Below are 57671 nucleotides of genomic sequence, written 5' to 3' on the forward strand. Positions count from 1 at the left end.
AAAAGCCAATCCCTTGACCAAACCCTGATCAGAAAACCATACTTAGAGGTGGCTCACTTCTCGGTGGAAAAACCGGCTCAGTTCCGCGTGGAAACCAACAAATCACCCAATCGAGGTCACCGACCCCTCTATCCCGCAGAGGGGTCGGTATCCCCGGGAGGATCCGCGTCGGGCGGACATTCGCGTATTGATCAAAGCCTTGGCAAATCGGTAGCCGCAGGCCCCACAGGGTGATGTGGTCGGCAATGTCTGGCGCGCCGACCGCGCCGAAATAGATCGCATCGTGCAATCGCAACTGCGCCAGGCCGTCGTCTGGCATCATCTTCCCGTGCTTGCGGTAGTAGTCAGATCCCCAGCCGAATTGCGTTATTTCGAACCGTAGTCCGTCAGAGCGCCGTTGAAGCGCCTCCAATACCTCAAGGCCTGCACCGATCACTTCCGGACCGATACCATCGGCCGGTATAGCGGCAATTTTGTGGGTGCGCTGGCCGACTGGTGCGGTCATGCGAATTCCGGCAACACGGTTGCCTCCTCGTCAAACCCATAGACCGATTTGATCTCAAGGTATTCCTCGAGGCCGACGCTTCCCATCGACCTGCCGATACCCGACTGCTTGTAGCCGCCCATGGGCGTAACCGAATTGGTGGCCGCTCCATTGAAACAGATGCGTCCTGCACGAAGACCGGCAGAGAATTCGTACCCCTTTTTTCTGTCGCCAGCGAACACGTAGCCACCCAAGCCGTAGGGGCTGTCGTTCGCGATCTCCAAGGCCTGTTCCTCGGAGGAGTAGGGGATTACAGCGAGCACCGGACCGAAGATTTCTTCCTTGGCGATCGTCATCTCGGCTGTGACGTGGGTAAAGACGGTCGGCTTGACGAAGTAGCCCTGGTTCCGGCCCTCGGGCTTGCCAGTGCCGCCGCAGGCAAGACGAGCACCTTCGTCGATGCCGATCTGAATATAGCGTTGGATGCTGTCGTACTGGGACTGGTTGACGACGGGACCCATCGTGGTGGCCGGATCGCGCGGATCGCCAAGCTTGTACTTCGAGACCTCGTCGACCAGGTAACCGGAGACTTCGTCGATCTGGCTTTCGTGAACGAGCATCCGGCTGGGAGCATGGCACGATTGGCCGGCGTTGAAGAAGCAGCGCTGGATATTCCACCGAGCCGCCTCCTCGAGATCGGCGTCCTTGAGCACGATGTTCGCCGACTTGCCGCCAAGCTCCAGCGAAACACGCTTGATTGTCTGCGCGGCGGCTTCGCCAACCCGGGCACCAGCGGATGTCGATCCCGTGAACGAGATCATATCGACTTCGGGATGGGTCGACATGGCCGCGCCAACTTCGCTGCCCCGGCCAATGATGAGGTTGAATACACCAGCGGGAACGCCCGCCTTTTCGAAGACCTCCGCGAGAATGATCGAGCTGATCGGCGATGCGTCTGAGGGCTTTGAAAGCACGGTGCATCCCGCTGCGATCGCGTAAATCGCTTTGATGACCGGCGTTTGGACGGGCCAGTTCCAAGGTGAGATCAGCGCGCAAACGCCGATCGGCTCGCGGCGGATGATAGTGCCGCCGAGGCGGCTCTCGAAATGGTATGTCCGCAAAAGGTCGCGGGCCACCTTCATATGGCCGATGGGGCCGGTTGCCTGCGCTCGTGCACTGACAGGAATGCCCACTTCTTGCGCCATGACGTCGGCGAACTCGTCGACGCGTTCCTCGTAGGCGGCGATGATGCGGTCGATGAGTTCGGCGCGCTCTTCGAGTGACGTTTTGGAAAAGGTCTCAAAGGCGCGGCGAGCTGCCAAGGCTGCCTTGTCCACATCGGAAGCCATGCCACCTGTGGCGACGGACGCGAACGGCGTTTCCGTGTATGGGTCCGTCAACAGCTTCTGGCCTGCCTTGGCAGGCTCCTGCCAGCGGCCATCGATGTAGAGATTTCCGTAGTGTTTCATCAACTTACTCCGCTTGATCGATCGATCAGAAGCTGTGTGTGTAACCGCCGTCGCAAGCGATCGTCTGCCCGGTGATGAAGGAGGCGGCAGGCGACGAGAGGAACATCGTGATGCCAACCAAGTCCGATGGGACGATCGTGCGCGGTATGCACTGGAGATCGATGTTCCGCTGAAGGATTTCCTGGGTCAGGCTGGCTTTGCGCTCGGCGACCTCGGTCGCGACGGTGCCGGGACGAATGCAGTTCGCTGTGACACCAAACGGCCCAAGTTCGCGGGCGAGAGAGTTTGTCATCCCGATCAGCGCCGATTTCGAGGTCACGTAATGGAGGTAGTTCTTTGTTCCACGGTGGACGGAGGCAGACGAGATATTAATGATGCGACCAAATCCACGATCCCGCATCCCGGAGGCTGCGGCAGCGGCACAGAAGAACACGCCGTTCACGTTGACGTCCATCACCTTCTGCCATTCCGACTCCGGTATCTCGTCAAACGGCCGTTTGACGAGTGCGGAGAACAGGGATGCGTTGTTGACCAGAACATCGATGCGACCGAATTCCTTTTGAACCGCAGCGACCATTGCATCGACTGAATCCTTCTTGGAGACATCGACCGACAACCCCAAGGACTTGCCACCCGCTTCCGAAATCTCTTTCGCAACGCTTTCGGAGTTGGCAAGGCTAAGGTCGGCAACTACGGCAATCGCTCCGGCTGCTGCGAACTGGCGGGCGAGTTCGCGGCCGATGCCTTGTCCTGACCCCGTCACGAGGACGACCCGGTCTTTAACACTGAAGTCACGAGCTTCCGCTAGGAGAGGCGAAGCTAAGTTGTTCGAGGCGGTTCCAATGTTCACGATAGTCCTCCGATAGACTTTCCAACTGGACTATCGCTTTGCGGTCCAGTGGATCGATGTGATTCCTCAGGCCGCCAAGTCGGCGGCTATGTTCTTTTTGGGCTCAGCGAAACGAGGCGGCTGTCGCGATCGCCGTGTTCGTCAGGAAGCCGGTGTCACTGCCAGTCGAGACGTAGCGCGCGCCCATGCGAAGTATTTCCTTCGCGATCTCGGGACGCGTGTTGAGGCCGCCCACGCCCAGGTGCTTGCCTTTCGCATTGCAGACTTCGAGGACGTGCTTGTACGCCTCCATCACCTTGGGGCTGTCTAGCTGGCCGGGAATTCCTAGTGAATTGCAGAGATCGTTGCTTCCCACTAGCAGCATGTCCATGCCATCGACCGACGCGATGTCGGCGGCGTTTGCGACAGCGTTTACAGACTCGATCATGCCAACGACCAAGGTCGCCTCGTTCATCTTCGCCATTGTCTCGGCAGCTGGACCGCCACGGAAGAGCGTGTGGGCGTTCGTTGCGAGAAGGGAGCGATCGCCTTTGGGGGCGAACAATGCTGCCTCAACGATGTCTTCCGCCTGGGCCTTGGTCTCAACGTGAGGAACGATCACGCCTTGCGCGCCCGTTTCGAGCGTGCGGCTGATGTCCGCCTTGTTGTGCCCCGCCACTCGGACGAGCGGCGTCACACCCAGTGCTGCCGCCGTGATGCTTATTTGGCTGACAGTCTCGAGCGAGAAGCTGTTGTGCTCCAGATCTATATAGAGGCAGTCGAAGCCCGCGCTTCGGGCGATCGCTGCGATCTCGACACCGCGGACGATGCGCACAATCATGCCAACAGCGACTTCGCCGGCGTTCATACGCGTCTTCATCTGGTTTCTGATAGGCGTTTCGATCGGATGCATATGGAATTCCAAACTCGCGGGACGCCCGCGTTCTGACTTCATCATTCGTGCCATCTGGCTGTGCTAAGGTTGTGAAGGCAACGATGATCGCGATCAAGAGCGCCGGAGGGTCGAGGGCCAGCAGCAATAACAGGATGTTATAGCTCAATTTTGGGGAGGATTACGGAGCGACCCACTTTTCGATTATCTGAAGGCAACCGGAAGGTTTTCACCGAAGACAAGAGAGGAGTGAAAGATGCGTATTTCAGATGTAGCTAGTGCAGAGGGCGGCGCAGTCGGATCGATGCGTGTAGGGAAGCTCGATCAGAAGTTCCTGCTGCAGGGAGAGGATGGCTCTCCGAACAACTACCTGCTCAACGTAGGTCTCACGGGCTCCGGCGGTTGGGGCACTCCGCGCCACCGCCACAACTTCGATCAGATCCGCTACGTCCTCAAGGGCAAATACCCGGCCTCTCCGCACAAGATCATGGGCGAGGGCTCCGTGGCCTACTTCCCGGAAAGCGTCCATTACGGGCCGCAGGATCGGCCGGAGGGCCTCGAAATGATGGTTATCCAGTTCGGTGGCGCGAGCGGAGAAGGCTTCCTCAGCACACCACTTCGTGAAGCTGCGAACGAGGCTCTCAAGGCCAAGGGCGAGTTCAAGGACGGCATTTTCACGTGGTTTGACGACAAGGGTCAGAAGCACAACGTGGATGGCGCGACGGCTTGCTACGAAGAAGCGATGGGCAAGAAAATGGTGCTCGCCAAGCCTCGCTACGACGACGTCGTCATGATGGACCCGGAATCCTACGATTGGATCGCTACGGGTAAGCCGGGTGTCTCGACGAAGCTTCTTGGTATCTTCACCGAGCGCAACACCAAGATTGGCTTTATCAAGGTGGATGCCGGCGCGACGTTCAACACTGGCTCGCGTGACCAGATCGATGTGCTCTTCATGAGCAAGGGGAACATCACGGTTGATGGCAAAACCTACGGAGACAAGACGGCGATCGAGCTTCTGCCGTCCGACGCTCCGGTGGACATCAGGGCCAACGAAGAGTCGCTGTTCTTCACGGTCACGCTGCCGAAATTCTGATAACTCCAAATGCCGGCGTGACCCGTCACGCCGGCATTATTGTACCTCCAGCATTCGCTCCTGTCTGATCTTGCCGCGAAGAGCATCCGCTGCCAGCGAGCGCAAAACTATTCTATCTCCGACTGAGATCGCAGGGATCGCATCCTCGGCAACACGCTCGATGACCAGCGAACTAAACTCTCTGGTAGGTAAACAAGCCCATATCCCGGCTGCGGGGCGGGCCTGTGAAAGGTTCAAGCGGCGACAATGTCCATTGAGACTGTCGGGTCGTGTTCCCGCTACCCGCTCCAAGCTGCCGCCGCCCAACCCAAGGCCGAAGCGTTGAAAAATCGGAAAAATCCGGGCCGGGCATTTCGTTCGCGATTTCAAACGGTTTTGTCGCTGTTCAACTGAAATCGAAGCGAAGACCGACGGCGCTCGCGGTGGGACGTAAGCGGTGTTTTCGCACATTGACCAAGCGCGAAAGGCCGTTCCGAAAACTACCGCTGTTGATGGCAAGAGCGCCCGAACCGGACGTATATAAAAATCCGATGGCAATAGGAACTAAGCGATCTATGTTGGGCTAAGACTGCCAATACCAGGCCCTTACTTGAGGAAAGCAAATGTCGCTTCAAACGCGCCGTGACTTGCCGCCGTTCATCCGGGACGAGAACGGCCACCTACCAATGAGCGACAAGACGGAGAATTGGCTGGTAATCGTGACGCGCGAGGCGCTCGAGGGCATCGCTTCGCCCCCCGATGCCTCCGAAGCGCGGCTACTCGAGTACGCCGACATCTTCGGCCAAGTCGCGACCTATAAGCTGGAGCATGGCCGCGCGGGGGCGGAGGAAACAATCTGGGTGCAGATGGAGGATGTCGCGGAATGGAGAAGCACGCAATCGCCTACTTGAACCTTGGCCCTAGTCGTAGATCGACCGGATGAATTCGCCCGTCAGGCAACTCCGAACGCGGCGAGTGCCTGAATGGAACGCTGCGAATCACCAGAGACCGTCCGCTCCGGCCATATCCACCTGAATGATCAATCGTCATCGAACGCCTTGCCATATGCCCGGCCTTTGATCGGTAGAAGTGCGATTTAAGCGGCATTATGGAGCAAATGCCACAAGATCGGCCCAGGCATCCTGTAGAGCCAAATGCGCACGCGGCCGATGACGGAGCCCAACCCTTTCACTACCAACAGAATTGCGATTAGCCTCGGTCGCTTGGCCAACCGCCGGATATCGCGGCGCGGGTGTCTATCAACGAGATGACCTGCTACCGGCAATTTACCTCAAGCACGCGACCGCTCGCACATCGGTTTTCCGGACCAGAAGGAAAAGTCCTTCCCTGCCGTTGACCAGGACGGCTTGATTTTCGATGGGAAGCTTGAAGAGGTAGATGACATTCCCGGCAATCTCGCGGCTCTGGTCAACGAAATCCCATCTGTTTTCGGCGTTCAACGTGTAAAGCCCGTCGTTACCCGCGTTAGCCACCATAACGCCACCCGGAAACTCCGTCGGCATTGACGGTACCAAACCGATAGTGAGATTGCTTGCGGCGTTTGTTGCCACCATGGAACACTGATCGCAATCTCGCGGACGGAGTTCCAGACGCTCCCGGTGCGATCTTCGGCTATTCGCCTTGCATCAACCATACGCAAATTATCCCCATGGCGTGTGATGCGGTAGAGATTACACATGCGGCAGTCATCTCCCTGACGCCTGCCGTTGCGTAATGCGACATCAGTCTATCGCTCGCAGCCGTTTCTCCTCCCATTGATGGTATTGTTCTGCGATCATTTTTCGACGTTCTTCTTTCTGGCGTTCGGCCTCTTTGCGACGAGTTTCCTCCCGTCTAGCTTTTCTTGCCGCAGCAGCCTTTTTGGCCCTTGTTGTTGTCTTCGTTTTTTCCACGGCATTGAGCTTAGCCGGTGCATAGCCAGGTGACCTGCGAAAATGCCATTCGACGTTGCCCGGATCGAAACCGATATCGGGGTCCCTGTACATAAGAAAGCGTCGGGACGGGTAGGTCGGAGTGGCGTCAACCAAGTCGACATAGAAGTTTTCGAACGCGGCCTGCCACCTCTGGCAGACGTGAGCGCCCGACGCCAACACATCGAGATACTGTTGCTGGAGGAATTGTTGTTTGTCCATGAGATCAAAAATACCGCTTATCTGGAACGGATCAAGAACAAAGTTAACAGTTGAAGCCCACGATCAAGTTCTCGGTCATTGCGAGGCCCTCGGAAATGTTGGCCGAAGAGGTAAACTCTCGACGTATCGCCAAAACTTAATCTTGTTGATGAGCGGTCATCTTATTGCCGAAGTGTAAGCGAAAAGTTCGTTGTGGAGGTAGTCATGCAGCATCGCTCTGAAGATCGCTATATCGAACTTACAACCCGACTTCGGTCGGTTGAGGCATTCTGCCAGTTCCTTTCCGAAGGCGGAACCGTTCGGATCGCCGAGAACGACGGTGCAGCGTTTGAGGATGTTACGAGGGTGATTCTCTCAAGGCAAAAACGGGAGGCCGAGGGCCTCCGTAAGATGAGGCGGAATCTGTTCCCCGAAAGTCCGGATGACGATTTTCCGCCCAGTCACTAGGGCATTTGTCGTTCAAGGAGCCTAGCTACTCGGCGGCCTGTTGCATCGGATACCCCTCGAATGGCTCAACAAGCGCGATCAGCTCCAACTCATTGATCATCTGGTGCTGGTCGGAGCCAGGCACGGCCAAAGTCCGAAAGTCTCGCTCCTCGCCAAAGATTGTGGAGACTTGGACAATTGTTATCCGCCCAAACTCGACGGCCTCCACTTCGGCAACGACCGCGCTGAGCTGTGCACCTTCGTCTGTCGTGTCTTCTATTTTGTCACCTCATCGCATTGCCCAGCGCCAGAGCAGGCTCAAGGTCCTTCAGTCCGCTTCAGCTGCTGGCGGACTGGCTTCTTGCCAGTTGTTATCTCGACTTCTGGCACCGGTTCCGTCGATGGTTGGTCAGTCGTCTGATCAACATGGTCCTCATCACCCCATTTCACCTGCTCGTCCTCACGATCATCTTCGTCGATGAGTTCCTGCAACGTTTCGTGCTCGTCATCGCCGCTAATTTCGTCGAGGGCCTGAAGCCAGTGTTTCAGGGCTGCGCCCTCAGGGCGGCCTTCGTCCTCCCAGAGCTGATAGGCGCGGAGCCGTGTGCGTTCGTGTAGGTCGTCGGCCATCGCATCCTCCGTCCTACATAGCCACTTTGGCGTTGTCGCCCATGTCGGGTTTAACGCTGCTCAACGCGGCCGCCGCCATCTTGATGTAGCTGACGATAGTGCCCGGGCTATCCCAATATTCGGCGAATGAAGGCGTCACCTTCAAAACTCGGATGGAAGGATCGTCGGGGTTTTCCCACCATGCCTTAGCGGGCGTGGACCAAAGCTCCTTGATCCGGTCTCGGTCATTCAGCACTTCCGCAGTACCAGAGACAGAGACGTATTTTTGACCCTTACTGTCGGCGAACGCCAAGCAAACTTCCGGACGTTGTGCGATCTCATCGTCCTTATGTCCCTCTGCATCAGTGAGAAAATAGAACGCGTTTTCTAGACGATCCGCATGAGAAGCCATCGGGCGAGCACGCAAATCGCTTGCTGACTGCGTGGTCAGCATGCAGAAGCCGATCTTCTCCGTCAGGCTCCAAACTGTATCAACGTCGTTGGCCGTGTCAGTCATCGTATCCTCCAAAATTTCCACCTGTGAGCATGATGTTTCCTTCGAGGTGTGTTGAAGGAAGACAAACTTGCCTCGGTGGTCGTTGTTCCACCTGGACAAGCAGCAAAAACTGTCGACATCAGTGTGCTGAGATTTCCGGCTCGGACTTGGCGGCATTAGCCGAGAATACGCGGCAAGTGATCTGGGGTGAGTTCGTCGGCTCTCTACTCGCAGAGCCGGACATCCCTTGGGTGATTATTCGGGTCGCCGACGGCACCTTTTACGAGATCGAGACACGACGAGACCGTGCTGAACAAAATCAGCTCGACCTACAAAGATGTCCGCGCTGGCGAGCCCCCGATTGCCTCATGGCCTTTAAGAAATGTGGACTCTTGGGATTGAACGAAGCCGCTTTGTCAACAGAATCTTGCTCGTCGAGGAAATTAGCGCTGCTTGCGTGTCTGCGCAGAGGCTCTGCCTAAACGCCATAGGATACCTGCGTTGGAGGGCATTGGTCGACATTCTATCACTCAATAGCGCGAATATTCTGTGATCTATGGGATGAGTGCGATAAGCTCCTGTCTCAAATCTTGGAGCTGACCATGGCAAAAAAAGAGCGCCCAGAGGGTAGCGGCAAGACGAGCTCGCAGACCGCCTCGTTTGGGAGCGCACTGGGTCGGATCGTCAATCCGCTAAAGCGTATTCCAAGTCCGGAGCGTGGTCCTCGACGTCCATCGAGGACATGACCAAGCAGCTTACCAACCGCTTGACCGCACTTGGCCGCGCGATGTCGATAGTGCTCTTACTGCTTCGAACAAGTGCGTCCGCGCTTCCGGATATTTGGCGTCCATTTGGTTTTCCTTCCAAGGCGCTGCTGCCAGGCAGGTGGCGGTCTATACCGCCCGGCCGTGCTTGTCGAACGGCTTGAGAAATAACGACGGCGCGTGCTGTGCGGCCTCACCCTATCTACCAAAGGTGAGACTGGTCGTAACCCGCCAAGAGCGAGGCGTCGTCGCACATGACGAGCGCGCCCGCCGTCCGAAGTGCTTTGGAAAAAGCCGCTGGACCTCAGGGCGATCGTGTCGATGCCATTCTTTTTCGCAATTCCCCATCTCAAGATCACAAATCCTGCACGGAATTGTCACGGGTATCCATGGCAAGGTCGTGAAGCGCTTGAGTATCGGGATCGGATTCCGCTGAAAGGATGACACTCAGCAAGGTGGCTCGGGCAACCACTTTCTTGGTCGCACCAGGAAATTGTGCTTTCACCGTTCGATGAGAGCTTTGCCATCGTTCGCCAAGTCGACAAGTGGTTCGGCTTCAGGCCGTGTCGCTCTGCGACCTCATTAACCATCGCGCCTGGCCGAAGGCTCCGAAACTCAACAGCTTTTTCGTGCAGTGACAAGGGCCTAGCCGAGAGGATGCTATAGCCCCACCTATGTTCGATCGAGGCGAGCGAATTGCGGCGGTGGCACTAGGCGGGAACATCCTCGACCTTATCCCTGCAAAGCTCTATGCCGACCTCTGTGACACACGCCACCAAGTCCTTCCTTGGTTGGTCCATGACGTAACCCTCGCGGAAGAAAACCGCGATATCCCGATTCAGGGTCGCGTCGTAGAAGGGCAGCTCGTAGAGCCGCTGCTCAGCAACTTCTTCGCGGACAGCGTGGGCCGGCAGCAAGGCCAAGTGTTCGGTCTCCGCAACCAACGACTTGAGCAGGGACACCGATCCGCAGACCGTGATCTGGGGAAGGGGAGCATCCATGGTCCGCATAATGTGATCCAAGACAGTGTGCGTCCTGCGCGATGTCGGACTGATCCACGGGTATTTGACGAGATCGTTCCAGGTTAGCGTTTCCAGTTTGCGCAATGGATGGTTTATCCCAGCGATGACCCGCAGGGTGTCACGGAACAGCACCCGCTGACGGAGACCGTCCAGCATGTCGAAGACCTTGGTGAACCCGATTACGAAATCGAAGTCCCGCCGCAGCAGGCCTGTTAGAAGATCGACCTGAGCGTTTTCGACAACCTCGAGGTGGCCACCTTCGTGAGTCTCTCGCCATTTGCTGAGTGCCATCGGCACGATTTTGCTTGCTAGGCTTGGTAGACTGCCAATGCGGATCGACTCGCTGCGACAATCGTCCGCGTTCAACAGGTCACGTTCAGCGAGCTGGATCTCTTCCCTGATGAGACGCGCATGACAGTAAAGGATGTCGCCCTTCCTTGTCGCGACAATGCCTTTCGGGCCGCGCTCGAGGAGCTGCATCCCAAGCTCAGCTTCCAATCGATCCATTGAGGTCGACAGGGCAGGCTGCGACACGCTCAGCTGACGTGCTGCGCGGTTCAAGCTACCCTGCTCAATCACCGCGGCGAAGTAGAGCAGCTTCTTAGGATCAATTTCGAGCACCATAGCCAGAACTCACCTCCATTCATTCCAAGATGAGTCTAGAGCTTTGAGCTTAAAAATCAAACTCGTACGCGGCGTTCTGCGATTGTCTTGGCAACTGTGTAGCTGTTGTACATTTCAGTCCCGCCTTCGCGGCCGATTCCGCTTTCTCGGTAACCGCCAAACGGCGCATCGCCGCCTGGGCTGGTGAACACGTTAAGTGCCACCGACCCGACTTGAAGCTCGCGAGACAGATGGTTGGCGCGCTCGATGTTATTAGTGAACACGAACGCAGCAAGGCCCATGTTGAGGCTGTTACTGATCTGGAGCGCTTCGTCCATGGAATCCACTGCCGTGCACGGAGCGATCGGTCCGAAAGGTTCCTCGCTCATTACCCGGGCGTCGAGGGGTACGTCCGCGAGGACAGTCGGTGCGTAGAACCAGCCTCGGTTGCCGACACGCTTGCCGCCGGTCGTGACCTTCGCTCCATGAGAGACCGCGTCGTCGACAAGGTCGGCCATTGCGGCCAAGCGGCGACGGTTGGCGAGGGGACCCATCTGCACGCCTTCGGAGAAGCCATCACCGACTTTGAGTTTGCTGGCCTTTTCAGTGAGGCTTTCGACGAAATCATCATACCGCGAGCGATGAATAAGGAAGCGAGAAGGAGCCGAGCAGAACTGCCCCGCCATCCGAAACTTCCAGTTTACCGCCAACTGAGCGATCTCGTCCGCATTGGTATTCTCGTCGATCAGCACAGGCGCATGGCCGCCAAGCTCCATGAGGACAGGCTTCATGGTCTCCACTGCAAGCCTGGTGAGGTGCTTGCCGACGTTGATCGAACCAGTCAACGTCACGAGACGAGTGATCGGCGACAGGACCAGCGTGCGAGACACCTCGTCTGGGTTGCCGAAGACAACGTTCAAAACGCCCTTGGGGAGGCCGGCGTCTAGGAAGCACTGCGCGAACATGCATGCGGTCGCGGGGGTCTCTTCGGCTGGCTTGAGGATGACCGAGCATCCAGCAGCGAGGGAGGCGCTGATCTTGCGAGAGGGAGCGCTCATCGGAACGTTCCACGGCGTGAAGGCGGCCACGGGGCCAACGGGTTCGCGAACCACAAACTGCTGAATTGGTGGGTCGGTCGGCACAATACGGCCATACAGGCGACGGATTTCTTCCGAATCCCAATCCAGGAAGGTCGCGGAGCGCTCGATCTCGGCCAGCACCTCACCGTAGGTACGTCCGGACTCGGCCGTGAAGATTGGCGCAATCTCCTTTGCCCGTTGACGAACAAGTGCTGCGGCGCGCCGCATCACTGCGGCCCGTTCCGTCGGAGGGGTCTTACGCCACACCTCGAAACCGCGGGCAGAAGATGCCAAAGCGTTCTGAAGGTCTTGGGCGCTGGCTTTGGGCACCTGGCCGAGGATCGTCTCGTCGCTGGGGTTCTCTACCTCACAGAGGGCCTCGCGATCGTAGATCCATTCTCCGTCAATCAGGAGGCCGATCTTGGGGTAGGTGTATTGCTCTTTGTCTGTCATGTCATCTGTCCTTTGGAGATCGATCAAAGTCGATCTCGCTCTGATGTTCTCGGCGGCGCGTGCGGCCGTCAATGCGTTGTGGTCGCCAGGAATGCGAGAACCTCGTCCTCCGCAATCCGCGCGCCTCGGGATCGTTGGCCCCACGTCTGACCGCCGATATGCGGGGTCAGAATTACGTTGGGCAGCGCCGCCAGCCGGGGCGGAATCACCGGTTCGCTATCGAGGACATCCAATGCCGCGCCCGCGATAGTCTTGTTTTCCAGTGCTGTAACGAGAGCTTCAGTGTCGACGAGGTTGCCACGTGCTACGTTGATGAGACGGCCCTTTGGTCCGAGCGCAGCCAGTTCCTGCGCACCAATGATTTTCTTGAGGTCCGGCGTTCCGGGGACAGCCAGTACAAGGATGTCACTTGCCGCGGCGAGTGCTTCCCATCCCTCATACAGCGTTGCACCGAGACCCTCGTTGGAACCACGCTTGAGCCCTGCGATCTTCATCTTCGAGGCGGAGGCGCGAGCGGCGATCGCTTGGCCGATCCGGCCGCTGAGGCCACCGATGCCGATAGTCATTCCTACTGGGCTGTCGCCTACCTCGAAGCGCCCGTTCTGCCAGTCGCCGTTGCGCGCGAACGCGTCTGCGCGGACCAGGTCGCGGCAAAGCATAATCGTCAGCGTCATCGCAAGGTCGGCGACATCATCAGTCAGCGCTTCGCCGACACAGCGGACGCGAACTCCGCGCTTCTCGAGAGCAGGTATATCGATCTTGTCGCTTCCAGCCCCCTGCGAAACGACGAAACCCAAGTTTGGGAGGGCAGCGGCAAGCTCGGCGCTGCAACCGCGTGTCGCGCTGGTCATCAGAACGCGTACGGTCTGTCGCTCGCTCTCAGGGAGGGAGGCGACCTGTTCAGGTGCGGGCACAATCCGAACCCAGTCAGCTTCCTCGAGTTTTGGATAGGTCATACCGGCGAGTGGCGGGAAGGAAAGGATCGGTTTCATCGTTCCAGACTGTTGTGAGATTGACTTGGCATCACGCTATCACGGAGGCGTCAGGCGACAATGGTGCCGCGAAGGCCGTTATAGCTTTATATTATATCATTAGGACCCAAGGCGGTGGCCTTATAGGTCGACGTAGAAGACCGCGCTCTTTGGTAGGCCAGCTGCCATGTCGGCTTCTGTTCCGAGAAATGCCGTCATAAACAGGCGACGGCCATTCTCCCCGCCCAGCGTGCACGAGATTCCCGACCCTTCGAAATTGATGCTGTCCGTGATCTGCCCACCATTCAGCACGCGGACGAACTCGCCCGTGTTATAAATCCCGGCCCAGATCGCACCGGTCTCGTCCGCGCAGATTCCGTCAGGCTGCCTGCCCGAAAGATCAGCAAAGAGGCGTTTGTTGCTGAGATTGCCGGCGGAATCGATATCGAACGAGCTGATCCGTGCCTTCCACGTCTCGGCAACCACCAGGGTGCGGCCACCGTTGATGACTACGGAGCCGTTCGGGAAATCCACATCGCGGGCAGCGACGGCCACCGAGCCGTCAGGATCCACGCGGTGAAGATTCGTGGTCTGAGGAGGCTGTCCCGCAACGAAGTCGTACCCGAAATCGCCGACATAAATCGTGTCGAGTGAATCGACCGCGAAGTCGTTGAGCCACCATTTGGTATGGGAGGAAAGATCGGCGTAATCGGAGACCGAATTGCCGTCGTATCGGAGGAGCTTCCGATCCTTGGCCGACACGATCACGAGCGACCCGTCGGAAAGGAAGCCCAGTCCAGACGGTCTGTTCGGAATTTCGAGACAATTCGACCGCTCACCACGCGCTGTCAGCGAATAGACCTTGTGATCGAAGACGTCCGAGACCCAGAGTTGACCATCACGCCATTTTGGAGATTCGAGGAACAGAAAACCGTCCGCAAACAGTTTCGGCCTGATCTCGTTCATCAGTATTCCTCCCATTGCCGGTCGTTACCACCCACCGTCGCAGTGGATGTCCTGTCCGCTTATAAGGTCCGCCAGCGGACTAGATAGGAAGACGGCGAGGTTGGCGATATCCACCGGCTCGATCCTGCGCTTGATGCTTTGACGCTCAAGAATCCATTGATGGTAGGCTTCCCGCTTTTCGCCAAAGTGCCGCCATTCGGCATCCGACAGAACCGCGCCGGGAGAGATGCCGTTCACGGTGATGTTGTACTTGCCTAGTTCGCGGGCCATCGACTTCACCAAGCCGTACATCGCGCCCTTCGAAGCTACGTAGGGTACAAATCCTTCCCAGTTGCCGTTGAGGGTGAGGGAGGTCAGATTGATGATCTTCCCGTACTTCTTTTGCTTCATCAGGGTGCTGCAGGCTCTCGACAGCACGAATGCCGCGCTCGAGTTCACGCGGACCTCTTCCTCGTACTCCTCGATGGAGAATTCCTCGTGCGGCTTGTTGACCACAAATGCTGCGTTGTTCACGAGGATGTCGATGCCGCCGACTTCGTCAGCAAGGCGGGTAACGGACTTTTCGAGATCGGACAGCCGGTTGAGGTCTGCGCCGAAGTAGCGGACGTCCTTCGCCAGTTCCTTGAGGACCTCGTCGACATTCTGCGCATCTGGACGGTCCGATGCGATTACCTTCGCGCCCTCTTGGGCAAAGCGCGACACAAGTGATTTGCCGATCGTGCCTAAAGCGCCTGTGATGAGTACGGTTTTGCCAGCCAATGTGGGCATATTCTCTCCTCCATGTATGTGCCTTGAACTTTCCATTTCGGAGTTCACTTGAGAACCATCAATCTCGCGAGGTTCAGTTTTGATATAAGTAAAAGTTATATCCCATCTCTGGGTTCATCCGCCGTGTGAAGGTTGGAGATGAGATCGGCGCTCGTTCGTGCGACATCATTGCATTCGGTGAAGAACAAGGTTTTCGACAATGACTGATGATAAGCGCGATCTCGTCCATCTTTTCGGCACCCATGCGGCCGAGGTGACCTATGATAGGCTAGATGACGACGCGCGTTGGGCCGCCAAGAAGAGTATCCTCGACACGCTTGGCGTCATCCTCGCTGCTAGTGGTATGGAGCCGGCAGTCCGAGCGGTCGCGGAGATTGTCGCCGAAACAGGCGGTCGCCCCGACTGTACCGTTCTGGGGTTCGGAGGCCGGGCTCCGGCCCTGATGGCTGCGATGGCGAACGGCGCGCTCGCGCATTGCCTCGATTACGATGACCAAACGCCATGGGGCCAACATACGGCCAGCTCGATCGTGCCGGCCGTTTTTGCGCTCGCCGAGCGCAGGGGCGGGATCAACGGTAAGGACCTGATCGCGGCGGTCGCTGCTGGTCAGGACATCTTCGCTCGGCTCAGGTGCAACGTGGGTTGGCAGAAGGACTGGAACCTGTCCACGGTCCTGGCGGTCTTCGCCGCTACTGCATCCGCAAGTCGGGTCTTGGGTCTCTCTGCGGCGCGCACCTCGGCTGCTATGGGGATCGCGACGATGCAGTCATCGGGGATTATGGAAATGGTCGCGGGCAGGGGAAGCGACCTCCGCGGCATGTACGCGGGGTTCTCGGCCAAGGGAGCTGTGCTTGCGACCATGATGGCCGAGAAGGGTGTGGCTGGCATCGATAAGGCCTTCGAAGGCCAGTATGGTTTCATGAATACGTACTTCGGCGGGCGCTACGATCGCGACAAGATCGTCGCGGGGCTTGGCAGTGAGTTCCTTGGAAGCGGAACGCTCTACAAGCGTTGGCCATGTGTCGGTACCGCGCACAGCCACATGAAAGCCGCCATCGATATCGTCACCCGCAACAACATCCAACCGGACGAAATCGCCGAGATTCGGCTCCACGTCGGCGATTACCACGACCTTATGTGCCAGCCTTTGGAGGAGCGGCGCGCACCGGCGACGCTTGCAGACGCAAAGTTCAGTCTCCCCTACCTCGTGTCGGTCGGCGTGGTTCGCAGGGGAATGAGCGTCACTGACTTCACAGAGGCGGCGCTCCAAGACAAACAGGTGCTCTCTGTCGGCAAGAAGATGACTTTGATCCGGGATGCGGCGCTTGATTGGAAGCTTGAGTTGCCGCCCGGTCGTGTGGAAATCACCACCCGCGATGGCGGGCGTTGGATAGAGGAGGGCCATCGTGTCCCGGGTAACGCCGACAATCCGATGAACTGGGAAGACGTCTGCGTGAAGTTTTTCGAGTGCGCGTCCGTCGCGGCCAACCCTGTCCCTGAGACAGTTTCGGCGAGAGCCGCAGCCCTCGCCGAACATCTGGAAACCCTTGAAGATGCAACGGAACTGGTCAGGTGTCTCGCCTGACCAGTAAATCGGTCAGATTCCTGCGGTCTGGCCGCCATCTACGATCATGGCGTGGCCGGTAACGAAGCCGGCCGCGTCCGAGCAAAGCCACAGGACCGTGCCAGCAATCTCCTCCGGACGACCCATGCGACCGATCGGCTCCTGGGCAATCATGAAGGCGCGACCTTCATCCGTGTCATTCGTGTAGCGCGAGATCATTGGGGTATCGATGATGCCGGGGCAAATGGCGTTAACCCGGATGCCCTTGTCGGCATACTCGAGCGCTGCAACCTTGCTCGCTGCGACGACGCCGAACTTCGATGCGCAGTAGCTAGATTGATTGCGGATAGCGAGGACACCCGCGCCAGACGCGGTGTTGACGATCGCGCCGCTACCCTGCTTGAGCATAATCTCGATCTGATACTTCATGCAGAGGAATACGCTCTTGAGGTTGACCGAGATGATGCGATCCCAAAGCTCTTCCGAAATATCCCCAATTGGCTGCGCAGGCTGTTCAATGCCGGCGTTGTTGTGGGCGGCATCTAGCCGGCCAAACGCCTCGACGGTCTTATCGAGCGCTGCTTTCACCTGATCGCCTTTGGTAACGTCACAGATGAGAGGGAGGACTTTGCCCCCGGCATCGTTGATCAGCGCTACCGTCTCGTTGAGGCTCTTCTCGCTGATGTCGACGGCGGCAACTGATGCACCTGCCTTGGCAAAGGCGAGGGCAGTCGCCCGTCCAACACCGCTCCCAGCCCCGGTCACGAAGGCAACTTTGCCATTGTAGTCTACCCGCGGAATATCGGTCACGAATTTCACTCCAGTGTTTCAAGGTAAAGAAAAGCGGCCGCCGGTCGGAGGACCGGCGGCCGCGGGATAGTTGTCAGGTCAGCCGCCGGTCTTCGACTTCGACTTATTGCCGCCGACCGTATAGATGGCAGCAGCTACCACCACGACGATACCTTCGATCAAGCCCTGCCAGTTTGCGCCGAGGTTCAGCATGTTGAAGCCGTTGGTCAGCGAGAAGAGGAGGAGAGCGCCAGCAAGCGTCTTGATCACGCTGCCTGCACCGCCGAACAAGGAAGTTCCACCGAGAATGGCCGCGGCTATGACCGTAAGCTCAGCACCCGAAAGGCCGGCAGGGTTGATTGAACGAAGGCGGCTTGCAAACAAGATGCCTGCGAAGCCGGCCGTTCCGCTGCAGAAAACGAACGCCATGAGCTTGTACATCAGGACGTTGATACCGGACAGGCGAGCTGCTTCCGAGTTACCCCCGACAGCGTAGAGCCGCCGTCCGACCATCGTGAAGCTAAGCGTGAACCACACAATCGTGGTGAAGATCGCCAGATAGATGACCGGGTTGCGAAGCGTCAGTTCGCCGCCGGATGCCCAAGCAAGCAGGAGGAAGCCGACTCCACCGATCGTCATCCCGACGGAGGAAGAGCGGAGCGGCGTCTTGCCACTGATTGCCTTGATCAGTCCAATGATACCAAGCGCCAGCAGAACGACGCCGCCTGCCAAGATCACCCAGAAGCCCTCGTGGCGACCGCCCTCGAAAGCCTTCATCGTTTCGATGACGGTTGGGTCGGACGCGGACAACGAACGCCCGTCGGTGTATATGAGGACCAGACCTCGCACTGCCGTCATCGTGCCGAGTGTGACGATGAACGCGTTGATGCCGAGAAACTGGACGATCGAGCCGTTGATGAGGCCGATGGCCATTGCAACACCCATTGCTAGTGCCGCGGCGGGGATAAAACCGATTGCGTCGGCGTTGCCGATTAGGACCACCGCCGCCAACGCGGCGACCGATGCAACCGACAGGTCGAAATTGCCGCTGATCAAAACCACCGTCATCGCGACTGCCATGATGGCCATAAGGGAGGACTGGTAGACGACGTTCGAGAGGTTCAGTACGCTGAGATAGTTTGCTTGGCCCAGGTAGGTGGTGAGCAGTGTCAGCACCGCGATCAACAAGAGCAGGGCGTAGTAGACGCCGCGCTCGCGCAGGCCGAACATGCCACGCCAGTTGGTGGTTGGCGAGACAGCGCTCACCTGGGAAACCTCCGACACCTTCTCGACTGGACTTTGTGTGATCGTGTTCATAATATTTTCTCGCTTTCTCAACGATGCCGGTTAGTGAACGGCAGCTTCAGTGGAAGCAGCCTGCCCGCCGGCAAGCAGAAGCAATTCGTGTTCTGATGTTTTGTGGCCATCGCGAACCGCTACGCACTTGCCGTCCCTGAGAACGATGATGCGGTCCGATACGGCCAGGAGTTCCTCGAACTCAGACGAGACGATGATGATGGACTGGCCTTCGCTGGCCAACTTGCGGACAAGCCGCAGGATGTCTGTCTTTGCTCCAATGTCGATACCAGCCGTGGGCTCGTCGAGCAGGAACAATTTCACGTCACTGAAAAGCCACTTGGCGATCGTCACCTTCTGTGCGTTGCCGCCGCTGAGTTCCGTGACGAGGATGTCCGGGGAACTCGCTTTGATCGAAAGCATGCGGATAGCTTCCCAGCCTCGCTCGCGCTCGCGATCCTCGATTGGCATCGAGTTCAATACGGAGACGCCGCCGAGAGCCGGCAACGTGGTGTTCCGCCAAATCTCGAAGTCGGGCACCAGGCCCTGGGCCATACGGTCTTCGGGGACCATGCCCATCCCAGCCTTCACGGCCGCACGTGTATTTCTCGGGACAATCTCTCCGTCGAGGAGAACAGTTCCCGTCGCATCGCGATCGGACCCATAGATCGCGTGCAGCAGTTCACTTCGACCCGAACCGAGAAGGCCGGCAACGCCGATGACCTCGCCGCGAGCGACGTTGAGCGAAATCGGGCCGAACCGACCCTTTGAGGCAAGGTTCTGCAATTGCAGCCGAGCCTTGCCTGTCGTCGGTTCCCGTTCCTGAGCTTGGCGCTCGAGTGCTACGATCTGTTTCCCGACGATTGCCTCTGCGATACGGTCTTCGTCCAGGTCTGCTGTATTGGCACGGAGGACAGCGGTCCCGTCACGCAAGACCGTCACCTGGTCGGTAAGGGCCATCACTTCATCAAGGAAGTGGCTGACGAACAGGATCGCTTTGTTCTCGCCTTTCGAAAGCCGACGGACGGTCGCGTAAACGAGTTCGCGTTCTTCGGCCGCCAGCGAGGCAGTCGGTTCGTCCATGACAATCAGATCTGCGCCCGTGCCAACGGCAGTCATGATCGAGACCATCTGGCGCTCGCCGATGGATAGGTTTCCAACCAGCGCATCGGGATCGAGCCGATAGCCGATGCGCTGGCAGAGCTCTTCGTAGTCACGGCGGCTACTCGACGCGAGCCGCCACAGGCCCCGGTTCCCAAGATAAATGTTCTCGAGAACCGAAAGGGTCGGGACCAACGGAATGTGTTGGTGGACAGTGGCAACGCCCATGTCATTGGCAGCCTTGGGGCTGTCCCACTTGATGGGCTTGCCGCGCCAGATGATCTCTCCCAGTGTGGCCCAATAAGCGCCCGACAGGATTTTGATCAGCGTGGATTTGCCAGCTCCATTTGCGCCGAGCAGGCCGTGGACCTTACCCTGCTCGATGTCGAGATCGACACCGCGCAGGGCGAGTGTGCCATTGGGAAATCCCTTAACAACACCACGTAATTGCATGATAGGGTTATCGTGTTGCATAGGACACCTCCCATTCATCAATCGAAAGATCTCACCACTGCTCAGGGCAGGAGTCGATAGTTTCCTTCGTGATCGGAGGCATGTCGTAAGACACGAAGCGACCTTTGGGAGTTTCCGGCTTTGTCGCAGCCTCGTATAGGGCATCAAACATCAGCTTGCCGAGGAGTTTAGGTCTCGTGCAGACCGAGCCATACATTTCCCCGGCAAGGATCGCGTCGTGGCCGAGTTTAGATCCGCCGCCGGTGGCGATGAGCTTAGGCTTGGAGTTGGATGCGTCGATTGCGCGTGCACATCCAATCGCCATGTCGTCGGCATGGCTGTAGATCAGGTCGATGTCGGGATGAGCCGTCAGGAAATTCTGGCAAACGGCTTCGCCTTCATCAGGTGTCCAGTTCGTCGGCTGCTCGGCAACGATGGTGTATTTCGCCCCAGCCTTGTCCAGTGCGGCTTTAAAACCGTCTGTATCGAGCTTGACGATCGTGTAGGCCGGATCACCCATGACGATGCCAATTTTAGCTGTCTTGTCTTTTGGCAATAGACCAGCTGCCATCTCGCCAGCAACAACTCCGGACTGATAGTTATCCGTTGCAACGAGGGCCGATAGGCCTGGGTAGGGGTCCTTCAGTTGACGCTTCGCTGAATCGCCCACCTGTAGTGCGATAGCTACGATTGGCACCTTGGCGTCGTTGACCTTGTCAACAAACCCTTCCGCGACGACGGAGTCGAGCGGGAGGAAACCAATTGCATCGACCTTCTGAGATAGTAGATCGTCGAGGGAGTTCCCCTGCTTTTCCACGCTGCCGCGTGGGTCAATGACGACTGTTTTAACGCCCTTTTCTTTGGCGGCCTCCTCGAAGCCCTTGGCCGTCATGACGTTGTAGGGATATTCGAGGCTTGCCGGGACGTAACCGAATGTTAGATCCTTCGCCATGGCGGAGCCGGCGAAGAGAAGAGCCGTCAGTGCAATAGCAGACGACCGAAAGATCGATCCCGATACGGACTTGGAGTGCGTGCGATACCTGTTCTGTGTAGCGTGCATGGAATCCTCCCAAATGCAGTGTTGCCGTTCGGTCGCCGAGTGCGTTGAGACTGAGCTTCCGGTACCTGTTATTCCGGTATTCTATGCCTGGTCGCTTGAAACCAAAGTCGCTAGGGAACAAATGATCCATAGCGTTGAAGAGTGGCGTTTTCCTCCGGTGTGCCACCTTGCACAGCTGTCCCGTTATCAATTCGGTAACATGCTAGAACCACTCAAAATAGTGGCGCGGCGGAAGGGGTATAATGCGGAATTATATGGGCTCTGAGTGGCCCAGCCGCAGGCACAACGATCCCAAAGGGATGGGTATCTGAAGTGTCAAAACGGTCTCAGTCGCGATATAACAAAATACTATAACCCGCTTCGAGCAGAGCCGGTTTGTGACCCGTCGCCTATTGTGCTGGACATCCAGATTTGTAACCAGCGTGGATAGTTCAGAGATGCAGGAGAGGGCTTTAGCTTTAGCTTGAGCGTGCCCGATCACCTCAAAACGGCATGTGGAGGATCCCCGTATGAAAGGTCTGGTATTTCTTGGAGAAGGTAAAATGGAATTCCGGGATTTCCCGGATCCAACTCCTGGCCCAGATGAAGTCGTAGTTCGGGTCAAGTCGTCAGGAATGTGCGGGAGCGATTTGAACCACCTCAACGAGCCCAGGCGACGTGAGGATCAGATCGTCATCGAGGGCCACGAGCCCTGCGGGATCATTGAAGAAGTTGGATCAGCCGTCCGCCCGTGGGAAGCCCGCGTCGGCGATCGCGTGATGGTCTATCACTACGATGGCTGCCGGACCTGCTCGAATTGCCGAACGGGGTGGATGCAGAACTGCGATCATACGCGAATTGCATTCGGCGGGAACGGCCACGGTGCGCATGCACCTTTCATGAAGGTGCCGGCTCATACGATCATAAAATTGCCCGAGCAACTCTCGTTCAACGCGGGTGCGGCTGTCGGATGTGGTAGTGGAACTGCCTACGCGGCCTTGAAAAGGGTCAACCTGCTCGCGGACGAGACGATTGCGATCTTCGGTCAGGGTCCTGTCGGGCTTAGCTGCACGGTCTTCGCGAAGGCCTTCGGGGCCCGCGTGATTGCGCTGGACGTGGGCGAGGAGCGTCTTGAAATGGCGCAGAAGTTCGGTGCCGACTTCGTCATAAACCCGATGAAGGACGATCCCGTACAGGCTATTCGCGACCTAACCAGGGGCGGCCTTGGTGCCGATAAGGCGATTGAATGCAGTTCCAATGCCGTTGCCCGCAATCAAGCATTGCAGGCCATCAAGCAGTGGGGCACTACCTGCTTGGTCGGAGTCCATGGCTCGATGCAGTTCGAATGCAACGACCTCATCACCAAGCAGAAGAACCTCGTGGGCTCCCTCACTTTCAACAAAAACCTCCAAGACGAATGTGCAGGGTTTGTCGCTGAACGAGGGATCGACCTGGATTCCCTCTTCACTCATCAGTTCCAGCTGGAGGACGCCGTTGAAGCGTACGCTCTCTTCGAGCAACGAAAGATCGGCAAAGGCGTCTTCGTATTTGACTAACCTGGCATTCGTAGCCACAGGGCAGCGCTTGGTCGCATAAGCGACCAAGCGCGTCCACGGTACCCATCGACATCATGCAGCACTGCAACCGACGCCGCGAGGGCGTCGTTCCATCGTCGCGTCTTACCGCGCTCGTTTTAGGACAGAACCCAAATGAAAATCGGATCACCAAAGGAGACCCTCGACCGGGAGGCTCGAGTGGCACTCACACCAGACAGTGCGAAGCAACTTCTGAAACTCGGTCACTCGTGTTTCGTGGAGAGTGGCGCGGGGAATTCGTCGGGATACCCCGACGCCGCCTACCGAGCTGCTGGCGTCGAGGTAGTCGCGGACGCCAAAACGCTATTCTCTATCGCTGACGTCGTCGTAAAAGTTCGACCTCCGCAGCCCCAAGAGATGGATCTCCTCGCCGCAGGAAAGACGCTGATTTCCTTCTTTTACCCCGCGCAGAACGGACCACTTCTCGAACAGGCAGTCGGGAAGGGCGTCAACGCCATCGCAATGGACATGGTCCCTCGCATATCCCGCGCGCAGAAGATGGATGCATTGTCTTCGATGGCGAATATCGCAGGCTATCGCGCAGTCATCGAAGCCGGCAACAATTTCGGGCGCTTCTTTACTGGGCAGGTCACGGCCGCAGGCAAGGTGCCACCTGCGAAGGTGTTGGTCATTGGTGCCGGCGTGGCCGGACTTGCATCAATCGGTACAGCGACGTCGCTGGGCGCGATCACTCTGGCTTTCGACGTTCGACCAGAGGTGGCCGAACAGATCGAGTCGATGGGAGCCGAGTTCGTCTACCTAGACTTCGCGGAGCAGCAGGACGGGTCGGCGACCGGCGGATACGCCGCGCCTTCGTCGCCGGAGTTCCGCGAGAAACAATTAGCAAAGTTCCGCGAGCTCGCGCCTGCGGTGGATATCGTCATCACGACGGCGCTTATCCCAGGTCGGGACGCTCCCAAACTCTGGCTGGCAGACATGGTTGGAGCCATGAAGCCTGGCTCGGTAATCGTCGACTTGGCCGCCGAGCGTGGCGGCAACTGCGACCTTACGCGTCCGGACGAGAAAGTCGTCTCGGAGAATGGTGTTGTCGTGATTGGCTACACTGATTTCCCAAGCCGTATGGCCGCCCAGGCTTCCTCGCTTTATGCCATGAACATCAGACACATGTTGGCCGACCTCACACCTGGCAAAGATGGTCGGATCGTCCACAACATGGACGACGATGTGATCCGCGGATCAACAGTTTCGTTCGAGGGCGGGCTTACTTTCCCTCCACCGCCACCTAAGGTCCAGGCTATCGCCGCGCAGAAGCCACGCGAGAAGGCGAAAGAGCCTACTCCCGAGGAGAAACGCGTTGCTGAGATTGCTGCCTTTCGTGCACAGACCAAGGGCCAAGGGCTTTTGCTCGCGGTGGGAACGGCCTTTCTACTGGTCCTCGGCGCATTCGCTCCATCCAGCTTTATGTCACATTTGGTCGTTTTCGCACTGGCCTGCTTTGTGGGCTTCCAGGTCATCTGGAACGTCTCCCACTCCTTGCATACCCCGTTGATGGCCGTAACCAATGCTGTCTCGGGAATCGTTATACTCGGTGCTCTGCTTCAGATCGGCTCCAGCGATTGGTTGGTGACGATACTCGCGGCGGTCTCCGTACTTATCGCCACCATCAATATCGTCGGGGGCTTCCTGGTGACACGGCGCATGCTCGCCATGTTCCAGCGGTCTTAATCTGAGGGGAAATCATGGCAATCGGTGTTGTCTCCGCAGCGTATATCGCCGCGGCTGTTCTATTCATTCTGTCGTTGGGCGGTCTTTCGGGACAGGAAAGTGCGAAACGGGCTGTCTGGTATGGCATTGTTGGAATGGCACTTGCTGCCGTGGCCACCATCCTCGGACCTGGTGTCGGAAATTGGCTCATCATCGGTGGGATGATCGCCGGGGGTGCTATTCTCGGCTACTTCGTGGCGAGCAGAGTGCAGATGACCGAGATGCCGCAACTCGTTGCCGCGCTCCACTCATTCGTCGGATTGGCGGCGGTTTTCATCGGCTTTAACGCGCATCTGGAGGCCGCCCGCATTTCGGTCATGGATGAGAACCTGCGTACGATGCTCGATGGGTTCGCGGGTATTCTGGCCCATAAAACTCCGGTCGAGCTTTCGATCATGAAGGTGGAAGTCTTCCTCGGTGTGTTTATCGGTTCCGTGACCTTCACGGGATCGGTGGTGGCGTTCGGAAAGCTGGCTGGCAAGGTTGACGGGAGAGGAAAGAAGTTGTCCGGTGGCCATTTCCTCAATGCTGGCGCTGCAATTCTTTCGCTTATCCTTCTCTTGGTCTACGTGAACCAAGGCGGCATTTGGCCCCTCGGCGTGATGACCCTTCTCGCCTTCTTCATCGGCTACCATCTCATCATGGGGATCGGCGGCGCGGACATGCCCGTTGTGGTATCCATGCTCAATAGCTACTCGGGCTGGGCTGCAGCGGCGATCGGGTTCACGCTCGGCAACGACTTGCTCATCGTGACCGGTGCGTTGGTAGGCTCGTCCGGCGCGATCCTGTCCTACATAATGTGCAAGGCGATGAACCGCTCCTTCGTTTCCGTCATTCTCGGAGGCTTCGGAGCCGTGAAGGGGCCGGCAATGGAAATCATCGGCGAACAGATTGCCATCGACGCGGAAGGCGTCGCGTCAGCCCTGAACGATGCAGAAACCGTGGTCATCGTCCCGGGTTACGGAATGGCCGTAGCTCAGGCTCAGCAGGCGGTCTCGGAATTGACTCGAAAGCTACGAGCTGCCGGCAAGACGGTCCGTTTCGCGATCCATCCTGTCGCAGGACGTCTGCCCGGCCATATGAACGTCCTGCTGGCCGAGGCCAGGGTACCGTATGATATCGTTCTCGAGATGGAAGAGATCAACGACGATTTCGCGAGCACAGACGTCGTCATCGTCATCGGCTCCAACGATATCGTAAACCCGGCAGCCCTCGAAGACCCGAACTCTCCGATCGCGGGCATGCCGGTGCTGGAAGTCTGGAAAGCGAAACACGTGTTCGTTTCCAAGCGCGGGCAGGGGACGGGTTACTCCGGGATTGAAAACCCCCTGTTTTTTAGGGAGAACACACGGATGTTCTATGGCGATGCTAAGAAGTCGATTGTCGGACTTATCCCCTTGATGGCGTAGATTATTACGCCATCTGAAGTTGGCAGACACCCACTCCAAATCTGTCCGATCGATATCGGAGAGGGAGGAACCGCTCGTGAAACCTTTTATCGCATGTTTGATGCTGACGTCACCGGATGGAAGTCTTCATCCGAGCCGATGGACCAAATCACCGGACGGTGATCGGCCCGATTTTTCGAAAGTTTGCGATAAGGTGCGCGAAGAACTCAGGTGCCAAGCTTGGATGGTCGGCCGCGCCACCATGGTCGAGATGGCCAAAGGCGTTCCTCACGCACCGGAGGGTCCGTACAACGTTAGTAGGCCCTCCCATTTCGCAAACCGAGACGCGAAGAGCTTCGGGGTCGCAATAGACCGATCGGGCGCAGTACATTACATGGGACCGGACCTCTTCGGCGATCATATCATCACTCTCCTGGGGCGCGACGTCCCTGACAGCTATCTCGCCGAGTTGGCTGCCGACGGCGTATCGTATGTGGTCGCCGAGACCGCCGATTTCGACGTCGGGAAGTTGCTTGACGTCGTGAACAGGGAGCTTGGTGTTGAACGGATCGTGCTTGAAGGTGGTGCTGCGACCAACGGTGCGCTGCTGGCGGCCGGATTGGTGGATGAACTCAACTTCATTGTTGCGCCTGCCTTGGAAGCTCGATCCGGCACCGATAGCGTTGTGGAATTCGGCACAGACGGCCTCGCTGGCAAGGTAGAGCTTTCTCTCATCGAGTGCCAGACGCTTGGCCACGGGATGGTCAACCTTCGCTATGCCGCGGCAAAGCCCCGGCCCTAGAGCGATAGCAAAAATGGGCCCAGCTGCGCTCTTCGGGGCGATGGGCACAAACTTAGCTATTCATGAGCTATCTACATAACAACTTGCCGATTTAGGAGCCTAATCGGGATCGTCAGGGACGCTATATTGGTGGGACGGGCCACGCTGCCTGTATCATAAAGGAGTCTCCCTATGAATATCGACAAAAACGGCAGCCAGTCGTCGGGAAAAGGTCCCGCAGACTGGTTTACGGGAACAGTTCGCATTGATCCCTTATTTGCAGCAAACGACGCGCGGCGCGGTGCGGGCGGCTCGGTGACGTTCGAACCCGGCGCACGGACCGCCTGGCACACGCATCCCCTCGGGCAAACGCTCATCGTGACGGCCGGCGTGGGACGCGTGCAGCGCGAGGGAGGGCCCATTGAGGAAATCCGCCCAGGCGACGTAGTCTGGTTTGAACCTGGCGAAAGGCATTGGCACGGCGCATCGCCCACCACGGCAATGACGCACATTGCTATCCAGGAGAACCTTGATGGTAAAGTCGTAGACTGGTTGGAACACGTCAGTGACGACCAGTACTCAGGCGCATGAATTTGATATGCCGCACATAGTTGTGAAGATGATTGAAGGCCGTTCCGCAACCCAGAAGCAAGAGCTTTCAGATCGCCTTGCGGAAACGCTGATGAGCGTTCTTGGAAGTAGAGACGAGGCTGTCTCTGTTGCGATCGAGGACGTCCCTGCTGATAAATGGGAGAGCGATGTCTTCGTGCCTGAGATCAAGGGCCGGAGGGATACGCTCTACAAGAGGCCGGGATATGCCTCTGTTGATTGATCCCGGTTTGGGACTCAATCCATTGGCCGCCCTTCCACCAAGCCGGCACGCCTCGTTTGTGAGGCGTGCCATTGCGCCATCGCCGCTTTGACAATCGTGGTGGGCGCACCCGCGTTGGCTTCCAAAGATACTCACGCCATCCACTACAAGTTGCCTCGGTACTTGAGATTGATTTATCCGTCGCGCACACAGACGTGTATGTCGCAGTTGTGCGACCGGTTCACGTTGAGGAGCGGGGCGTGCGTTTCAATGAGAAGGGTTCAGATATTCCCCGACGGGCTAGTGATTGTGCGAGATGAAGGCAATGTCCTGTTCTTCTGCGGTGCAGGAGTGTCTCTGGCATCCGGCTGGCGGCTAGCAGGGCGTTATCGAAGATAACTTGTGTCATTGACGGGAAATCAGGCAAGGCGGATGTTCAATGCTTCAAGCACGAAGTCACCATCGGGCGGAACGGGCACGGACCCGGAATGCATGGCATCACAAGACGATAGTTGATGACTCATCGGGCCCATCCTTATGCGTCACCAGTTGAAGAATTGCGCACCTGGCGTCTACGGCTAACGGATTGGCCAAACTCGCTTCCGCAGACACACCGCTCCCATCGACCTGGCTTTATATTCTTAACCCACCGGTCGATATCTCAGGCCGGATCCCACAATCGTACTCATTTGATTGCATAGGGGTTGGATGGTGAACCTGTTCCTCCTGGCAGATTGAGAGCAGGCGAGCAGAAGAAGAACTCGAAAATTCCATCCTGCGCGCAGTCTTCTGCCAACTCTTTGAGATAGAACATTTCGCCTACAGAAACCCCAATGCCCGGTATCACAACAGCGTGCCATGGAAAGTTATATCCGACTGCACCGACGGGCACGACTTCGACAGCATATGTGTCGGAGGCCACTCCGGCGACGTCTCGTTCCCGAAGCCAGCGGCAATTTTCGAAAGCGACCCCGGGAGCAGCCGAGGTCGAATGGCCATGCCAATTGCCCTCCGAGATGAACTTCTCTTGGTATCCCGTTCGAATTATGACGAAATCCCCGCTGCGTACTTGTACGCCTTGTTGGTGTGCGCATGCGTCGAGATCATCGTTGGTTATCGCGTATTCAAAATCAAGATGCTGGACACCCTTGTATCTCGCTACATCCAAAAGGACGCCGCGGCCGACCAGTTTGCCGGCGGTTCGATCTATTCCCAAAAAGCCTGCGCCATCCGAGCCGAATTGACCGGCCTTTCGACCGTTATACGCTTCGCCGCAATGGAAAACGTGGCAAAGCGCATCCCAGTGAGTAGAGCATTGCAGCGGCATGTAGATCGCATCGTCCGTATATTGGTTCTGCTGATCGACAGGCATGCAACAGATGTCGGCTCCGTCCCGCATAAAGGTATGGATCGGATTCCACCTTGCAGTTGCCCCACCGGTTTGAAGCGGCCATTTCAAGGACGCACCCAACGCGAATACCTTGCCTTGTTGACTGAGCTGTGCAGCCGCGGCTATGCATTCAGGCGTCACCAAGTTCAGGGTGCCAATTTGATCGTCGTCTCCCCAGCGACCCCAGTTGGAGAGTTCGCGGTGTGCCCGGTTTATTTCTTCAATCGAAACTAGATTGTCCATGTTCGCCCTCAGAGAAACGATTGGTGCGCGCGTGTCGCACCGCTTGATGTCTTGGAGATTTAACGACGGCGGGCTGCGATTGCCGATGCGCCGACGGCAACCAAAAGCGTACCTCCGTTGAAGGCCGGTTCAGCCCAACCAGGAACTCCAAACAGTTGAAGTCCATTCAAACCGACGGCAACCAACAGCACGGCGAAAGCCGTGCCTAGTGGGTTGAATCTGCCAATGTGCACGGTAGTAGCGCCCAGAAAACATGCGGCTAGCGCCGGAAGAAGGTAGCTGGTCCCAATGCCGGAGCTGGCCGCGCCAACCCGACTGAGGGCCAGAAATCCGCAAAGGGCCGCGATCACTCCTGAGATTGCGAACGAAGCCGTGATCATCAAGCGCGTGCGAATACCAACCAGCTCGCTGGCTTTCCGCGACAAGCCGACGGCAAGAAGGTTTCGCCCGAAAGGCAAGTTCTCAAGAATTAACCAGAACACCACCAGCGCCACAACGCCGATCATCACCATATTCGGTATCCCAACGGTCGAACCTTGGCCAAAGGATACCAGACCACGAGGAATGCCCTGTATGAGAATGGCTCCGCCTGTTAGGTAAATTGATGCCGCTGCAGCGAGAGAGCCGATCCCCAATGTCGCAATGAAGGAGCTGATACCCACTTGGGTGATCAGCAACCCGTTCAAGAGGCCGATGATCAAGCCTGTGCATAAAACAATCAACAGAACAGTCGGGATGCTCATCCCCATCTGACCCAACAGAACAGCCGAAATGACGGCATTAAGTTCAAGATTGAAGCCGATTGACAGGTCGAATTCTCCGGCAATCAACGGGACGAGGGCACCGAGTGCCAAGACGAGTGCCAAACTGTTACTGGCAGCTACCACCTGGGCATTTGGCACGGTCAGAAAGGTGGTTGGGTTGATAACGGTGAATATCATCACCAAAGCGAGCGTGAAGATCGGCACTCCAAAGCGCGCAACTTGTCCGATCGCGCTGACTCGTCTTGTCGCATTGTTCATTGGGGCCGTCTTTGCGCTGGCGGTCTGAACCTCTCCGGACGGGGAAGTGGAAGTCTTCATTGATTCAATCCATCGCTCTTCTTGGTTCAGGTGGCGGTGAGAAATCGGAAATTTGCCCGACCAACAGATGCTCCATGTTTCGGACGTTCAACGCGTCACCTTCTATCTCGTGCGTTATGCGACCATCGGTCAGGCAAATTGCACGGGTGCACACGTCGGCGATTTCCTCAAGACTCGAAGAAAGCAGCAGAACAGCTGCTCCGCCGGCGGCGCATGCACGTATGTGGTTGTAGATGCTGGCACGTGCTGCGGCATCGACACCTTCAGTCGGCTCGTCCAACACAAACAAAATATTGTCTGTAAGGTCCCAGCGCCCGACGACAATTTTCTGCTGATTGCCGCCGCTGAGGTTGTGAATGGATGCCTCACTGTCCGCGGGAATTACGTTGTGGTGACGTATCAACTGCGCGACCAGGCCGCGTTCGCGGCCCCCCGAAATACGGCCGCCACGGGTGATCTTGCTAAGATTGGTAATCGTGAAGTTCTCGCGGACGGATGCTCCCGGCAGTATACCCGCCCGTTGCCGGTCCTGCGGGACATATGCTACGCCGCGAATGATGGCGTCCCTCGGATGGTGCGGAGTAAATCGCTGCCCGGACAACGTTAGTGAGCCGGAGACGATGCGCTCTTTCCCGAACAGCGTTCGACCAAGGGCACTGCGCCCACAACCAGCTCGGCCGATCACTCCGCAAATTTCACCTTTCGAGATTGTCAGCGATACGTTTTTCAATCGACTCGTTGTCAGTCGATCGATTTCAAGAACAGCCACATCCGAGACAATGCGAGTCCGAACTGCATCAACTTCCGGGACCTTGTCCCCTGAGACCCACTCTACAAGCTGCCGCGTTGTCGTCTGTGACGTCGGCACCGAAACCAGAAGCTTGCCGTCTCGTAAAACTGTGATGTGATCGGTGACATCCATAACCTCCTCGAAACGATGAGTGACGTAAAGGATACCTGCACCCAACTCCTTGAGACGCCGGACGAGGTCGAGCACAAGGCGGACTTCACCTGGCGGCAGAGCCGCGGTTATTTCATCTAGAATGAGCAGGCGGACGCGTTCGAGACCATCGAAGAGCGCTCGTGCACACGCGACTGCCACGCGTTGCCAAGTTGCAAGCTTGTCCACCGCTGCCGCGGGGTCTAAGCCCTCCAAGCCGACCATTGCCAGGGCCGCCCTAGCACGACGGTTGGTCGCCCCCCAATCGATGGTCCCGACGCGCGTCCGGGTGTAGCCCTTTCCCACGGCAATATTCTCTAGTACGGAAACGCCGTCGATCAGGCCCAGATCCTGATGAACCACGCGCACACCATAAGCTTCGGTTCCGGCGACGCCAGCGTTAACGGGGACCGCGTTACCGCTGATCGAAATGTGACCTCCGTCTCGCCTGTAGAAACCTGCGATAATCTTCGACAGTGTCGACTTCCCGGAACCATTGGCTCCAATCAGAGCGTGCACTTGAGACCTCATCACTGTGATATCGACGTTGGAAAGCACCGCTCTTGGCCCAAAGTGCTTCACAATGCCAGTCGCAACAACTGCTGGCTCCGGTTGGCTTACATCAATGTATGTCATCGAGGCTCCTCCACGGCCAACGCTTACTTCACGCCCCAGAGAGCCTGATACTTCTCGACGAAACCGCTGGCTTCACCCGTGTAAGCTTTACCGGGCTCGGGCAAGGCATCGGTTGCGTCGTTCGAAAGTAATTGAACGGGCACAACCTGCGGAATTGTAGGTTGCCCATTCATCAGCCGGATCATCTGATCAAGCGCGCCCCAAACGCCCCATTTCAGAGAAACTCCCACGTCCGCAGCCAGTACGTTGCGGTCGCGCATAAGCTGAACCGGACCAGGATTTCCGAGCGCGGAATAAATCTTTACCGAGTCTTGCATCCCTGCGGCATTTATCGCGGGAACAATGAAATTCGTCATCGGGTCAATGCCCTCGATCACGACGTTGATCTTGGGATCACGCCGTATTGCCGCAACGACCTGCTGCGGAAGCGTGGTTCCAATGACCGATGACGTGAAATCGATCGGTTGCGCGTAGGTTATTTCGCAGGTCTTGCAGCTGGCGAAGGTTTCCTTCACGCCGTCCATGATCATTACGGGTAGGGGCCACTCGGCGATGTTCAGCGCCAAGACATGCATCTTGCCACCGTGGTCGATGATGGCCTTGGCCGCGATGATCTTGCCAATTTGGCGAGCGTCCGAAGAAACGTCGGCGTCCACTCCATTCGGGCCGACCTCGTTGAACATCTGGGGACTAACCAAGGGAATCTTCTTGGCCTTGGCCGCAGCGATACCTCCAGAGATCAGTTTGTTGTCCACGCCATTCAGAATGATGCCGTCAGCGCCTGCATTTATCGCTGTCTGAACTGCCGCATCGTATCCGGTCGGGTCGGCTACAACTATTACCTTATAGGTCCAGCCAAGGCGCTTCGCCACATCCTCGGCCGCCTCTGAGTTGTTCTTGCAACCTTCCACGGCATGAGTGCAGGAGACTTCGACAAGGAACTTTCCTTTAGGGGCCGGTGCCGTTTCCGTAGGCCCATTCCAAACGGGCGTAGACGAAGCGTCTTTCACGATATTCGCGTACTCGTCGAGGCTACCACCGTCAGCGGCAGCATTGGATGCTCTTATGGGCAGAGCTGCCATGCCGACGACCAGAGCGGACGCCCCCACCAATAGTCGCACCGAATTAATCGAACGTGTGATCATGTTGTCCTCCTCGACTTGATCAATACACTTCCCGGTTCCTGTAGGTGTCGCAAAGGAGCCTTCGCGCCGGCGACGTAGCCGGGGACGTTATTGCCTCTGAGATTGTTACAGTGCTGGCCGATGCTGCGTCGGGATCTGCTTCGGGTGGATCCAGTTGCAGTTGGCAGTGTCGGCTACTCCTCACTTCCGGTCGACCCGAACTTCTCCATCTGCCGGACCCCCGTAGCTACTTCTCATACAACAAGCGTATGATATGTGCCGCTGTAAAATGGCTACACCACGTAGTAGTTAAAACGTCATGTAATATGCTTCCCGGGAACGTTCCCAAATGTATTGCTCGGTGGTTGACAGTGGGTCCATTGTCGGACCGAGGATTCTACCTTGTTCTCAGTAAGGGAGAGACGGGCGTGCAGGATGACGATGACCAGCGAGAGCGCGCGAGCCGTATAACCCTATATGAGGTCGCGGCTGCTGCCGGCGTTTCCAAATCGACCGTTTCTCGTATCCTCGACGAAAGACTCCCACGTTCTGAGAGCGCGACAGCAAAGCGGGTTAGGCAAGCAGCCTCTAACCTTGGATATATCCGCGACGTCTCAGCGGTTAACCTGAGACGCGGAACGACCTCGACCGTTGGAATCATTGTGCCGCGCCTGACTGATACTGTTATGGCGATGATCTATGAGGAGCTTGCGCGCGCGTGCCTCCGTGTGGGCCGTTTCGCGATCGTGGCAACCACTGACGAGAAACCGGAAGCCGAGCAGCACGCGGCTGAAACCTTGCTTCGTCGCGGCGTTGACGGCTTGGTTCTTAGTTCGATTAAAGTTGGCGATCCGTTCACGCAGGCGCTAAGAGCACGGGGAGTTCCTTTCGTACTTGCTCTGCGGACAAACGGCGATGGACCTGCCTCGCTGGGTGACGATGAGCTTGGCGGATACCTTGCAACGCGGCATCTGCTTGACCTCGGACATCGGCGAATTGCCATGATCGCTGGCAGGTCATTTGCGTCGAGCGCGGTCGCGCGGCAGGTAGGCTTTCGGCGAGCTTTGCATGAAGCCGGCATTGGGGTTAATGAGGAATGGGTGCTGGAAACAAATTTCGATTTGGACGCCGGGGCTGACGCAGCGTCCTCTCTCTTTTCAACGGAAGAGCGGCCGTCGGCAATTTTTGCCGTAAACGACAACATCGCCATTGGCGCTATTGCCCGGCTGGCGTCTCTTGGGATCGAGGTACCCCGTCATGTTTCGATCGTCGGGTATAACGATATCCCGGTTGTGCGGCATCTTCCGACGCCATTAACTACGCTAAGGGTGCCTTTCGATCAAATAGCGACCCGCGCGATCGAGCTGCTCGACAACGTCTCGCGAAGTGCGAACTACGAAGTCCGGCTAACAGCTCCAACTTTGATCCCTCGTCGATCGACGGCAACACATCGGCCGTGAAGAATCGGATCTGGATGTCGCCAGTGCGGCGGACAAGACTTCATAAGGGACAGTCGACCCGACTACAAATCTAGTCGGGCCGCCGATTGATTGGCGAATTCGAGCGCTGGCTCTATTCCTCAAGCGCCTCGTTCTTCTTGTGGCGAATGGAGGGAAGTAGCATCGCACCAAGAGCGAGGGCTGCAATGCCCAGCAGCACTGCGCTAACAGGACGCTCAACAAAGACCCAAGCACTTCCACGGGAAACCACCATCGCCCGCCTGAGGTATTCTTCCAGCATCGGTCCCAACACGAAGCCGATCAGCAGCGGTGCCGGCTCGAGTGTGAGCTTGAAGAACAGGTATCCAAGTAAGCCGAAGAGGACTGTCTCGAAAACGTTGAGCGCAGAATAGTTCACCGAATAGACGCCGATGGCGCAGAACACGAGGATCGCCGGATAGAGATACTTGTACGGAAGCCTCAGGAGCGACACCCACATCCCGATCAAAGGCAGATTGATCACGAGCAGCATCAGGTTTCCGATCCACATGCTGGCTATCAAACCCCAGAATAGCTCAGGCTGTGCCTGGATCACGCCGGGGCCGGGCTGGATGCCGTGGATCATCAGGCCGCCGATCATCAGAGCCATCACTGCATTCGCGGGGATGCCGAGGGTGAGCATCGGAATGAACGACGTCTGCGAGGCAGCGTTATTCGCGCTTTCGGGTCCGGCAACGCCCTCGATTGCTCCGGTCCCGAACTCGTGGCCATACTTCGAGACCTTCCGTTCGAGCATGTACGAGGCGAAAGTCGAAAGTGCCAAGCCACCACCGGGAAGAATTCCGAGGATCGACCCGACGATCGTGCCGCGAATGACCGATGGCGTTGCCCGCTTGAACTCTTCCTTTGTCAGCATAAGGCTGCCGACCTTAGCTACGGTCCCGCTGCGATTTTCCGGGTTTTCCAGATTGCGGATGATCTCGGCGACACCGAAAATGCCCATGGCCACGGCCACGAAATCGATGCCCTCGAACAGTTCAAAGAATCCGAACGAGAAACGGACTTGGCCGCTCTGCACGTCGGTGCCAACAAGGCCCAGCGCCACCCCGAGCACCAGCATCGCGATCGACTTGAAGATGCTGCCCTGGGCAAGCACCGTTGCGATGATCAGGCCAAGAAGGATCAGAGAGAAATACTCGGCAGGACCGAAAGAAAGAGCGAGGTTGGTCAGGACCGGACCAGAAGCAGCGACCACAAGTGTCGCGACCGTTCCTGCGAAGAAAGATCCGATTGCGGCAGTGGCCAATGCCGCGCCAGCGCGACCACGTTTCGCCATCTTGTGTCCCTCGAGCGTCGTCACTACAGCTGTGACTTCGCCGGGAAGGTTCAAAAGGATGGCTGATGTGGAGCCGCCGTACTGCGCACCGTAATAGATGCCGGAGAGCATGATTAGCGCGGTTATCGGGTCCAACGCAAAGGTCAGCGGGAGCAGGAGGGCAATGGTCGCGAGTGGTCCGATACCAGGGAGGACACCTATCGCCGTCCCAATCATACAGCCGATGAAGGCGAACCCAAGGTTGTGAAAGGTCATCGCAACCGAAAGGCCAAGGGCGAGGTTCTCAATCATTGCTGCCTCGCTTAGAACTGGGTGAATGGCGGCAGGAACGACACGTTCAAGCCAAGCCCAAGCGTGAAGACTGCCCAACAGATCGCTACGAGGGCCACGGTTAAGCCGGCGATCCCCTTGATCGTCTGGTCTCTGTCAGCGAGGCCACTGATTACAACGACGACTGCGACCGAGACGGCCATCCCGACATGCTCGATCAGGACCCCGAAAGCGGCCATCGCGCCGAGGATCAAGACCATCTCCCGCCAAGCCCAACTCTCCAGTGGGTCGTGCTCACCTTTGATGCCGAGGATAGCCACCGCTGCCCCGAGTAGGCCCAGCAGGCTGAAGACGAGCATCGGCATATAGCCGGGACCCATTTGGGCGGCTGAACCAATTTCATAGTACTGGTTGTAAAAAAGTCCGGCGAGTGCGACGGCGACCAGGAAAACGCCGGCCGTTACATCTTTCGCACCCAGCGGACGACGTGGAGACGGAGCAACTTGATCGTTTTGCATTTGAGTGTTCCCCTTGTTTTGTTTTCAGTGGAAGGATCGGCCGCCGTCGACCGCGAGCGCAGCGCCCGTGACGTAGGAGGATTCCGACGACGTAAGAAACAAAAGGGCTCGTGCGATCTCTTCCGGATCGGCCAGCCGCTTTAGCGCATAGTTGCCGACGTTGGCGCGGTAGCCGTCCGCCATTGGGGTGTCGACCATGCCCGGGGCAATGCTGTTGACCCTGATCTTTGGTGCGAGTTCAGCGGCAAGAGCGCGGGTCAGGTTCACGACACCGCCCTTTGATGCAGCGTATGCCGTGTGGCCCGGAGCGTTCGGCAAAAGCCCCTGAGCCGAGGCGATGTTCACGATCGTCGAGTGGTCATGCAATTGCAGAAATGGAATGCATGAGCGGGCGACGATGTAGGTGCCGGTCAGATTGACCTCGATGATACGACGCCATTCGTCGGCGGGCACTTCGGTGGCAAGCCCCTTGGACATGATGCCCGCCGCATTGATCAGACCGTCTATGCCGCCCATTTCGGAGGCCGCTTTTTCAACTGCCTTCGCAACTTCGGCTTCGTTGGTAATGTCGACCGTGCAATACCTTGCGGGAATTTCATCGGCGACCTTACCGAGCGCTTCGGCATTCCGATCGAACAATGTGACCTTGGCACCTTCCGCCGCGAAAAGAGTGGCTGTGGTTCGGCCAATTCCGGAAGCAGCCCCGGTGACGATAATCCGTCGCCCCGCCAATCGATCGGATCGGCTTTTGGTCTGTGTCGGCGTTGACTGGGATGATGCGCTCATGGCTGTAAACTTTCTCGTGTCCCGAATATGTGAAATGAAGTCGGCGTCGCTTGCACGGTTGCGCTACCTCATGATGAAGGGATTGGTCGGGCCTTCGGTCGCCGTCGACAGGAAGACGCTCTTGGTCTCGAGGTATTCGTTGATCGCCTCGATACCGCTTTCTCGACCTAGACCGGACTTCTTGGTGCCGCCGAACGGCATCATGAAACTGTAAGCGCGGTAGGTGTTCACCCAGACGGTTCCCACCTTGAGTGCCTTCGTCATACGCATGGCGCGGCCAATGTTTTGGGTCCACACGCCTGCCACAAGGCCATAGGCGATGTCATTGCCGATCCTCGTGGCATCTTCTTCGGAATCGAACTCGATGATGGATAAGATCGGTCCGAAGACTTCTTCCTGTGCGATTCTCATGTCGTTCGTGACGTCGGAGAAGATGGTTGGCTGTACGAACTGCCCTGCGCTCAGGCCCGCTCCGGTGGCTCTGTTGCCGCCCAGGATGCATTGTGCCCCGTCCTTGCGGGCGATCTCGATGTAATCGAGGACCTTCTGAAACTGCGGCGGGGTCGAGATCGGGCCGACGTTGGTTTCCGGGTCCATCGGATCGCCCATCCTGATGTATCGGGCGAGATCCACCAATTTGGTAGTGAAAACGTCCTTGATTGATTTCTGTACGAGGAGCCGGGAGCCAGCCGTGCACATCTGCCCGGCGGCACCGAAGATTCCGGACACAACGCCCGCTGCCGCCAGATCAAGGTCGGCGTCTTCGAAAACGATGTTCGGCGACTTGCCCCCCAGTTCGAGCGCGACCCGCTTCATGTGTTTGGCGGCGGTCTCGTAGATTTTGGCCCCGGTCAGATCCGAGCCCGTGAAGGTTATCATGGCGACGTCGGGATGTTCGACGAGTGCCGCGCCCACATCATGTCCATAGCCGGTGACAACATTGAACGCCCCGTCGGGCATCCCGGCTTCTTTGATGAGAGATGCCAGCTCAAGCGTACTCGCGGACGCGAATTCGGACGGCTTGACGACGACCGTACAGCCAGCCGCCAAAGCGGGCGCACTTTTCACCGTCGCAAACCAAATCGGAGAATTCCAGGCGGTGAGAGCCGCGACCACACCGATGGGTTCGCGCATCGTGAACGCCATCGTGTCGGGCTTCTCGACGGGCATCCACGCGCCCTCGATCTTGTCCGCAAGACCGGCATAGTAGTACCAACACTCGGCCACGCCGTTGAGCTGGCCGCGGACCTCTGCAAGGAGTTTGCCGTTGTCGCGGGCTTCGATCTCTGCGATGCGGTCGGCATCACGCGTGATGAGATCGCCAATTTTCCGCATGATCCTGCCGCGAGCGGTGGCACTAAGCTTCGACCAAGGGCCGCTGTCGAGCGCCTCGCGTGCTGCCTTCACTGCGCGGTCGACATCGTCACGAGTCGCCCGAGCCAGTTCAGCCCACGGCTTGCCGTGATATGGGTCCAAGCTCTCGATACGCTCTCCGCGTTCCCCATCGGTGAACTGCCCGTCAATGAAAAGTTGGTAGCTGCGCATCTTCACTCCTAGAATTCGTGTTGCTGGGCAGGGAATGGCGTTTCGCCGATAGGCCCGCAGCGAAAACGGGTCCCATCGGCGATTGCACAGCGGTCCCCAGCCGTCCGCCGTTCATTTGCTGGTGCGGTTGCCGCCAGCTCAGTTGTTCAGTCGAATGTTGTTTTCCGTAATGACCTTGCGAAACTTGTCCTGCTCGCCCTTCAGGAAAGAGGCGAGTTCGGCCCCGGTCTTGATGTCGGTCTGGAAGGACAGCGGCGTGAACCGTTCCTGGAATTTGGGGTCGTTGACGCCCTTTACGATCGCAGCTGAGAACTTTGTCACCACCTCGTCGGGAACGCCCTTTGGCGCGGCGTAGCTGTACCAGACGCGCGAGTTAATCTGCGGATAGCCGATCTCAGCCGTCGTCGGAACGTTCGGCATGTTGGCGGTACGGGCGGGCGATGTGACCGCCAAAATCCGCAAGTTCGGGTCATCCTTGAGCAAGGCGGCTTCTCGAGCCGAAGCGAAGATCATCTGGGTAAACCCGCCTGCGAGAGCCTGGATGCCCTCGGGGTTGTTCTTATACGAGACGTGGACGCCTTTGCCCCCGGCCTCCTTGAGGAACATCGTGCCGGTAAGGTGGCCCATCGTGCCCACACCGCCGCTGGCAAATGTTACGCCGTCCGGCGATTTGGCAATAGCCATCAGCTCTTCGATGCTCGTGATCCCTGCCTTCGCAGAGACGATGAGCGCCAGCGGGTAGCCGCCGATTTCGACAATCGGTACAAAGTCATCGAGGCCGTACTGAAGGTTATCTCTGAGGACCGTCTGCACCAGGCCGGCTGTTATCAGGCAGAGAATATTGTATCCGTCCGGCTTGGCTCCAGCGACGGCGTTGCCCGCGACTGTGGTCGAACCGCCCGCGCGATTTTCGATTACGACAGGCTGTCCGAGTTCCTCACTCGCTGTCTGCGCTAGGAAACGGCTGAGCGTGTCATCATCGCCGCCTGGCGCGTTTCCGATGTTGATTGTTATCGGTCGTGCAGGCCATTCGGCAGCGAGAGCGTCCGACGCCCGCGAAAGTAGTCCGACTGAAAGTGCTGCGGTGGTACCGAGCAAAACTGATCTTCTCGTAATCATGCAATTCTCCCCCTGGTAAAGATCCACGCCGCGATTGACACCGAGGCCGACCTCCCGTCGGACTACAGCGCAAACTGCCGAAAGTGGCCCGCGACGCGCATAATCGAACCCGTCGAGCCAACTCTGTAAAGCCGAAAGCCCAAATGAGCGCGCGAGGTTATAATCGTGCGTTATATGTTACGGACGTTGGGACGAGGCTGAATCGCCTTCGGTGTCGAAGGTTCGCGGGCCCCATTCGATATTGCGTTTTTTGGCTGGCGCGGTCGGCCTCGAGGCGCTTATCGTGACGCGATGGAACAGCTATGTGATGAATCGTAGCCGCAACGCAGCTGATCGAGGATGAAGTGACAGTGACCGACATGTCCGCCGAAGACGAGAAATATCGCGCGCCGGCGCTCACCAAAGGCCTCGACATTCTGGAGCTACTGGCATCCGCCAGCGATGGCCTGACGCAAGTCGAGATCGGTAAGATGCTCGGCAGAACCACCTCCGAAATCTTCCGCATGCTGGTAGTCCTTAGTCAGCGGGGTTACGTCGAGCTTAGCGGGGATGACCGATACCAGCTGACAACAAAGTTGTTCGAAGTAGCCCACCGCCACCCTCCGATCCGGCGGCTGACCGCGATTGCGGGTGACGCGATGCAGAAGCTGGCAAACCGGATCAACCAGTCCATCCACCTCTGTATTCTCCAGAGCGGCCGGCTACTTGTCGTCGCGCAGGTCGACTGCCCCGACAACAATCTGAACTCGGTTCGACTCGGAGCGCAGATCCCGATTTTCGATTCGGCATCCGGACGTGTGTTGGCAGCTTTCATGGATGACGCTGCTCTGGAGCACCTGCTCACTTTGGCCGGAACGGAGGCCGGGGAGCGCCGGGACAAGTTTCTGGCCGATCTTCCGGCTGTCCGCGCTGTTGGGTATTGCGAGGGCCCCTCGCTAACGCTCGCCGGAGTGACGAACTTGTCAGCGCCGATTTTCGACTACACGGGTAAGGCTATAGCCGCGATCACGACCCCATTCATCCACAGGCTCAACAGCGCATCACACGTGCCAGTTCCGGAAGCGCGTGATGCGCTTGTGGAGACATGTCGGGACCTCTCAAGAAGGATGGGTGCCGGAGCGGCCGTCGATCGGTAGGATACAGGATAATATCTTTCTGAAGGGCTCGGCGTCTCGCTGGGCCCTTTTGCATTTGAAACCCAATTGCACAAATAAAATGTTGACGGCAACTTCAACATATGAAAGCCTATTTCATATACGAAATTATAACGACGTTTCCCGAATAGGTTCGTCGGCATGGAGGAGAAAGTATGCAAAGATTTGAGGGGAAAGTGGTCTTGGTAACGGGAGCAGGCAGCGGCATTGGCGCGGCTACCGTCAAGAGGCTGCACGCCGAGGGCGCGAGCGTGATCGCCGTCGATGTCACGGAGGAGGGCGTCTCGAAAGTCGTCCAGGAGATCGGCGACCGGACGAGAGTGGAAGGAATCGCACTGGATGTCTGCGATCACTCCGCGTCCATTGAGGCGGTTGCGGATGTGCGCAAACGTCACGGCGCGCTGCACGGCCTGGTGAATTGTGCAGGCATCAAGGGTGTCGGCAGCATCGTCGATGTCGAACCTGAGAGCTTCGGTCGCGTCATGGCCGTGAACCTCGAGGGCACGATCAACCTATGCCAAGCGTTCGTGCAAGCGGTCAAGGACGATGCCGGCGACCGGGCGATCGTGAACATCTCCTCCGGCGCGGGTGTGTTGGGCGTCGCAAACAGACTGCCTTATGTGGCCTCCAAGTTCGCGGTTTCCGGCATCACGAAATCGATGTCACCCGAACTCGGGCCGCTTGGCATTCGCGTTAACGCGGTCGCGCCTGGCATGACCAAGACGCCGTTCACCGAGTACATGATGAAGGACCCGGCTGCCGTGGAGCGGGTGAACGCCAAGCATCCGATTGGCAGGATGGGCGAGCCCGATGAAATCGCGGCTGTCATCGTCTTCCTGCTCACCAAAGACGCAAGCTTCATGACCGGTGCGATCGTCTCGGTCGACGGAGGCCAGACCGCCTGCCTCTAACTTGTTGGCACTGACCAACGAGGGAGGATGCGTTGGCCGATATTCGACTTCTAGTGGACTGCAAGAACAATCTCGGCGAAGGCCCGGTTTGGGACATCCGCGAACAGCGCTTGTATTGGGTGGACAGCACGGCAGGGGAAATATGGTCCTGCCTTGAAGACGGCAGTGACGTTCGCACCTTCTATGTGCCGACCTACATCGGCTCCATGGCCCTGCGCGAAAAGGGAGGAGCAGTGCTGGCTCTCGCAAGCGGGTTCGCCCTCTACGACTTCGATACCCAGCGGATCGAGTACGTCGGAAACCCGCTGGCCGACGAGCCCGACTATCGTTTCAATGACGGGAAGGTGGATCGGCATGGCAGGTTTTTCGCTGGGTGCATGGGCTACGACTTCGACCCGCTGGACGTGACCATACCCAGAAAGCCGGCCCGTAACGGGTCACTATACCGCTTGGACCCTGACCTTCGCGTCAGCCAGGTGGATACGGGATTCATCTGCTTCAATGCGCCATGCTGGAGCCCGGACAGCCGGACTTTCTACTGCGGTGACTCCGACCACAAGGCAATCTGGGCGTACAATTACGATCTCGAAACGGGCGACGTCAGCCATAAGCGTCTCTTTGTATCCGACGCCGGCTACGCGAGCACCGTTGACGGCGCGACCGTCGATACAGACGGCTTCATTTGGAACGCAAAGGTCCTCGGGGGCCGGATCGTCCGATACACGCCGGATGGGATCATCGACCGAGTGATCGAGGTCCCGGTGCGCAACGTCACGAGCATCATGTTCGGCGGCCCCGATCTCGACATTCTTTATTTCACAAGCATGGGACGCCCGATGCGCGGCATCCCGCCCAAGGAACCCGGTGCCGGGGCCCTGTTCGCCATTCATGGTCTCGGGGTCAAAGGACTTCCTGAGACACGGTTCGCCGGTTGACCGGCAGTTTGAAATCAACACGAGGATGTCTTTGAAATGACCATCACTGCCGACCTTTCGCAGCAGCTTGCCGAATTCGCCGCAAACACCAGGTTCGCCGATCTGCCGCCAGCCGCGGTCGAAGCCGCGAAGAAAAGTGTCCTGGATACGATCGGCGTCATGCTTGCTGCGAGTGGCATGGAGCCTGCGGTACGGCCTATTATCGAACTGGTTCAAGAAAGCGGCGGCAAAGGCGAGGCGACCATTCTGGGATACGGCGACCGCGTTCCGGCCGGCGCTGCGGCCTTCGCCAACGGCGCGCTGGCGCACGGTCTTGACTTTGACAGTCAGACACCGTGGGGGGCACACGCCGACAGCTCGATCGTTCCGACCGTGCTCGCACTGGCGGAACTGCGCGGGGGCGTGACGGGGGAGGAGCTGATCACCGCGGTCGCCATCGGGCAGGAGATTTTCATTCGTCTTCGCTGCAATGTCGGTTGGCATATGGACTGGAACCTCTCGACGGTCGTTGGCTGCTTCTCCGCGACAGCGGCAGGCGGTTCGATCTTCAAGCTCGATCCGACGCAGCTGGCCAACGCGCTCGGCATCGCCAGCCTGCAGTCCAGCGGAACGATGGAGCAAATTTTCGGGCTCGGAAGCGACCTTAGGGGCATGTACGCCGGGTTCAGCTCGCAGGCTAGCGTCAACGCCGTCAGGCTCGCCGCGCGGGGTATGACGGGCATCCGTAACCTCTTCGAAGGAGAGGCGGGTGTCTTCAAGGTCTATTTTAAGGGTGAGTACGATCGCGACAAGATGGTCGCCAACCTCGGCAAGGAATACCTCAGTGGAGGAATGACCTATAAATATTGGCCGGCTGTCGGGAATGCCCACACCTACATTCACGCGGCAATCGAGTTGATGAAGGAAAACAGCGTCGCGCTGGATCAAGTTGCCGAAGTGAAAGTCTTCGTCGGCGACTTCCAGCAAAGGATGTGCTCGCCTTTGGCGGAGCGGCAGGTTCCAAACACGCTTGTCGATGCAAAGTTCAGCCTGCCGTTCCTCGTTGCCCTCGCATTGGCAAAGGGTCAGATGGAGGTCGGGGACTTCACGAGCGAAGCATTGAAGGACCCTACGGTCCTCGCTCTGGCCCGCAAAGTCGTGCCGGTCCCCGACAGCAGCTATAACTGGACGTCGAAACTGCCCGACGGAAAAATCGAAGTGCTGCTCGCAGATGGCACCAGCATCTCGCGTCTGGGATCGAGAGTGCCGGGGTCGGTCGAGCTGCCGATGACCTGGGAACAACTCTTCCACAAGTTCGGCTCCTGCGCTCGTGCGGCGGTCTCGCCGCTGTCGGATGAAGCGATCTCTGAGCTTTGCAGCTCGCTGAAAGCGCTCGAAAGAGTCCGTGACGTGCGCAAGGTCGTGGCGACCGCCGTTTCCAACGTCAATGTAGCACGCAAAAAGTCAGCATAGCCCGCGACGCGGGTTTCTCCCGGGGCGGTGGATCGTCCCGGAAATCGGAACAGCCGTGTATCTCAATGGGAGGAGAGCAGCATGCCAAAGTTTGAAATCACGAGACGCCGGTTCCTGATGACCGGAGCGGCAACCGCCGCAACCCTGGCGGTGTCAGGTCCAGCCTGGGCGGCCTACCCGGACAAACCCATAAAGTGGATCGTGGGTTTTCCGCCGGGGGGAGCTACCGACACCGTCGCCCGTCTTGTCGGCCATCCAATGTCAGAGGCTCTTGGAAAACCGATCGTCGTCGACAATCGGCCCGGAGCGGGCAGCTCGGTCGGGGCGACTGCCTTAGCCGGGTCTCCAGCTGACGGTTACACCGTGGGGAGCGCTGACAACGGAACGCTGATCATCAATCCTGTGGTTTATCCAAAAATCCAGTATGACCCCGACCGCGACTTCCGCGCGGTAGGCATGTATGCGGGGATCAATCTGCTTCTCTGTGTTCCAAGTAGCTCGCCGATCAAAACGGCTGCAGAATACCTGGATAAGGCCAAGGGCGCTTCTGAACCTCTTCTTTATGCCAGCCCGGGGATAGGAACGCCGCTCCATCTCGCGATGGAGCGTCTGGCCCGCGATGCGAAAGTGAACCTCAAGCACGTCGCCTATAAGGGCATGGCTCCTGCGTTGAACGACGTCCTCGCTGGCATCGTCGACAGCATCGTGATCGACTACACGACGGCCAATTCCCAGATCAAAGACGGCAAAATCCGAGCGATTGCGGTCTTTTCGGAAAAGCGTCTGACTGTGCTTCCGGACGTTCCGACCATGGCGGAGCAGGGCGTATCCGGCTTCTCTGCTGGGGCTTGGCACTCGCTGATCGTACCCAAGGCCACACCGGATGACGTGGTCGCTACCCTGTCCCAGGCACTCGGCAAGGCATTGCAAGACCCACTGGTGAAGACCCGGTACGCTGAGCTTGGTCTCGATATGCCTCCTAGCGATCCCGAGACCATGACTCAGAGATGGGCAAGCGATAAAGCCACCTGGCAGCCCTTGATCCGTTCGCTGAACATCAAGCTGGACGGATGACTTTGGTGTGCCCGGGCACGCTCCCACGGAACAGGACGGGCACGATATCCAACTCGTGCATTGCCGATCGGCCATCTTAGGAACAACGCCATGAACTCGAATCGCCGGACGTAATCCACAATCAGCAGCGGCTAAGTGAAAGGAGGCTTTAGTCACAGGTGCGGCGTCTGGAACAGGACGCGCGATCGCACTACGGTTCGCGGCTGAGTGAGCGCGAGTGGCGGTCTGGGACATCGATCAGGGAGGCGCAGACGCCGTGGCTCTCGAAATCCGCGATGCAGGTGGCGATGCGATCGCTTGTACTGTCGATGTCTCTCGATCCGCCGCTATCCACAACGCTACCGCCGAGACCCTCGCGTCTTTCGGCTCGATCGATATTCTCGTCCACAAAGCCAGCATCCACGATGACTAGTCGGAATTCTGGAACGTGACGAGCAGCTCTGGGATCGCATCGTCGGTGTCAACCTCGAGGGAACGTGGATGGCGTCGAGAGCTTTGCTACCTTCGATCCTTGAGGGACACCATGGAGCGATCGTCAATATAGCTTCCATTTCGTCGTTTACTGCCAACGGGGCGGAACGATTTACACCGCCGCCAAACATGGGATCTTCGGCTTGACGAGGCGAATGGCTTACGAGCTGACGAGCTTTGGGATCAGGGTCAACGCGATCGCGGCAGAAGCAGTCGAGACAGGTATAACCGAGGGGCTGGACGCCGATCCCGACTCCGCAGTCATGCAGGGATTCGACAAGTCCCGGCAGGCAGAATGGCGAAAGCTTCCGAAAACGCGAGCTTCGCGCTCTTCCTCGCAGGCGATGAGGCGAGCTTCGTTCACGGGGCGGGCGCTCTATACGGCTGACGGGGGTTGGCTCATCCGGTGAGCATCCCGGGGCATCACCGGATCGCATATGCTCACGTCTTGATTTATGAGCGTGTTCGATAACCGTTAGCAAGATATCGCACCTAATCATCTTTTTGAGCTGCCCTACGTTGGAAGACGGCGTTTCTCGGAATGCGCCAGGCCATCAGCAACGAATGGAGCTGGAGATGAGAGATCACTCACATTTGGAACTTTCGCGTCGGGAGTTGCTTGTCTCCTCGGCGGCGGCAATCGCCGTCACGGGAGTGGCTGCAAAAGGAGCAGCTGCACAGTCCTCGGGGAAAGAAATGGATTTTAAGACAAGTGTTTCCTTCAAAGTGAACGGCGAGACGCGCGATCTCGAAGTTGACAATCGCACGACCTTGCTCGACGCCCTGCGCGAGCACCTTCACCTAACTGGCACGAAGAAAGGCTGCGATCACGGTCAGTGCGGGGCATGCACCGTGATGGTCGACGGACGCCGGATCAATTCGTGCTTGACATTGGCTGTGATGCACGACGGTGACGAGGTCACCACCATCGAGGGCCTCGGACAGCCTGGTGCCCTTCACCCCATGCAGGCCGCCTTCGTCAAACACGACGGCTTTCAGTGTGGATACTGTACGCCCGGTCAGATCTGTTCTTCCGTGGCCGTGCTTGAGGAGATCAAGTCGAATATCCCCAGTCACGTGACCTCAGACATCTCGGCAAGGGTAGAACTCACCGTTGCGGAGGTCAGGGAGCGCATGAGTGGAAATATCTGTCGATGCGGCGCGTATTCCAACATTCTCGACGCAATCTCTGAAGTTGGGGGGATCAAGGCATGAGACCCTTCACCTATGAGCGAGCCACGACGGTACAGGCTGCAGCGAAAGCGGCAGCAGCCAATCCGGAAGCGAAATTCATCGCTGGCGGTACCAATCTCCTGGACTTGATGAAACTCGAGATCGAGCACCCCCCACATCTCATTGACGTCAACGGCGTGGGGCTCGACAAGATCGAGAAAACACCAGAGGGCGGCCTACGCATCGGCGCTTTGGTCCGCAACACCGATCTGGCGGCTGATGAGGCTGTGCGTCGCGACTACGGTCTCCTTACCCGGGCGCTGGTCGCCGGCGCGTCCGGTCAGTTGCGAAATAAGGCCACCACGGCAGGCAACCTCCTGCAACGCACACGCTGTCCGTATTTCTACGACACCAATCAACCGTGCAACAAAAGGCAGCCGGGCAGTGGATGTTCTGCACTCGGTGGGTTCTCCCGCCAGCATGCAGTCGTTGGAATCAGCCAATCCTGTATCGCCACCCATCCCAGCGACATGGCGGTGGCAATGCGGGCGCTCGACGCGACCGTTGAAACGGTCAAGGGCGACGGCAGCACCCGGGCAGTCCCGATCGCAGACTTCCACCGGCTGCCGGGGGATACGCCCCACATCGAGACGGTACTTGAGCCGGGCGAGTTCATAACTGCAGTAACGCTGCCCAAGCCGATCGGCGGCAAGCATGTCTATCGCAAAGTGCGCGATCGCGCTTCCTACGCGTTTGCGCTCGTGTCGGTGGCCGCGGTGATCCAGCCGGATGGCACCGGCCGCGTTGCCGTCGGCGGCATAGCTCACAAGCCGTGGCGCACATCGTCAGGAGACCAGCAGCTGAAGAGCGGGGCAAAAGCCGCGAGCGCAGCACTCCTCGTCGACGCACGCCCAACGGAGCAAAATCGCTTCAAGGTGACCCTCGTGGAACGAACGATCGGCGCGGTGATCGCAGAGGCAAGGGGATAACGACCATGAAATTCGACACACCAGCAAGCAGCAATCCCATCGATCAGCTGAAAGTCGTGGGACAGCCTATTCCTCGCATTGACGGGCAGCTCAAGACAACTGGCCGAGCGATGTATGCCTATGAGTGGCATGATCCGAAATTCCCCTATGCCTACGGTTATCCCGTTGGGGCCTCGATCGCCAAGGGCCGTATTCGGTCAATGAACACCGACGCCGCAAAGCGATCTCCCGGCGTTCTGGCCGTTGTCACCACCCTGGACGTGGGCAAGCGCGAAAAGGGCAAGTTCAATACGGCCAATCTCTTCGGAGGCGATGAAGTCCAGCACTACCACCAGGCCGTAGCAGTCGTTGTCGCTGAAACCTTTGAGCAGGCGCGCGCTGCCGCTTCGCTCATCAAAGTCGATTACGAAACCGCGGTGGGCAGTTTCGACTTGGCGAAGGCCAAGGATGGCGCGGTCAAACCTGACGAGAAGCAGCAGCCCGACACAGCGGTCGGTGACTTCGAGGGGGCCTTCAAGAACGCAGCCCTGACTTTGGATCAGTCCTATACGACCCCCGACCAGTCCCACTCGATGATGGAGCCCCACGCCTCGATCGCGGCTTGGGACGGCGATAAGGTGACCGTGTGGACTTCCAGCCAGATGATTGATTGGTGGCGATCCGATCTCGCAACCACAGTCGGGATCGACAAAGAAAATATCCATCTGATGTCGCCCTTCATTGGTGGCGGGTTTGGAGGGAAGTTGTTTCTGCGAGCCGATGCCGTGCTGGCCGTCTTCGGAGCGAAGGCTGCAGGCAGACCGGTCAAGGTCGCGCTCCCGCGTCCTTTCATGCCGAACAACACCACGCATCGGCCAGCGACGATCCAGCGTATCCGCATCGGCACGACCCAGGACGGGAAAATCACCGCGATCGCTCATGAGAGCTGGTCGGGCGACCAGAAGGGAGGCCAGCTGGAAACGGCAGTCAATCAAACCAGGCTGCTTTACGCCGGCGAGAACCGCATGACGGCTATGAGGTTGGCGACGCTTGATCTGCCGGAAGGCAATGCGATGCGAGCGCCGGGCGAAGCACCCGGATTGATGGCCCTGGAGATCGCAATCGACGAGATTGCCGAAAAGGTGGGCATCGACCCTGTCGAATTCCGTATTCTCAACGATACTCAAGTCGATCCTGAGAAGCCCGAGCGTCCGTTCACACAGCGGAACCTGGTCGGCTGTCTCAAGCTCGGGGCGGAACGGTTCGGTTGGGACCGGCGTGGAAAGCCGGGTTCTCGGCGAGAAGGAAACTGGCTCATCGGCTTGGGTGTTGCAGCCGCTTTTCGGAACAACCTTCTCCTCCCGTCGGCGGCGCGGGTTCGCCTTGGCGCGGACGGGATCGCAACGGTCGAAACCGACATGACGGATATTGGGACCGGCAGCTACACCATCATCGCGCAGACGGCGGCTGAGATGCTTGGCCTCCCGGTGGATCGTGTGGCTGTTCAGCTTGGTGATTCCCGCTTTCCGGTTTCGGCGGGATCAGGCGGGCAGTTCGGAGCGAACTGTTCCACCTCGGGCGTCTATGCCGCGTGCGTCAAGCTCCGTGAGGCGGTCGCACAGAAACTCGGCTTCAACACGGATGATGTTGTGTTCGAGGATGGACAGGTACGATCGGGCAACCGTTCCGTCGCGCTCGCCGAAGCAGCCGGTCCCGACGGGCTGGTCGGCGAAGACAATATGGAATGGGGCGATCTAGCTGACACGCACCAACAGTCGACCTTCGGTGCCCACTTCGTGGAAGTCGGCGTCGACGTCGCAACAGGTGAAACGCGCATTCGGCGCATGCTGGCAGTCTGCGCCGCCGGCCGAATTCTAAACCCCATAACTGCTCGCAGCCAGGTAATCGGGGCAATGACGATGGGCGTGGGTGGAGCCCTGTCGGAAGAGCTGGTGGTCGATACCAAGCAGGGTTTCTTCGTCAACCACGATCTCGCTGGCTACGAAGTCCCCGTCCACGCCGACATTCCCCACCAGGAGGTGATGTTCATGGAAGAGGCAGACCCGATGTCGTCGCCGATGAAAGCCAAAGGCGTTGGCGAACTTGGGCTCTGCGGTGTCTCGGCGGCCGTCGCGAATGCGATCTACAACGCCACGGGATTGAGAGTGCGTCACTATCCTATGACCCTGGATAAAATCATAGGCGGGTTGCCGGATGTTGCATGAGGATATAACCGCGCTGCCGGATATTTATTCGCACGAGGTCAGCGAAGCTGCGGTGAGGCCGACGCCGGTTCGATCGTTGCTCACTGATGATATGGAAGAGATATTTCGCTTTGCGATAAGGGAGCTTACACGGGGCAGGGTGGCGCTTGCCACCCTGGTCGAAATCCGGGGAGGAGCTGCACGCGCACTCGGCTCCCATGTCGCCATTGCGGCCGACGGACGGTTCTGTGGCTATGTATCTGGCGGCTGCATTGAGGCTGCGGTTGCTTCCGAGGCGCTCGACGCGCTCAGCGCAGGCAAAGACCGCGAGGTAGAATACGGAGAAGGCTCGCCCTTTTTCGATATTGTCCTGCCGTGTGGCGGCGGGATCACGGTGTCGATTCACGTGCTGTGCGACGCTAGGGTATTAAGCCAGGTTCTTACGGAGCTTGATCACCGCCGGAGTGCCGGCCTGCGCTACTCGAGGTCACTAGAACAGCTTGAGATGGCTAACCCGCCGGAAAGGGCCGGCTATGTTGATGGCGTCTTCTCAACGGTCTATCGGCCCCGCACGCGCGTTGTGATCTCGGGTCAGAGTGTAGAGGTCGAGCGGGTTTCAGCTCTTGCCAGTTCATCCGGGTATGAGGTCGTCACATACATGAAGAGAGAACTGCCCGATATCGATCAATATACCGCCGTGGTTCTCCTCCATCACGACCTCGATGCGGAGGAGGCAGTGCTGCATGCGGCGCTGCGCTCTGACGCAGTGTACATCGGTGCTTTGGGAAGCACACGCACACATCGAAAAAGAGTCGATAGGCTCGACGCTTCCGGGTTCTCGAAGGCGCAAATCCGTCGGATAAAAGCGCCGATCGGCTTGTTCGGACCTACTCGCGACGCCAACTCACTTGCCCTGTCCATCTTGGCCGACGTTGCAGCTACCCGCTTGTCCATCTAGGATAACGACCGCAACCGAAGGCGGCGCATTCTGGATTGGTGCCATGGTGCTTTACGCGTTAGCGGCGGGTAGATCGAGCAGAATGGAGCGTGCCGGACACAAGCTCCTAGCGCGATTTCGTTGGCGTGTCCCTGGTTCGCTTGGCTGCTTTGGCCGCGACGGGTTGCGAGAGTGGCTCGGTCGTAGTCGTGACCGGATATCGAGGCCCTGACATCGAGGCTGAGATCGCGGGGCTCGAACTGAGCGTCGCAAGAAATCTCCAATCATGCTCGGCGTCCAGCGCGCCGCCGATTTCGATCCCGATGGCATCATGATCATGCTTGCAGACATGCCGCTACTGAAAGCAGAGGACCTCGACACGCTAATTGGGGTTTTTCGTGCGAGCGGTGCAAAGACCATTGTCCGTGCAGCGTGCGACGGGGTCCCGGATCTCTGCGATCAGTTGGCTTCCGGCTGCGCGCCAAAAGCAAATAGCTGCTCTGTGGTGTCGATGTCCATCTTTGCGCTCACGCCGATCTCGACGTCGATTACGTCGAGATTAGACCGCGAAATTATCGCACGGGCACCGTTGTCGCCACGGAGGCCTTGGAGTGCTGCAAATGCCGAACGCGGGAAAATAACAGGCTTGCTTCTTCTCGTTCGAGCGCTCCGCGTTTTCTCTGCCGATTGATGAAATAACCTCATAACGTCAAACGGTTGTGGGCTCTAATCCTAGCCCGTTGTCTTTGCTATTTGTTGTCTGGTCGCCTCCGGTCGCACGGGAGCGAGTGGTCTTTATTTTTGGAATCTTGTTCGGTGGGGAGGACCGGCAACGAAAGGATTTATTGGATGCCACGTAAGACTTCTGCGGGCTTGGCCTGTGCTGTCGCTGTTGGTTTTGTCGTTTTCGCAGTAGGCTATAGCGCTGGCCCCGCCATCAATGAAACCACGCCAGCTTCCGCTGCAGAAAACGCCGTCACCTTTCCCCCATTGGATCAGCTTGTCCACTACACCACCGTGCGGCGCGGCGTGACAAGAGAACACATGCTCACCAACCCCGAGGCTCTTGCTGCAATCGAGGCTGGCCAGCCGGTGGCGGTCGGGACGCATGTGGTATTGGTCGATTATCAGAGTGATGTGCTGCACCGCTATCTCATCGCGCAAAAAATGGGCGAGGGCTCGGCTGATTGGGCGTATCAGTGGTTCTGGCCGGACAAGTCTATCAAGGCCGATGAGAACGTAGCTCAGTGCTACTCGTGCCATCGTTCGCGCGACGATCGCCAGTTCATGTTCACGTTCACCGACGCGCTGTCGTTCAAGTGATCGCACAGAGGCGTGTCATTCCCATGGTCAAAAGCTTCCTTTCGCAGCGCGTGTTGCTGCCGTCGTTTATGCTCGCGTTGTTGCTTCTCTCGCTTGCCTATTGGTGGCTGGACAATCTGCCCCACGAAGTCTTCGGAACAGGGCTGTTTGTGTTGCTCTGCTGGCACGTCTACGTGAACCGGACTTGGTTTAAGAACCTGACGCGTGGCAAATACGATGCGAGACGGGCAGTCCGCGTGTTCCTTCATGCTGGTCTCCTTGTAAACATGGGCGTCCTCCTCGTCACCAGTGTGGTTATTTCGAAGTCGGTCTTTGCCTGGTTGCCCATACCGGATTCTGTCTACCTGAGAGAAATACACTGGTTCGCTGCCTACTGGGTCATCATCGTCACCGGCATCCACGTGGGTCTGCATTGGGAGCGTTTGCGAACGAGCTTACTGAACCTTTTGGGTGTCAAGCAGACGAGCCCGGTACTGAGAGCTGTCCTCTTGGCAATGGGTGCTGCCTTTGCCCTGCAGGGGCTGGCGAGTATTCAAACCCTCGGGGTCTGGACGAAGCTGACGTTCAATTACAGCTTGGACTTCTGGGATTTTACCGCCTCTGTCACACCGTTCTTCGGCCATTGGCTGGCAGTGTATACGCTGAGCGCCATTCTCACCCACATGCTGATGGCGATCTGGAGACGGTCCGATGAACCTCACCCTCGATCAGGGGACCAAAGGCCGATCAGGTAAAGCTCAAGATCGATGCCGCAATGCATCGAGCAACGCCGCGAACGCGGGGGAGGACTGGCGGCGGCTCGGATAATAGAGGTAGTAGCCGTCCCATGGGGGAGAGAACTCTTGAAGCACGTGCTCGAGCTTACCCTCATCTACGAGAGGCTGAACGATCTCCAAGGGGATGTAAGCCATGCCAAAGCCGTCTACCGCCGCCTCGAGCGCATTGAATATGTTATTGAATGTCAGCTGCCCGTCGACCCGTATTTTAATTTCTTGCCCGTTTTCCTCAAATTCCCAGACGTAAAGACCGCCGGAGCTGGGGAGGCGAAAATTAATGCAGGTGTGGCCAACAAGCTCCTTTGGGTGCGTCGGCACTCCATGCTCCTTGAAATAAGAGGGTGACCCAACGACGGCGAGGCTGAAATCGGGTCCAATCCGCGCGGAAATCATATCTTTCGCGAGATGCTCACCCATGCGGACGCCGGCATCATATCGCTCCTTGACTATATCCGTCAGGCCGTTGTCGAGGATCAATTCAACCCTGATGTCAGGATACTGAGGAAGAAATTTCCTCAGCTTGGGCCAGAGAACGTGGGTGATAGCATAGTCGGCCGCTGTAAGGCGGATGGTCCCAGCTGGTTTGTCACGGAGGGCACTCAGCGCCTCCACGTGGGCATCGATCTCATCCAGATGCGGTCCGATGCCATCGAGCAGCCGCTCTCCGGCTTCAGTGAGCGAAACAGCTCGAGTTGTACGGGTCAGCAGGCGGACGCCGAGCCTCGCTTCAAGTTGTTTTATGGTATGGCTGAGCGCTGACTGCGATACCCCGACTTTCGCTGCTGCTCGCGTAAAGCTTTGCTCTCGCGCAACCACGGCAAATGCATTCAAATCACTGATAGATTCGCGAGCCACTTATGAATCCTTCTCATATTGTAAGAAGGATTATACTATCTGCTTTCTAAAAAGCGCCACTGAACTCATTTCACGCATGCGTGATGGTCATGCATTTGCCGCCCGACACCATACAGCAATTGGGGCTGCTCGGCCACGAACCCGACGAGAGGTGTCGGGATACAGGCCGGGCATGATGTCTGTTGGGTCCACCCCGCGGGAATTGACCGCCGACACGAGATCGTTGCTGACCATCACATGGGACGGCGTTCCCCTCGTGAGGCGCTCAAGCCTGCTCGCGATGTTCACGGTGTCGCCGAGAACCGTATATTCCAGCCGGCGGGTGTGGCCGGTGTTGCCTACAACCACCTCTCCATAGTGCAGGCCAATACCGATCTGAATGGGCGCTAGACCTTCGGCCTTCCGTTCCTCGTTCCAGTTCTCGATCTCGCCGACCATGGCTTCCGCGCAAGCCAAAGCCCGGACTGGATCGTCGTTTCGCGGTTCGGGCGTGCCGAAGTGAACCATGATCGAGTCACCGATATATTTGTCGACGGTGCCCCCGTGTTGAAAAGTCACCTTGGCAAGACGGCTGTGAAAAGCCCTTAACAACACCATGATTTCGTTTGGCGAAGACTTTTCTGAGATCGCGGTAAACCCAACCATATCTGCGAACAGGACGGCCGCGGGCTGGATGCTTGATTGGTCGAGGTCGGAGAGATCGCTGGAGAGAGCGCTCACGATATTGGGTGAGAAGTACCTGGCCAGATTGGAGCGCTCCCTCTCGGCGGCAACTTGCTTTCTAACAAGCTGCCGTGATCGCCAGACCGTCACGGTCAGCATCACCGTCACCAGAAAAATGAACAGCAGCTGATTGTACCAAATCGTGAGGCTGACGGTATTCCGATCAAGGAAGCTTGCTATCACGGCCTCGGACGACATGCCGGTATCCAGGGTTTTTCGCGAGCTGGACAGCACTGACGCGGGGAGCGTGGCGACCCAAGCGAAGCCGATGCTCCACGCCACCGCTGCCATGAAACCGGAAAGCAGCACCAACCACGGCGAATAGCTGAGAGCCATCCCGACAATGTAGATGCCAACATAGAGAAAATTCGGCAGGCGCAGATTTATCTGAGGCGTCCAGTCGTCGACATAGAACGGGGGAGGCACGATCAGGAGGAACGTCAGGACAGAGACGTCGAGAAGGACGAATAAGGCGAGGATGATTTTCTGTTGAAGCCCGTGCTTCACAAGGAGGCGCGGCAATGCACCAAGAAGGCCGAAAACCAGCAATGCCAGTAGATAGCCGCCTGAGCGCTCGAAGGGCAGGGTCAAGGCCCAAAGCGAAAGAATGGCAAGGACTGTCGACCTTCCCCAAAAAATGGTCGTAAGTCCACGCAGCTCTTCGCGGGTCAGTTCGTCTTCGATGTATTGGACTGTTGGATCGCTGATACGGGCACTTGAGGTGACATCATTTCGCGAGAAGGGTCTCGCCCGCAGCAGGGATGCCAGAGTGTTGCAAAATCTCGCCATTGGATGGAGGCTCCTCGGCGATCGGTCGGATCGCATCAGGTGTAAAGGATATAATCGCGGGTCCTTTTAGGTCGGTGCCCCTGGCCACCTAACGCGGGAACCATGCCGGATATAAGAACGATATCCCGTCCATATTAGGCGGGCTTTTCGTTAGTTGTTATTCGGGCGGCTCATGAATACGCGTCGCTCTGGGCTATCCGAGAGCGTGTCGGACCCGAAATACTGTCAGCGCAACTGCCGTGATTACTACCGGGATCGAAATTAGCATCGTGTAAGGTCCCAGGTGGACACCGGCATGGTCTAGTGTTTCGGTAATCATCTTCAGCAAACTAAGCAGGTAGTAGCTTATCGCTATAATCGAAAACCCTTCGACCGCACGCTGGATTTTAAGTTGAACGGCGGCCCGTTCTGCCATCGCCCGAATCTGGACCGTGTTCTGGTATTCGATCTCAAGCTGGATACGGGTTTGAAGCAAGTCGAGCAGGTGCATCGTCGCGTGCGAGAGCTGCTCCAGCCGCAGTGCTGTCGCAGAACAAGTGCGAACCGCCGGTTTGAACCTCCGTGCAACGAAGACGCCAAACCGCTGAAAGCCGGGAACGTGTGTCTCGCGCAATTCAGCGATGCGCTCTTCAACGATGGTTGCGTACGCTGCGGTAGCCCCGAAGCGATTGCGCGTCTCCGCTGTGGCCGAGATTACATGCGCGGACAACGTTGCAATTTCGTCGAGAAGTTTCTTATGCTCGTCCGCAGGGGTATTTAAATGCCGGTTCGTAAGGTCGTTCAGATTTTCGTCAAAGGATTTCAGCGCCGGTCCAAGCCGACGAGCAACGGGGAGCCCAAGAAGCGCCATCGACCTATAGGTTTCGATCTCGCAGATCCGTCGAACCATTCTACCAAGGCGGTAAGCGTTCAATTCGCCGTTGAACAGTAAAATCCTGCTGCTTTCGTTCGGACCAACCTGAAAATCCGAGCAAACCTGCGCCGCCCCGCCACCGACGCACGATGCGGCTGTGTCGCCGAATCGGTATTGCTTTAAAACGGGTGAGAGGTCCGCGGGTGCGGTATCAAGTACCAGCACGGCAATCCGGCAAACGACATGGATAGACGATGTATCGATCCCGAAAGCATCTGGAAAAGCAGCTTCTTGCGGCCATTCATCTATAAGCAAGTTCAACGGCGTGACTTTGGTGACCGTCGTAAACTCAGTATGGTGTTCGATTTGGACACGCGTTCCTTCCTTATCAGGCAATGTTCTCGTCGCGACCGTCGGGAAGCCGTGCAGCAGATTGCTCGTCGGAATGTAGGCTACATGTTCGACGAGCGATGGCCCGTTGAAGTAAATGGACGGGCGAGCGTGAAGTTCCGAGTTAAAGTTGGTCACTACCGTCTCCACAGGCTCATCTTCTTTCAGGATTTCGACTCGCGTCCCCAGCCCTTGGAGCGTCAACAAGCGCACGAGGTGGAGGCCGCCAGACCAATAGCGGCCCGCCATACCACGAGAACACTAGGCGTACTCCCAACTGACAATTGAGCGTCAATGCGCCGACTCGCTCAACAGGAATCAGACTTGCGCCGGCTTGGGTATAACAAAAGTACATAACCCTAAAGAGCGGCGCATAGACCGGTTTTCCCCTCACTGCTATGTCTCGTGAGGACTAAGGTTCGTCGACCCCGATAGAGGAACGGGAAGAACCCGCGGCCGCCGAACAGGCGAGCGCGGGCTGGGTAGACGCGTCGGAATTACGATGCGTCACCCCATTATTCAGGCTGCGCCACCGGTTGTCGTGACCCAAGCGCCGCTGCCGTACCCGCGGAGGAGCGGGAATGAAGTTGAAGTAGCAAAGGGAGGAAACAATGCACTTCGGGAAAATACTCATTTCGAGCGCAATCGCGTTAT

General features: G+C 57.9%; 54 protein-coding genes and 1 pseudogene (1 of these 55 running past the window's edge). 25 read left to right on the plus strand and 30 right to left on the minus strand.

Features of this window, described 5'->3' with window-relative positions:
* Nucleotides 1–100: 100 nt before the first annotated feature.
* The 4 genes and pseudogenes from ASC97_RS19240 to ASC97_RS19255 all read right to left on the minus strand — a co-directional run.
* Nucleotides 101–505: pseudogene (locus ASC97_RS19240) on the minus strand (isocitrate/isopropylmalate family dehydrogenase); the annotation flags it as partial.
* Complete coding sequence (locus ASC97_RS19245; protein ID WP_057469966.1) at nt 502–1953, minus strand: aldehyde dehydrogenase family protein; 1452 nt, start codon at nt 1951–1953, stop codon at nt 502–504. The pseudogene ASC97_RS19240 and the gene ASC97_RS19245, both read right to left, overlap by 4 nt.
* A gap of 25 nt (nt 1954–1978) precedes the next feature.
* Nucleotides 1979–2803: an SDR family NAD(P)-dependent oxidoreductase gene (locus ASC97_RS19250; RefSeq protein WP_057469967.1), complete on the minus strand. Its 825-nt coding sequence runs from the start codon at nt 2801–2803 to the stop codon at nt 1979–1981.
* Nucleotides 2804–2906: 103 nt separating this feature from the next.
* Complete coding sequence (locus ASC97_RS19255) at nt 2907–3695, minus strand: HpcH/HpaI aldolase family protein (protein WP_057469968.1); 789 nt, start codon at nt 3693–3695, stop codon at nt 2907–2909.
* A 235-nt stretch (nt 3696–3930) separates the two neighbouring features.
* On the opposite strand from ASC97_RS19255, the gene ASC97_RS19260 reads away from it, so the two are divergent.
* Nucleotides 3931–4770 (plus strand): hypothetical protein, encoded by an 840-nt coding sequence (locus ASC97_RS19260; RefSeq protein ID WP_057469969.1) that lies wholly within the window; start codon nt 3931–3933, stop codon nt 4768–4770.
* Nucleotides 4771–5372: 602 nt separating this feature from the next.
* Nucleotides 5373–5660 (plus strand): hypothetical protein, encoded by a 288-nt coding sequence (locus ASC97_RS19265; RefSeq protein ID WP_057469970.1) that lies wholly within the window; start codon nt 5373–5375, stop codon nt 5658–5660.
* A 375-nt stretch (nt 5661–6035) separates the two neighbouring features.
* On the opposite strand, the gene ASC97_RS19270 is transcribed toward ASC97_RS19265, so the two are convergent.
* The 10 genes from ASC97_RS19270 to ASC97_RS19320 all read right to left on the minus strand — a co-directional run bounded on the left by ASC97_RS19270 (nt 6036) and on the right by ASC97_RS19320 (nt 15059).
* On the minus strand, nt 6036–6272 hold the full coding sequence (locus ASC97_RS19270; protein WP_156390408.1) for a hypothetical protein: 237 nt from the start codon (nt 6270–6272) through the stop codon (nt 6036–6038).
* A 219-nt stretch (nt 6273–6491) separates the two neighbouring features.
* Nucleotides 6492–6902 carry a hypothetical protein gene (locus ASC97_RS19275; RefSeq protein ID WP_057469972.1) on the minus strand — a complete coding sequence of 137 codons (411 nt, stop codon included), beginning with the start codon at nt 6900–6902 and terminating at the stop codon, nt 6492–6494.
* A 744-nt stretch (nt 6903–7646) separates the two neighbouring features.
* Nucleotides 7647–7958 carry a DUF2934 domain-containing protein gene (locus tag ASC97_RS19290; RefSeq protein ID WP_057469975.1) on the minus strand — a complete coding sequence of 104 codons (312 nt, stop codon included), beginning with the start codon at nt 7956–7958 and terminating at the stop codon, nt 7647–7649.
* Nucleotides 7959–7971: 13 nt separating this feature from the next.
* A complete protein-coding gene (locus ASC97_RS19295) occupies nt 7972–8454 on the minus strand; it encodes a pyridoxamine 5'-phosphate oxidase family protein (RefSeq protein ID WP_057469976.1) in 483 nt (160 codons plus the stop codon).
* Nucleotides 8455–9574: 1120 nt separating this feature from the next.
* A complete protein-coding gene (locus ASC97_RS36285; protein ID WP_156390409.1) occupies nt 9575–9838 on the minus strand; it encodes a transposase in 264 nt (87 codons plus the stop codon).
* 69 nt (nt 9839–9907) lie between these two features.
* Nucleotides 9908–10843, minus strand: a complete 936-nt coding sequence (locus ASC97_RS19300; RefSeq protein ID WP_057469977.1) for a LysR family transcriptional regulator — start codon at nt 10841–10843, stop codon at nt 9908–9910.
* A 56-nt stretch (nt 10844–10899) separates the two neighbouring features.
* A complete protein-coding gene (locus ASC97_RS19305; RefSeq protein WP_057470028.1) occupies nt 10900–12354 on the minus strand; it encodes an NAD-dependent succinate-semialdehyde dehydrogenase in 1455 nt (484 codons plus the stop codon).
* A gap of 68 nt (nt 12355–12422) precedes the next feature.
* Nucleotides 12423–13346, minus strand: coding sequence for an NAD(P)-dependent oxidoreductase (locus ASC97_RS19310; protein ID WP_057469978.1), 924 nt, complete (start codon nt 13344–13346; stop codon nt 12423–12425).
* Between the two features lie 120 nt (nt 13347–13466).
* Entirely contained in the window at nt 13467–14291 is an 825-nt protein-coding gene (locus ASC97_RS19315; RefSeq protein ID WP_057469979.1) for an SMP-30/gluconolactonase/LRE family protein, read from the minus strand.
* Between the two features lie 24 nt (nt 14292–14315).
* Complete coding sequence (locus ASC97_RS19320) at nt 14316–15059, minus strand: SDR family oxidoreductase (protein ID WP_057469980.1); 744 nt, start codon at nt 15057–15059, stop codon at nt 14316–14318.
* Nucleotides 15060–15258: 199 nt separating this feature from the next.
* Between ASC97_RS19320 and ASC97_RS19325 the strand changes: the two genes are divergently transcribed.
* A complete protein-coding gene (locus ASC97_RS19325) occupies nt 15259–16644 on the plus strand; it encodes an MmgE/PrpD family protein (RefSeq protein ID WP_057469981.1) in 1386 nt (461 codons plus the stop codon).
* Between the two features lie 12 nt (nt 16645–16656).
* Here the strand turns inward: ASC97_RS19325 and ASC97_RS19330 are convergent, their stop codons facing one another.
* The 4 genes from ASC97_RS19330 to ASC97_RS19345 all read right to left on the minus strand — a co-directional run bounded on the left by ASC97_RS19330 (nt 16657) and on the right by ASC97_RS19345 (nt 21214).
* Nucleotides 16657–17442: a glucose 1-dehydrogenase gene (locus tag ASC97_RS19330; RefSeq protein ID WP_082530071.1), complete on the minus strand. Its 786-nt coding sequence runs from the start codon at nt 17440–17442 to the stop codon at nt 16657–16659.
* Between the two features lie 69 nt (nt 17443–17511).
* Nucleotides 17512–18729 (minus strand): ABC transporter permease, encoded by a 1218-nt coding sequence (locus ASC97_RS19335; protein WP_057469982.1) that lies wholly within the window; start codon nt 18727–18729, stop codon nt 17512–17514.
* A 30-nt stretch (nt 18730–18759) separates the two neighbouring features.
* On the minus strand, nt 18760–20283 hold the full coding sequence (locus tag ASC97_RS19340) for a sugar ABC transporter ATP-binding protein (RefSeq protein WP_057469983.1): 1524 nt from the start codon (nt 20281–20283) through the stop codon (nt 18760–18762).
* Between the two features lie 31 nt (nt 20284–20314).
* Nucleotides 20315–21214 carry a sugar ABC transporter substrate-binding protein gene (locus ASC97_RS19345; RefSeq protein ID WP_443216758.1) on the minus strand — a complete coding sequence of 300 codons (900 nt, stop codon included), beginning with the start codon at nt 21212–21214 and terminating at the stop codon, nt 20315–20317.
* A gap of 650 nt (nt 21215–21864) precedes the next feature.
* Here ASC97_RS19345 and ASC97_RS19350 point away from each other — a divergent pair.
* From ASC97_RS19350 to ASC97_RS19375, 6 genes are all read left to right on the plus strand, one after another.
* A complete protein-coding gene (locus ASC97_RS19350; RefSeq protein WP_274534160.1) occupies nt 21865–22857 on the plus strand; it encodes a zinc-dependent alcohol dehydrogenase family protein in 993 nt (330 codons plus the stop codon).
* A 153-nt stretch (nt 22858–23010) separates the two neighbouring features.
* Entirely contained in the window at nt 23011–24582 is a 1572-nt protein-coding gene (locus ASC97_RS19355; RefSeq protein ID WP_057469986.1) for a Re/Si-specific NAD(P)(+) transhydrogenase subunit alpha, read from the plus strand.
* A gap of 14 nt (nt 24583–24596) precedes the next feature.
* The gene (locus ASC97_RS19360; RefSeq protein WP_057469987.1) at nt 24597–26030 is read left to right on the plus strand and encodes an NAD(P)(+) transhydrogenase (Re/Si-specific) subunit beta; all 1434 of its coding nucleotides are present in this window, start codon (nt 24597–24599) and stop codon (nt 26028–26030) included.
* A 76-nt stretch (nt 26031–26106) separates the two neighbouring features.
* Nucleotides 26107–26811: a RibD family protein gene (locus ASC97_RS19365; protein ID WP_057469988.1), complete on the plus strand. Its 705-nt coding sequence runs from the start codon at nt 26107–26109 to the stop codon at nt 26809–26811.
* A gap of 171 nt (nt 26812–26982) precedes the next feature.
* Entirely contained in the window at nt 26983–27381 is a 399-nt protein-coding gene (locus ASC97_RS19370) for a (R)-mandelonitrile lyase (protein ID WP_057469989.1), read from the plus strand.
* Nucleotides 27382–27388: 7 nt separating this feature from the next.
* Nucleotides 27389–27622: a tautomerase family protein gene (locus ASC97_RS19375; protein WP_057469990.1), complete on the plus strand. Its 234-nt coding sequence runs from the start codon at nt 27389–27391 to the stop codon at nt 27620–27622.
* Between the two features lie 664 nt (nt 27623–28286).
* On the opposite strand, the gene ASC97_RS19380 is transcribed toward ASC97_RS19375, so the two are convergent.
* The 4 genes from ASC97_RS19380 to ASC97_RS19395 all read right to left on the minus strand — a co-directional run bounded on the left by ASC97_RS19380 (nt 28287) and on the right by ASC97_RS19395 (nt 33037).
* Nucleotides 28287–29234, minus strand: coding sequence for a cyclase family protein (locus tag ASC97_RS19380; RefSeq protein WP_057469991.1), 948 nt, complete (start codon nt 29232–29234; stop codon nt 28287–28289).
* Nucleotides 29235–29293: 59 nt separating this feature from the next.
* The gene (locus ASC97_RS19385; RefSeq protein ID WP_057469992.1) at nt 29294–30256 is read right to left on the minus strand and encodes an ABC transporter permease; all 963 of its coding nucleotides are present in this window, start codon (nt 30254–30256) and stop codon (nt 29294–29296) included.
* A gap of 64 nt (nt 30257–30320) precedes the next feature.
* Nucleotides 30321–31892, minus strand: coding sequence for a sugar ABC transporter ATP-binding protein (locus tag ASC97_RS19390; RefSeq protein WP_057469993.1), 1572 nt, complete (start codon nt 31890–31892; stop codon nt 30321–30323).
* Between the two features lie 23 nt (nt 31893–31915).
* Entirely contained in the window at nt 31916–33037 is a 1122-nt protein-coding gene (locus ASC97_RS19395) for a sugar ABC transporter substrate-binding protein (protein WP_082530074.1), read from the minus strand.
* A gap of 407 nt (nt 33038–33444) precedes the next feature.
* Here ASC97_RS19395 and ASC97_RS19400 point away from each other — a divergent pair, with 407 nt between their 5' ends.
* Complete coding sequence (locus tag ASC97_RS19400) at nt 33445–34476, plus strand: LacI family DNA-binding transcriptional regulator (protein ID WP_057469995.1); 1032 nt, start codon at nt 33445–33447, stop codon at nt 34474–34476.
* 112 nt (nt 34477–34588) lie between these two features.
* Here ASC97_RS19400 and ASC97_RS19405 read toward each other — a convergent pair whose 3' ends face one another.
* From ASC97_RS19405 to ASC97_RS19425, 5 genes are all read right to left on the minus strand, one after another.
* Nucleotides 34589–36082, minus strand: a complete 1494-nt coding sequence (locus ASC97_RS19405; protein ID WP_057469996.1) for a tripartite tricarboxylate transporter permease — start codon at nt 36080–36082, stop codon at nt 34589–34591.
* An 11-nt stretch (nt 36083–36093) separates the two neighbouring features.
* Nucleotides 36094–36579 (minus strand): tripartite tricarboxylate transporter TctB family protein, encoded by a 486-nt coding sequence (locus ASC97_RS19410; RefSeq protein ID WP_057469997.1) that lies wholly within the window; start codon nt 36577–36579, stop codon nt 36094–36096.
* Nucleotides 36580–36603: 24 nt separating this feature from the next.
* Nucleotides 36604–37365 carry an SDR family NAD(P)-dependent oxidoreductase gene (locus ASC97_RS19415; protein WP_057469998.1) on the minus strand — a complete coding sequence of 254 codons (762 nt, stop codon included), beginning with the start codon at nt 37363–37365 and terminating at the stop codon, nt 36604–36606.
* Between the two features lie 63 nt (nt 37366–37428).
* Nucleotides 37429–38910 carry an aldehyde dehydrogenase gene (locus tag ASC97_RS19420; protein WP_057469999.1) on the minus strand — a complete coding sequence of 494 codons (1482 nt, stop codon included), beginning with the start codon at nt 38908–38910 and terminating at the stop codon, nt 37429–37431.
* A 138-nt stretch (nt 38911–39048) separates the two neighbouring features.
* Nucleotides 39049–40029: a Bug family tripartite tricarboxylate transporter substrate binding protein gene (locus tag ASC97_RS19425; RefSeq protein WP_057470000.1), complete on the minus strand. Its 981-nt coding sequence runs from the start codon at nt 40027–40029 to the stop codon at nt 39049–39051.
* Between the two features lie 359 nt (nt 40030–40388).
* Between ASC97_RS19425 and ASC97_RS19430 the strand changes: the two genes are divergently transcribed.
* The 14 genes from ASC97_RS19430 (at nt 40389) to ASC97_RS19490 (ending at nt 53365) form a co-directional block, all read left to right on the plus strand.
* Nucleotides 40389–41165 (plus strand): IclR family transcriptional regulator, encoded by a 777-nt coding sequence (locus tag ASC97_RS19430; protein ID WP_057470001.1) that lies wholly within the window; start codon nt 40389–40391, stop codon nt 41163–41165.
* Between the two features lie 173 nt (nt 41166–41338).
* On the plus strand, nt 41339–42094 hold the full coding sequence (locus ASC97_RS19435; protein WP_057470002.1) for an SDR family NAD(P)-dependent oxidoreductase: 756 nt from the start codon (nt 41339–41341) through the stop codon (nt 42092–42094).
* 32 nt (nt 42095–42126) lie between these two features.
* Entirely contained in the window at nt 42127–43029 is a 903-nt protein-coding gene (locus tag ASC97_RS19440; RefSeq protein ID WP_057470003.1) for an SMP-30/gluconolactonase/LRE family protein, read from the plus strand.
* A 36-nt stretch (nt 43030–43065) separates the two neighbouring features.
* The gene (locus ASC97_RS19445) at nt 43066–44481 is read left to right on the plus strand and encodes an MmgE/PrpD family protein (RefSeq protein ID WP_057470004.1); all 1416 of its coding nucleotides are present in this window, start codon (nt 43066–43068) and stop codon (nt 44479–44481) included.
* Between the two features lie 81 nt (nt 44482–44562).
* Nucleotides 44563–45555 (plus strand): Bug family tripartite tricarboxylate transporter substrate binding protein, encoded by a 993-nt coding sequence (locus tag ASC97_RS19450; RefSeq protein WP_057470005.1) that lies wholly within the window; start codon nt 44563–44565, stop codon nt 45553–45555.
* Nucleotides 45556–45772: 217 nt separating this feature from the next.
* Nucleotides 45773–45967 carry an SDR family NAD(P)-dependent oxidoreductase gene (locus tag ASC97_RS35950; protein ID WP_200959506.1) on the plus strand — a complete coding sequence of 65 codons (195 nt, stop codon included), beginning with the start codon at nt 45773–45775 and terminating at the stop codon, nt 45965–45967.
* Between the two features lie 8 nt (nt 45968–45975).
* Nucleotides 45976–46173 (plus strand): SDR family NAD(P)-dependent oxidoreductase, encoded by a 198-nt coding sequence (locus tag ASC97_RS36290; RefSeq protein WP_443216759.1) that lies wholly within the window; start codon nt 45976–45978, stop codon nt 46171–46173.
* Complete coding sequence (locus ASC97_RS35955; protein WP_274534161.1) at nt 46137–46436, plus strand: SDR family oxidoreductase; 300 nt, start codon at nt 46137–46139, stop codon at nt 46434–46436. The genes ASC97_RS36290 and ASC97_RS35955 overlap by 37 nt, the downstream gene beginning before the upstream one ends.
* 166 nt (nt 46437–46602) lie before the next feature.
* Nucleotides 46603–47241: an aldehyde dehydrogenase iron-sulfur subunit PaoA gene (gene paoA / locus ASC97_RS19460; protein ID WP_057470030.1), complete on the plus strand. Its 639-nt coding sequence runs from the start codon at nt 46603–46605 to the stop codon at nt 47239–47241.
* Nucleotides 47238–48188, plus strand: a complete 951-nt coding sequence (locus ASC97_RS19465) for an FAD binding domain-containing protein (protein ID WP_057470006.1) — start codon at nt 47238–47240, stop codon at nt 48186–48188. Before paoA ends, ASC97_RS19465 begins: the two co-directional genes overlap by 4 nt.
* 5 nt (nt 48189–48193) lie before the next feature.
* Complete coding sequence (paoC, locus tag ASC97_RS19470) at nt 48194–50392, plus strand: aldehyde oxidoreductase molybdenum-binding subunit PaoC (protein WP_057470007.1); 2199 nt, start codon at nt 48194–48196, stop codon at nt 50390–50392.
* On the plus strand, nt 50382–51329 hold the full coding sequence (locus ASC97_RS19475) for an XdhC family protein (protein WP_057470008.1): 948 nt from the start codon (nt 50382–50384) through the stop codon (nt 51327–51329). Before paoC ends, ASC97_RS19475 begins: the two co-directional genes overlap by 11 nt.
* An 828-nt stretch (nt 51330–52157) precedes the next feature.
* On the plus strand, nt 52158–52631 hold the full coding sequence (locus tag ASC97_RS19485) for a hypothetical protein (RefSeq protein WP_057470010.1): 474 nt from the start codon (nt 52158–52160) through the stop codon (nt 52629–52631).
* Nucleotides 52632–52654: 23 nt separating this feature from the next.
* Nucleotides 52655–53365: a DUF4405 domain-containing protein gene (locus ASC97_RS19490; protein WP_057470011.1), complete on the plus strand. Its 711-nt coding sequence runs from the start codon at nt 52655–52657 to the stop codon at nt 53363–53365.
* Nucleotides 53366–53368: 3 nt separating this feature from the next.
* Here ASC97_RS19490 and ASC97_RS19495 read toward each other — a convergent pair whose 3' ends face one another.
* From ASC97_RS19495 to ASC97_RS19505, 3 genes are all read right to left on the minus strand, one after another.
* Entirely contained in the window at nt 53369–54262 is an 894-nt protein-coding gene (locus tag ASC97_RS19495; RefSeq protein ID WP_057470012.1) for a LysR family transcriptional regulator, read from the minus strand.
* Nucleotides 54263–54349: 87 nt separating this feature from the next.
* Nucleotides 54350–55576: an adenylate/guanylate cyclase domain-containing protein gene (locus ASC97_RS19500; RefSeq protein WP_244481531.1), complete on the minus strand. Its 1227-nt coding sequence runs from the start codon at nt 55574–55576 to the stop codon at nt 54350–54352.
* Between the two features lie 391 nt (nt 55577–55967).
* Entirely contained in the window at nt 55968–57155 is a 1188-nt protein-coding gene (locus ASC97_RS19505) for a DUF3422 domain-containing protein (RefSeq protein ID WP_244481532.1), read from the minus strand.
* Nucleotides 57156–57628: 473 nt separating this feature from the next.
* On the opposite strand from ASC97_RS19505, the gene ASC97_RS19510 reads away from it, so the two are divergent.
* Nucleotides 57629–57671, plus strand: partial view of an ABC transporter substrate-binding protein gene (locus ASC97_RS19510; RefSeq protein ID WP_057470014.1) — the 5' end (the start) only. It continues 1070 nt past the right edge of the window; only the first 43 of its 1113 coding nucleotides appear in the window; the start codon lies at nt 57629–57631; its stop codon lies beyond the right edge, outside the window.

Source organism: Rhizobium sp. Root1203, assembly GCF_001424945.1.
Classification (GTDB): domain Bacteria; phylum Pseudomonadota; class Alphaproteobacteria; order Rhizobiales; family Rhizobiaceae; genus Rhizobium.

Excerpts from the sequence above, each read along its gene's own strand:
- ASC97_RS19245 (WP_057469966.1), bottom strand. The coding sequence starts at position 1,953 with ATGAAACACTACGGAAATCTCTACATCGATGGCCGCTGGCAGGAGCCT.
- ASC97_RS19255 (WP_057469968.1), bottom strand. The coding sequence starts at position 3,695 with ATGCATCCGATCGAAACGCCTATCAGAAACCAGATGAAGACGCGTATG.
- ASC97_RS19260 (WP_057469969.1), top strand. The coding sequence starts at position 3,931 with ATGCGTATTTCAGATGTAGCTAGTGCAGAGGGCGGCGCAGTCGGATCG.
- ASC97_RS19265 (WP_057469970.1), top strand. The coding sequence starts at position 5,373 with ATGTCGCTTCAAACGCGCCGTGACTTGCCGCCGTTCATCCGGGACGAG.
- ASC97_RS19270 (WP_156390408.1), bottom strand. The coding sequence starts at position 6,272 with ATGCCGACGGAGTTTCCGGGTGGCGTTATGGTGGCTAACGCGGGTAAC.
- ASC97_RS19275 (WP_057469972.1), bottom strand. The coding sequence starts at position 6,902 with ATGGACAAACAACAATTCCTCCAGCAACAGTATCTCGATGTGTTGGCG.
- ASC97_RS19290 (WP_057469975.1), bottom strand. The coding sequence starts at position 7,958 with ATGGCCGACGACCTACACGAACGCACACGGCTCCGCGCCTATCAGCTC.
- ASC97_RS19295 (WP_057469976.1), bottom strand. The coding sequence starts at position 8,454 with ATGACTGACACGGCCAACGACGTTGATACAGTTTGGAGCCTGACGGAG.
- ASC97_RS19300 (WP_057469977.1), bottom strand. The coding sequence starts at position 10,843 with ATGGTGCTCGAAATTGATCCTAAGAAGCTGCTCTACTTCGCCGCGGTG.
- ASC97_RS19305 (WP_057470028.1), bottom strand. The coding sequence starts at position 12,354 with ATGACAGACAAAGAGCAATACACCTACCCCAAGATCGGCCTCCTGATT.
- ASC97_RS19310 (WP_057469978.1), bottom strand. The coding sequence starts at position 13,346 with ATGAAACCGATCCTTTCCTTCCCGCCACTCGCCGGTATGACCTATCCA.
- ASC97_RS19315 (WP_057469979.1), bottom strand. The coding sequence starts at position 14,291 with ATGAACGAGATCAGGCCGAAACTGTTTGCGGACGGTTTTCTGTTCCTC.
- ASC97_RS19320 (WP_057469980.1), bottom strand. The coding sequence starts at position 15,059 with ATGCCCACATTGGCTGGCAAAACCGTACTCATCACAGGCGCTTTAGGC.
- ASC97_RS19325 (WP_057469981.1), top strand. The coding sequence starts at position 15,259 with ATGACTGATGATAAGCGCGATCTCGTCCATCTTTTCGGCACCCATGCG.
- ASC97_RS19335 (WP_057469982.1), bottom strand. The coding sequence starts at position 18,729 with ATGAACACGATCACACAAAGTCCAGTCGAGAAGGTGTCGGAGGTTTCC.
- ASC97_RS19340 (WP_057469983.1), bottom strand. The coding sequence starts at position 20,283 with ATGCAACACGATAACCCTATCATGCAATTACGTGGTGTTGTTAAGGGA.
- ASC97_RS19345 (WP_443216758.1), bottom strand. The coding sequence starts at position 21,214 with ATGGCGAAGGATCTAACATTCGGTTACGTCCCGGCAAGCCTCGAATAT.
- ASC97_RS19350 (WP_274534160.1), top strand. The coding sequence starts at position 21,865 with ATGGAATTCCGGGATTTCCCGGATCCAACTCCTGGCCCAGATGAAGTC.
- ASC97_RS19355 (WP_057469986.1), top strand. The coding sequence starts at position 23,011 with ATGAAAATCGGATCACCAAAGGAGACCCTCGACCGGGAGGCTCGAGTG.
- ASC97_RS19360 (WP_057469987.1), top strand. The coding sequence starts at position 24,597 with ATGGCAATCGGTGTTGTCTCCGCAGCGTATATCGCCGCGGCTGTTCTA.
- ASC97_RS19370 (WP_057469989.1), top strand. The coding sequence starts at position 26,983 with ATGAATATCGACAAAAACGGCAGCCAGTCGTCGGGAAAAGGTCCCGCA.
- ASC97_RS19375 (WP_057469990.1), top strand. The coding sequence starts at position 27,389 with ATGCCGCACATAGTTGTGAAGATGATTGAAGGCCGTTCCGCAACCCAG.
- ASC97_RS19380 (WP_057469991.1), bottom strand. The coding sequence starts at position 29,234 with ATGGACAATCTAGTTTCGATTGAAGAAATAAACCGGGCACACCGCGAA.
- ASC97_RS19385 (WP_057469992.1), bottom strand. The coding sequence starts at position 30,256 with ATGAACAATGCGACAAGACGAGTCAGCGCGATCGGACAAGTTGCGCGC.
- ASC97_RS19390 (WP_057469993.1), bottom strand. The coding sequence starts at position 31,892 with ATGACATACATTGATGTAAGCCAACCGGAGCCAGCAGTTGTTGCGACT.
- ASC97_RS19395 (WP_082530074.1), bottom strand. The coding sequence starts at position 33,037 with ATGATCACACGTTCGATTAATTCGGTGCGACTATTGGTGGGGGCGTCC.
- ASC97_RS19405 (WP_057469996.1), bottom strand. The coding sequence starts at position 36,082 with ATGATTGAGAACCTCGCCCTTGGCCTTTCGGTTGCGATGACCTTTCAC.
- ASC97_RS19410 (WP_057469997.1), bottom strand. The coding sequence starts at position 36,579 with ATGCAAAACGATCAAGTTGCTCCGTCTCCACGTCGTCCGCTGGGTGCG.
- ASC97_RS19415 (WP_057469998.1), bottom strand. The coding sequence starts at position 37,365 with ATGAGCGCATCATCCCAGTCAACGCCGACACAGACCAAAAGCCGATCC.
- ASC97_RS19420 (WP_057469999.1), bottom strand. The coding sequence starts at position 38,910 with ATGCGCAGCTACCAACTTTTCATTGACGGGCAGTTCACCGATGGGGAA.
- ASC97_RS19425 (WP_057470000.1), bottom strand. The coding sequence starts at position 40,029 with ATGATTACGAGAAGATCAGTTTTGCTCGGTACCACCGCAGCACTTTCA.
- ASC97_RS19430 (WP_057470001.1), top strand. The coding sequence starts at position 40,389 with ATGTCCGCCGAAGACGAGAAATATCGCGCGCCGGCGCTCACCAAAGGC.
- ASC97_RS19435 (WP_057470002.1), top strand. The coding sequence starts at position 41,339 with ATGCAAAGATTTGAGGGGAAAGTGGTCTTGGTAACGGGAGCAGGCAGC.
- ASC97_RS19445 (WP_057470004.1), top strand. The coding sequence starts at position 43,066 with ATGACCATCACTGCCGACCTTTCGCAGCAGCTTGCCGAATTCGCCGCA.
- ASC97_RS19450 (WP_057470005.1), top strand. The coding sequence starts at position 44,563 with ATGCCAAAGTTTGAAATCACGAGACGCCGGTTCCTGATGACCGGAGCG.
- paoA (WP_057470030.1), top strand. The coding sequence starts at position 46,603 with ATGAGAGATCACTCACATTTGGAACTTTCGCGTCGGGAGTTGCTTGTC.
- ASC97_RS19465 (WP_057470006.1), top strand. The coding sequence starts at position 47,238 with ATGAGACCCTTCACCTATGAGCGAGCCACGACGGTACAGGCTGCAGCG.
- paoC (WP_057470007.1), top strand. The coding sequence starts at position 48,194 with ATGAAATTCGACACACCAGCAAGCAGCAATCCCATCGATCAGCTGAAA.
- ASC97_RS19475 (WP_057470008.1), top strand. The coding sequence starts at position 50,382 with ATGTTGCATGAGGATATAACCGCGCTGCCGGATATTTATTCGCACGAG.
- ASC97_RS19485 (WP_057470010.1), top strand. The coding sequence starts at position 52,158 with ATGCCACGTAAGACTTCTGCGGGCTTGGCCTGTGCTGTCGCTGTTGGT.
- ASC97_RS19490 (WP_057470011.1), top strand. The coding sequence starts at position 52,655 with ATGGTCAAAAGCTTCCTTTCGCAGCGCGTGTTGCTGCCGTCGTTTATG.